Annotated in this window: 57 protein-coding genes and 10 pseudogenes (1 of these 67 only partly in view); 40 read left to right on the top strand and 27 right to left on the bottom strand. The window is 61.5% G+C overall.

Going from position 1 to position 54,027, the window contains the following annotated elements:
- Positions 1 to 44: 44 nt before the first annotated feature.
- The 5 genes and pseudogenes from ACFQT0_RS16500 to ACFQT0_RS16480 all read left to right on the top strand — a co-directional run.
- Positions 45 to 1,111: pseudogene (locus ACFQT0_RS16500) on the top strand (efflux RND transporter permease subunit); the annotation flags it as partial.
- A 3-nt stretch (positions 1,112 to 1,114) separates the two neighbouring features.
- The gene (locus ACFQT0_RS16495) at positions 1,115 to 2,221 is read left to right on the top strand and encodes an MMPL family transporter (RefSeq protein WP_380206053.1); all 1,107 of its coding nucleotides are present in this window, start codon (positions 1,115 to 1,117) and stop codon (positions 2,219 to 2,221) included.
- Entirely contained in the window at positions 2,209 to 2,358 is a 150-nt protein-coding gene (locus tag ACFQT0_RS16490; protein WP_380204332.1) for a hypothetical protein, read from the top strand. Before ACFQT0_RS16495 ends, ACFQT0_RS16490 begins: the two co-directional genes overlap by 13 nt.
- 260 nt (positions 2,359 to 2,618) lie before the next feature.
- Positions 2,619 to 3,782, top strand: a complete 1,164-nt coding sequence (locus tag ACFQT0_RS16485) for a serine hydrolase domain-containing protein (protein WP_380204331.1) — start codon at positions 2,619 to 2,621, stop codon at positions 3,780 to 3,782.
- A 273-nt stretch (positions 3,783 to 4,055) separates the two neighbouring features.
- Positions 4,056 to 4,649 (top strand): FKBP-type peptidyl-prolyl cis-trans isomerase, encoded by a 594-nt coding sequence (locus tag ACFQT0_RS16480; RefSeq protein ID WP_380204330.1) that lies wholly within the window; start codon positions 4,056 to 4,058, stop codon positions 4,647 to 4,649.
- Between the two features lie 176 nt (positions 4,650 to 4,825).
- On the opposite strand, the gene ACFQT0_RS16475 is transcribed toward ACFQT0_RS16480, so the two are convergent.
- The 5 genes from ACFQT0_RS16475 to ACFQT0_RS16455 form a co-directional block, all read right to left on the bottom strand.
- On the bottom strand, positions 4,826 to 5,242 hold the full coding sequence (locus ACFQT0_RS16475) for an AAA domain-containing protein (protein ID WP_380206052.1): 417 nt from the start codon (positions 5,240 to 5,242) through the stop codon (positions 4,826 to 4,828).
- Complete coding sequence (locus ACFQT0_RS16470) at positions 5,206 to 5,568, bottom strand: AAA domain-containing protein (protein WP_380204329.1); 363 nt, start codon at positions 5,566 to 5,568, stop codon at positions 5,206 to 5,208. Before ACFQT0_RS16470 ends, ACFQT0_RS16475 begins: the two co-directional genes overlap by 37 nt.
- Complete coding sequence (locus tag ACFQT0_RS16465) at positions 5,552 to 6,259, bottom strand: AAA domain-containing protein (RefSeq protein ID WP_380206051.1); 708 nt, start codon at positions 6,257 to 6,259, stop codon at positions 5,552 to 5,554. Before ACFQT0_RS16465 ends, ACFQT0_RS16470 begins: the two co-directional genes overlap by 17 nt.
- A 716-nt stretch (positions 6,260 to 6,975) precedes the next feature.
- A complete protein-coding gene (locus ACFQT0_RS16460; RefSeq protein WP_380204328.1) occupies positions 6,976 to 8,439 on the bottom strand; it encodes a hypothetical protein in 1,464 nt (487 codons plus the stop codon).
- A gap of 72 nt (positions 8,440 to 8,511) precedes the next feature.
- The gene (locus ACFQT0_RS16455; RefSeq protein WP_380204327.1) at positions 8,512 to 8,772 is read right to left on the bottom strand and encodes a hypothetical protein; all 261 of its coding nucleotides are present in this window, start codon (positions 8,770 to 8,772) and stop codon (positions 8,512 to 8,514) included.
- A 209-nt stretch (positions 8,773 to 8,981) separates the two neighbouring features.
- On the opposite strand from ACFQT0_RS16455, the gene ACFQT0_RS16450 reads away from it, so the two are divergent.
- From ACFQT0_RS16450 to ACFQT0_RS16425, 6 genes are all read left to right on the top strand, one after another.
- Positions 8,982 to 9,326, top strand: a complete 345-nt coding sequence (locus ACFQT0_RS16450) for a hypothetical protein (protein ID WP_380204326.1) — start codon at positions 8,982 to 8,984, stop codon at positions 9,324 to 9,326.
- Positions 9,272 to 9,616, top strand: a complete 345-nt coding sequence (locus ACFQT0_RS16445) for a hypothetical protein (protein WP_380204325.1) — start codon at positions 9,272 to 9,274, stop codon at positions 9,614 to 9,616. Before ACFQT0_RS16450 ends, ACFQT0_RS16445 begins: the two co-directional genes overlap by 55 nt.
- A gap of 95 nt (positions 9,617 to 9,711) precedes the next feature.
- Complete coding sequence (locus tag ACFQT0_RS16440) at positions 9,712 to 9,990, top strand: Imm51 family immunity protein (RefSeq protein WP_380204324.1); 279 nt, start codon at positions 9,712 to 9,714, stop codon at positions 9,988 to 9,990.
- Between the two features lie 36 nt (positions 9,991 to 10,026).
- Positions 10,027 to 10,542 carry a hypothetical protein gene (locus ACFQT0_RS16435; protein ID WP_380204323.1) on the top strand — a complete coding sequence of 172 codons (516 nt, stop codon included), beginning with the start codon at positions 10,027 to 10,029 and terminating at the stop codon, positions 10,540 to 10,542.
- An 80-nt stretch (positions 10,543 to 10,622) separates the two neighbouring features.
- Positions 10,623 to 12,356, top strand: coding sequence for an AAA domain-containing protein (locus ACFQT0_RS16430; protein WP_380204322.1), 1,734 nt, complete (start codon positions 10,623 to 10,625; stop codon positions 12,354 to 12,356).
- Positions 12,338 to 12,613 (top strand): C-terminal helicase domain-containing protein, encoded by a 276-nt coding sequence (locus ACFQT0_RS16425; protein ID WP_380204321.1) that lies wholly within the window; start codon positions 12,338 to 12,340, stop codon positions 12,611 to 12,613. The genes ACFQT0_RS16430 and ACFQT0_RS16425 overlap by 19 nt, the downstream gene beginning before the upstream one ends.
- A 203-nt stretch (positions 12,614 to 12,816) precedes the next feature.
- On the opposite strand, the gene ACFQT0_RS16420 is transcribed toward ACFQT0_RS16425, so the two are convergent.
- Positions 12,817 to 13,326, bottom strand: coding sequence for a porin (locus ACFQT0_RS16420; RefSeq protein WP_380204320.1), 510 nt, complete (start codon positions 13,324 to 13,326; stop codon positions 12,817 to 12,819).
- Between the two features lie 20 nt (positions 13,327 to 13,346).
- Positions 13,347 to 13,925, bottom strand: coding sequence for a porin (locus tag ACFQT0_RS16415; protein WP_380204319.1), 579 nt, complete (start codon positions 13,923 to 13,925; stop codon positions 13,347 to 13,349).
- Between the two features lie 286 nt (positions 13,926 to 14,211).
- On the opposite strand from ACFQT0_RS16415, the gene ACFQT0_RS16410 reads away from it, so the two are divergent.
- Positions 14,212 to 14,502, top strand: coding sequence for a hypothetical protein (locus ACFQT0_RS16410; RefSeq protein ID WP_380204318.1), 291 nt, complete (start codon positions 14,212 to 14,214; stop codon positions 14,500 to 14,502).
- A 1-nt stretch (position 14,503) separates the two neighbouring features.
- Positions 14,504 to 14,725 carry a hypothetical protein gene (locus tag ACFQT0_RS16405; RefSeq protein WP_380204317.1) on the top strand — a complete coding sequence of 74 codons (222 nt, stop codon included), beginning with the start codon at positions 14,504 to 14,506 and terminating at the stop codon, positions 14,723 to 14,725.
- A 253-nt stretch (positions 14,726 to 14,978) separates the two neighbouring features.
- Here the strand turns inward: ACFQT0_RS16405 and ACFQT0_RS16400 are convergent, their stop codons facing one another.
- Positions 14,979 to 15,581, bottom strand: coding sequence for an acyl carrier protein phosphodiesterase (locus tag ACFQT0_RS16400; RefSeq protein WP_380204316.1), 603 nt, complete (start codon positions 15,579 to 15,581; stop codon positions 14,979 to 14,981).
- Positions 15,582 to 15,697: 116 nt separating this feature from the next.
- Between ACFQT0_RS16400 and ACFQT0_RS16395 the strand changes: the two genes are divergently transcribed.
- The 3 genes from ACFQT0_RS16395 to ACFQT0_RS16385 all read left to right on the top strand — a co-directional run bounded on the left by ACFQT0_RS16395 (position 15,698) and on the right by ACFQT0_RS16385 (position 17,008).
- Positions 15,698 to 16,207 (top strand): pyridoxamine 5'-phosphate oxidase family protein, encoded by a 510-nt coding sequence (locus ACFQT0_RS16395; protein ID WP_380204315.1) that lies wholly within the window; start codon positions 15,698 to 15,700, stop codon positions 16,205 to 16,207.
- 88 nt (positions 16,208 to 16,295) lie between these two features.
- Positions 16,296 to 16,592, top strand: a complete 297-nt coding sequence (locus tag ACFQT0_RS16390) for a hypothetical protein (RefSeq protein WP_380204314.1) — start codon at positions 16,296 to 16,298, stop codon at positions 16,590 to 16,592.
- The gene (locus ACFQT0_RS16385) at positions 16,565 to 17,008 is read left to right on the top strand and encodes a hypothetical protein (protein WP_380204313.1); all 444 of its coding nucleotides are present in this window, start codon (positions 16,565 to 16,567) and stop codon (positions 17,006 to 17,008) included. Before ACFQT0_RS16390 ends, ACFQT0_RS16385 begins: the two co-directional genes overlap by 28 nt.
- Here the strand turns inward: ACFQT0_RS16385 and ACFQT0_RS16380 are convergent.
- Positions 17,005 to 18,618, bottom strand: a complete 1,614-nt coding sequence (locus tag ACFQT0_RS16380) for a hypothetical protein (protein WP_380204312.1) — start codon at positions 18,616 to 18,618, stop codon at positions 17,005 to 17,007. The genes ACFQT0_RS16385 and ACFQT0_RS16380 overlap by 4 nt on opposite strands.
- A gap of 171 nt (positions 18,619 to 18,789) precedes the next feature.
- Between ACFQT0_RS16380 and ACFQT0_RS16375 the strand changes: the two genes are divergently transcribed.
- From ACFQT0_RS16375 to ACFQT0_RS16360, 4 genes are all read left to right on the top strand, one after another.
- Entirely contained in the window at positions 18,790 to 19,605 is an 816-nt protein-coding gene (locus ACFQT0_RS16375) for a hypothetical protein (protein WP_380204311.1), read from the top strand.
- Positions 19,488 to 20,447, top strand: coding sequence for a hypothetical protein (locus ACFQT0_RS16370; RefSeq protein WP_380204310.1), 960 nt, complete (start codon positions 19,488 to 19,490; stop codon positions 20,445 to 20,447). Before ACFQT0_RS16375 ends, ACFQT0_RS16370 begins: the two co-directional genes overlap by 118 nt.
- 31 nt (positions 20,448 to 20,478) lie before the next feature.
- Entirely contained in the window at positions 20,479 to 20,967 is a 489-nt protein-coding gene (locus ACFQT0_RS16365; protein WP_380204309.1) for a hypothetical protein, read from the top strand.
- A 282-nt stretch (positions 20,968 to 21,249) separates the two neighbouring features.
- Positions 21,250 to 22,032 (top strand): hypothetical protein, encoded by a 783-nt coding sequence (locus ACFQT0_RS16360; protein WP_380204308.1) that lies wholly within the window; start codon positions 21,250 to 21,252, stop codon positions 22,030 to 22,032.
- Between the two features lie 98 nt (positions 22,033 to 22,130).
- Here the strand turns inward: ACFQT0_RS16360 and ACFQT0_RS16355 are convergent, their stop codons facing one another.
- From ACFQT0_RS16355 to ACFQT0_RS16345, 3 genes and pseudogenes are all read right to left on the bottom strand, one after another.
- Positions 22,131 to 22,337: a hypothetical protein gene (locus ACFQT0_RS16355; RefSeq protein WP_380206172.1), complete on the bottom strand. Its 207-nt coding sequence runs from the start codon at positions 22,335 to 22,337 to the stop codon at positions 22,131 to 22,133.
- Positions 22,334 to 22,843 (bottom strand): hypothetical protein, encoded by a 510-nt coding sequence (locus ACFQT0_RS16350; RefSeq protein WP_380206050.1) that lies wholly within the window; start codon positions 22,841 to 22,843, stop codon positions 22,334 to 22,336. The genes ACFQT0_RS16355 and ACFQT0_RS16350 overlap by 4 nt, the downstream gene beginning before the upstream one ends.
- Before the next feature lie 142 nt (positions 22,844 to 22,985).
- Positions 22,986 to 23,138: pseudogene (locus ACFQT0_RS16345) on the bottom strand (DNA topoisomerase IB); the annotation flags it as partial.
- Positions 23,139 to 23,344: 206 nt separating this feature from the next.
- On the opposite strand from ACFQT0_RS16345, the gene ACFQT0_RS16340 reads away from it, so the two are divergent.
- Entirely contained in the window at positions 23,345 to 24,508 is a 1,164-nt protein-coding gene (locus ACFQT0_RS16340) for an App1 family protein (protein WP_380204307.1), read from the top strand.
- Between the two features lie 109 nt (positions 24,509 to 24,617).
- Here the strand turns inward: ACFQT0_RS16340 and ACFQT0_RS16335 are convergent, their stop codons facing one another.
- Both ACFQT0_RS16335 and mtgA read right to left on the bottom strand, forming a co-directional pair.
- Positions 24,618 to 25,106: a YybH family protein gene (locus ACFQT0_RS16335; RefSeq protein ID WP_380204306.1), complete on the bottom strand. Its 489-nt coding sequence runs from the start codon at positions 25,104 to 25,106 to the stop codon at positions 24,618 to 24,620.
- Between the two features lie 2 nt (positions 25,107 to 25,108).
- Complete coding sequence (mtgA, locus tag ACFQT0_RS16330) at positions 25,109 to 25,873, bottom strand: monofunctional biosynthetic peptidoglycan transglycosylase (RefSeq protein ID WP_380204305.1); 765 nt, start codon at positions 25,871 to 25,873, stop codon at positions 25,109 to 25,111.
- A gap of 173 nt (positions 25,874 to 26,046) precedes the next feature.
- Here mtgA and ACFQT0_RS16325 point away from each other — a divergent pair, with 173 nt between their 5' ends.
- Positions 26,047 to 26,205, top strand: a complete 159-nt coding sequence (locus tag ACFQT0_RS16325) for a hypothetical protein (protein ID WP_380204304.1) — start codon at positions 26,047 to 26,049, stop codon at positions 26,203 to 26,205.
- Between the two features lie 27 nt (positions 26,206 to 26,232).
- Complete coding sequence (locus ACFQT0_RS16320) at positions 26,233 to 26,676, top strand: hypothetical protein (RefSeq protein ID WP_380204303.1); 444 nt, start codon at positions 26,233 to 26,235, stop codon at positions 26,674 to 26,676.
- A 194-nt stretch (positions 26,677 to 26,870) separates the two neighbouring features.
- Here ACFQT0_RS16320 and ACFQT0_RS16315 read toward each other — a convergent pair whose 3' ends face one another.
- From ACFQT0_RS16315 to ACFQT0_RS16305, 3 genes and pseudogenes are all read right to left on the bottom strand, one after another.
- Positions 26,871 to 27,263, bottom strand: a complete 393-nt coding sequence (locus ACFQT0_RS16315) for a M48 family metalloprotease (protein WP_380204302.1) — start codon at positions 27,261 to 27,263, stop codon at positions 26,871 to 26,873.
- A 100-nt stretch (positions 27,264 to 27,363) separates the two neighbouring features.
- Positions 27,364 to 27,522 (bottom strand): annotated as a pseudogene (locus ACFQT0_RS16310) (M48 family peptidase); the annotation flags it as partial.
- 287 nt (positions 27,523 to 27,809) lie between these two features.
- Positions 27,810 to 28,559 carry a murein L,D-transpeptidase catalytic domain family protein gene (locus ACFQT0_RS16305; protein WP_380204301.1) on the bottom strand — a complete coding sequence of 250 codons (750 nt, stop codon included), beginning with the start codon at positions 28,557 to 28,559 and terminating at the stop codon, positions 27,810 to 27,812.
- A gap of 158 nt (positions 28,560 to 28,717) precedes the next feature.
- Between ACFQT0_RS16305 and ACFQT0_RS16300 the strand changes: the two genes are divergently transcribed.
- The gene (locus ACFQT0_RS16300) at positions 28,718 to 29,131 is read left to right on the top strand and encodes a hypothetical protein (RefSeq protein ID WP_380204300.1); all 414 of its coding nucleotides are present in this window, start codon (positions 28,718 to 28,720) and stop codon (positions 29,129 to 29,131) included.
- A 57-nt stretch (positions 29,132 to 29,188) separates the two neighbouring features.
- Here the strand turns inward: ACFQT0_RS16300 and ACFQT0_RS16295 are convergent, their stop codons facing one another.
- Positions 29,189 to 29,608 (bottom strand): hypothetical protein, encoded by a 420-nt coding sequence (locus ACFQT0_RS16295; protein ID WP_380204299.1) that lies wholly within the window; start codon positions 29,606 to 29,608, stop codon positions 29,189 to 29,191.
- 182 nt (positions 29,609 to 29,790) lie between these two features.
- Positions 29,791 to 30,270 carry a DUF4199 domain-containing protein gene (locus ACFQT0_RS16290; protein WP_380204298.1) on the bottom strand — a complete coding sequence of 160 codons (480 nt, stop codon included), beginning with the start codon at positions 30,268 to 30,270 and terminating at the stop codon, positions 29,791 to 29,793.
- Between the two features lie 276 nt (positions 30,271 to 30,546).
- On the opposite strand from ACFQT0_RS16290, the pseudogene ACFQT0_RS16285 reads away from it, so the two are divergent.
- Both ACFQT0_RS16285 and ACFQT0_RS16280 read left to right on the top strand, forming a co-directional pair.
- Positions 30,547 to 32,168 (top strand): annotated as a pseudogene (locus ACFQT0_RS16285) (ABC-F family ATP-binding cassette domain-containing protein).
- Positions 32,169 to 32,255: 87 nt separating this feature from the next.
- Positions 32,256 to 33,053, top strand: a complete 798-nt coding sequence (locus ACFQT0_RS16280) for a hypothetical protein (protein WP_380204297.1) — start codon at positions 32,256 to 32,258, stop codon at positions 33,051 to 33,053.
- 86 nt (positions 33,054 to 33,139) lie between these two features.
- On the opposite strand, the gene ACFQT0_RS16275 is transcribed toward ACFQT0_RS16280, so the two are convergent.
- Complete coding sequence (locus tag ACFQT0_RS16275) at positions 33,140 to 33,298, bottom strand: lmo0937 family membrane protein (protein WP_380204296.1); 159 nt, start codon at positions 33,296 to 33,298, stop codon at positions 33,140 to 33,142.
- A 200-nt stretch (positions 33,299 to 33,498) separates the two neighbouring features.
- On the opposite strand from ACFQT0_RS16275, the gene ACFQT0_RS16270 reads away from it, so the two are divergent.
- From ACFQT0_RS16270 to ACFQT0_RS16260, 3 genes and pseudogenes are all read left to right on the top strand, one after another.
- Positions 33,499 to 34,386, top strand: coding sequence for a 3-hydroxybutyryl-CoA dehydrogenase (locus ACFQT0_RS16270; protein WP_380204295.1), 888 nt, complete (start codon positions 33,499 to 33,501; stop codon positions 34,384 to 34,386).
- 153 nt (positions 34,387 to 34,539) lie between these two features.
- Positions 34,540 to 35,082, top strand: a pseudogene (gene msrA, locus ACFQT0_RS16265) (peptide-methionine (S)-S-oxide reductase MsrA).
- 230 nt (positions 35,083 to 35,312) lie between these two features.
- Complete coding sequence (locus ACFQT0_RS16260; protein WP_380206049.1) at positions 35,313 to 36,215, top strand: isoaspartyl peptidase/L-asparaginase family protein; 903 nt, start codon at positions 35,313 to 35,315, stop codon at positions 36,213 to 36,215.
- A 294-nt stretch (positions 36,216 to 36,509) separates the two neighbouring features.
- Here ACFQT0_RS16260 and ACFQT0_RS16255 read toward each other — a convergent pair whose 3' ends face one another.
- Entirely contained in the window at positions 36,510 to 37,331 is an 822-nt protein-coding gene (locus ACFQT0_RS16255; RefSeq protein WP_380204294.1) for a 2,3,4,5-tetrahydropyridine-2,6-dicarboxylate N-succinyltransferase, read from the bottom strand.
- Positions 37,332 to 37,409: 78 nt separating this feature from the next.
- Here ACFQT0_RS16255 and ACFQT0_RS16250 point away from each other — a divergent pair, with 78 nt between their 5' ends.
- The 6 genes and pseudogenes from ACFQT0_RS16250 to ACFQT0_RS16225 all read left to right on the top strand — a co-directional run bounded on the left by ACFQT0_RS16250 (position 37,410) and on the right by ACFQT0_RS16225 (position 43,461).
- Complete coding sequence (locus ACFQT0_RS16250; protein WP_380204293.1) at positions 37,410 to 37,637, top strand: hypothetical protein; 228 nt, start codon at positions 37,410 to 37,412, stop codon at positions 37,635 to 37,637.
- 41 nt (positions 37,638 to 37,678) lie between these two features.
- A complete protein-coding gene (locus ACFQT0_RS16245; RefSeq protein ID WP_380204292.1) occupies positions 37,679 to 38,593 on the top strand; it encodes a glycosyltransferase in 915 nt (304 codons plus the stop codon).
- Positions 38,594 to 38,704: 111 nt separating this feature from the next.
- The gene (locus ACFQT0_RS16240) at positions 38,705 to 39,715 is read left to right on the top strand and encodes a 3-oxoacyl-ACP synthase III family protein (RefSeq protein ID WP_380204291.1); all 1,011 of its coding nucleotides are present in this window, start codon (positions 38,705 to 38,707) and stop codon (positions 39,713 to 39,715) included.
- A gap of 165 nt (positions 39,716 to 39,880) precedes the next feature.
- Positions 39,881 to 40,542 (top strand): annotated as a pseudogene (locus ACFQT0_RS16235) (metal-dependent transcriptional regulator).
- Between the two features lie 56 nt (positions 40,543 to 40,598).
- A pseudogene (gene mnmE / locus ACFQT0_RS16230) lies at positions 40,599 to 42,021 on the top strand (tRNA uridine-5-carboxymethylaminomethyl(34) synthesis GTPase MnmE).
- A 147-nt stretch (positions 42,022 to 42,168) separates the two neighbouring features.
- Complete coding sequence (locus ACFQT0_RS16225; RefSeq protein WP_380204290.1) at positions 42,169 to 43,461, top strand: citrate synthase; 1,293 nt, start codon at positions 42,169 to 42,171, stop codon at positions 43,459 to 43,461.
- Positions 43,462 to 43,544: 83 nt separating this feature from the next.
- Here the strand turns inward: ACFQT0_RS16225 and ACFQT0_RS16220 are convergent, their stop codons facing one another.
- The 6 genes and pseudogenes from ACFQT0_RS16220 to lepA all read right to left on the bottom strand — a co-directional run bounded on the left by ACFQT0_RS16220 (position 43,545) and on the right by lepA (position 49,884).
- Positions 43,545 to 43,823 (bottom strand): hypothetical protein, encoded by a 279-nt coding sequence (locus tag ACFQT0_RS16220; protein ID WP_380204289.1) that lies wholly within the window; start codon positions 43,821 to 43,823, stop codon positions 43,545 to 43,547.
- A gap of 439 nt (positions 43,824 to 44,262) precedes the next feature.
- Positions 44,263 to 44,712 carry an OmpA family protein gene (locus tag ACFQT0_RS31695; RefSeq protein WP_449272092.1) on the bottom strand — a complete coding sequence of 150 codons (450 nt, stop codon included), beginning with the start codon at positions 44,710 to 44,712 and terminating at the stop codon, positions 44,263 to 44,265.
- Between the two features lie 970 nt (positions 44,713 to 45,682).
- Positions 45,683 to 46,177, bottom strand: a complete 495-nt coding sequence (locus tag ACFQT0_RS16210) for a hypothetical protein (RefSeq protein WP_380204288.1) — start codon at positions 46,175 to 46,177, stop codon at positions 45,683 to 45,685.
- 71 nt (positions 46,178 to 46,248) lie between these two features.
- Positions 46,249 to 46,831, bottom strand: a pseudogene (locus ACFQT0_RS16205) (7-carboxy-7-deazaguanine synthase QueE).
- Positions 46,832 to 47,032: 201 nt separating this feature from the next.
- Positions 47,033 to 47,944, bottom strand: coding sequence for a bifunctional 5,10-methylenetetrahydrofolate dehydrogenase/5,10-methenyltetrahydrofolate cyclohydrolase (locus tag ACFQT0_RS16200; RefSeq protein WP_380204287.1), 912 nt, complete (start codon positions 47,942 to 47,944; stop codon positions 47,033 to 47,035).
- 152 nt (positions 47,945 to 48,096) lie between these two features.
- A pseudogene (gene lepA, locus ACFQT0_RS16195) lies at positions 48,097 to 49,884 on the bottom strand (translation elongation factor 4).
- A gap of 155 nt (positions 49,885 to 50,039) precedes the next feature.
- On the opposite strand from lepA, the gene ACFQT0_RS16190 reads away from it, so the two are divergent.
- From ACFQT0_RS16190 to ACFQT0_RS16170, 5 genes and pseudogenes are all read left to right on the top strand, one after another.
- Positions 50,040 to 50,432 carry a hypothetical protein gene (locus ACFQT0_RS16190; protein WP_380204286.1) on the top strand — a complete coding sequence of 131 codons (393 nt, stop codon included), beginning with the start codon at positions 50,040 to 50,042 and terminating at the stop codon, positions 50,430 to 50,432.
- Complete coding sequence (locus ACFQT0_RS16185; RefSeq protein ID WP_380204285.1) at positions 50,390 to 50,893, top strand: hypothetical protein; 504 nt, start codon at positions 50,390 to 50,392, stop codon at positions 50,891 to 50,893. Before ACFQT0_RS16190 ends, ACFQT0_RS16185 begins: the two co-directional genes overlap by 43 nt.
- Before the next feature lie 148 nt (positions 50,894 to 51,041).
- Positions 51,042 to 51,455 carry a GlcG/HbpS family heme-binding protein gene (locus tag ACFQT0_RS16180; protein ID WP_380204284.1) on the top strand — a complete coding sequence of 138 codons (414 nt, stop codon included), beginning with the start codon at positions 51,042 to 51,044 and terminating at the stop codon, positions 51,453 to 51,455.
- Positions 51,456 to 51,514: 59 nt separating this feature from the next.
- Complete coding sequence (gene fdhA, locus ACFQT0_RS16175; RefSeq protein WP_380204282.1) at positions 51,515 to 52,741, top strand: formaldehyde dehydrogenase, glutathione-independent; 1,227 nt, start codon at positions 51,515 to 51,517, stop codon at positions 52,739 to 52,741.
- A gap of 107 nt (positions 52,742 to 52,848) precedes the next feature.
- Positions 52,849 to 54,027, top strand: a pseudogene (locus ACFQT0_RS16170) (cobalamin-dependent protein); its annotated part runs 196 nt beyond the window's last position; the annotation flags it as partial.

Raw genomic sequence — 54,027 nt, 5'->3', positions numbered from 1 at the left:
AGTCCGGCGCCTGCTTCGGCGGCGTTGCCGAGGGCGGCCAACCGATGTCCCTTCGCCGATACGCACACCTGACCCTGCTGGCGCTGGGCCTGCTCACGCTCCTGAGCGTGTTTTCCGTGGCCCAGCTGCGGTTCAACTACAATTTCAACGACTTCTACCCCGCCGGCGACCCCGACCTGGACTACTACCAAGGCTACACCCAGCGCTTCGGCAACGACAACGACTACCTGCTCCTAGGCGTGGAAGCGCCCGCCGGCAAAACCGTGTTCGACCCCGGGTTCCTCACCCAAATCGACTCGCTTACGCAGCTGGCGCGGCGGCAGCGCCACGTCCTCCAAGTCACCTCGCCCTCCACCCTGGCCAATACCGTGGTGGAGGGCCTGGGCCTGTTCAGCCTGCCCTACCTGCACCCGCGCGAGCCCGCCCGCCGCGCCGACGACTCCACGCTGATTTACCGCACGCCCGGCCTCGTGGGCAACGTATTTAGTCCCGATGCCCGGGCCGTGGCGCTGGTGCTCCAAATCACCCCCGATTTGGAAAAACCGCCCGGCGACTCCCTGTTTGCGGCCCTGCACGGGGGCATCGCGCGCCTGGGTTTGCCCGATGAGCGGGTGCATTTCGCGGGCAAGCTGGTGGCTCAATCCGTGTTTGTCGACCGCCTGAAGTGGGAGCTGGTAGTGTTCATGTCGCTGTCGGTGCTGCTCGTCACGGGGCTGCTCTGGCTCACGTTCCGCACGTGGTGGGGCGTAGTATTGCCGCTGATAGTGGTGCTGGGCGCCATCTTGTGGGGCCTGGGCGTAATGTCGGCCTTTGGCGTGAGCATCGATTTGATGACGGCCCTGCTGCCGCTCATGCTGTTTGTGGTGGGCATGTCCGATACCATCCACATCATCAGCCGCTACGTGAGCGAGTTGGGCTACGGCGCCAGCAAAAAGACGCCCTGCGGGTCACCATCAAGGAGTCGGGGTTTGGGTCGGGCTTGTCGGCGCTCACCACCAGCCTGGGCTTCTTCACGCTGATGACCAGCACCATCCGGCCCATCCACAACTTCGGGCTGTTTACGGGCGTCGCAGTTATTCTGGCCTTCATCCTCAGCTTCACGCTGCTACCGGCCATGCTGGTGCTACTGGGTAAGCCGCAGCTGCGGGAGCCGCGCCGCCAGGGCCACAGGCTGGGACGGCGTGCTGGGCCGCATGTTCCGCACGGTGCTGCTGCGCCGTCGCCTGATATTCACGGTGAGCGGGCTCGTGCTGGCCACGGCCATTGGGCTCTCTACGCGGGTGCGCATCAACTCTTCGCTGCTCGACGACCTTTCCAAAAGCGACCCTGTGCGGCAGGACTTCGCCTTTTTGAGCGGCAGTTTGCTGGCGTGCGCCCCTTCGAAATGGAGCTGAAACCGGCGCCCGGCCGCGACATCTACGACCTGGCCGTGCTGCAGGAAACCGAGCGCATCGAAGGCTACCTCCGGGACACCTACGGCCTGCGCTTTGCCGCCTCGCCGGTCACGCTGGTGAAGTCCGTGCGCAAGGCCCTGAACGGCGGCGGGCTCGCCGAATACCGCCTGCCCACCGACACAACTGAGCTCAAACGCCTGCGCAGCAAGCTCAAGCTATTCCGCAAAAAGGCTGAATTCAGCGCCCTGGCCCTGCCCGATGGCTCGGCCGGCCGCCTCACCGGCCGCATGGCCGACGTGGGCAGCATCCGCGCCGATGCCCTGAACGACGCGCTGCGCCGCCACCTGCGCGCCACCGTCGACAGCACCGTGCTGCGCACCCGCCTCACCGGCTCCTCCAACCTCATCGACAAAAACAACGAAAACCTCACCCTGAACATGATTCAGGGCATGGCCATCGATGTGCTCATGGTCACGCTCATCGTGCTGGCCCTGTTCAAGTCGCTGCGCATGACCCTCGTGGTTCTCATCCCCAACCTGCTGCCCATCATCATTGTGGCCGGGGTAATGGGCCTGGCCGGGGTGAGCATGAAGGTGAGCACCAGCATTATTTTCACCATCGCCTTCGGCATTGCGGTTGATGACACCATTCACTTTATCTCCAAGCTGCGGCTCACTTTGGGCCACGAGCCTGACATTTTCAAGGCGGTGCGGCGCACGTACCTACTGGCGGGCAAGGCGGTTATCACGACTTCGCTTATCCTGGTGGGCGGCTTCTCGACCCTTCTTTTTCTAAATTCGACGGCACCTTTTATGTGGGGCTGCTGATTGGGCTGACGCTGCTGTTCGGCGTGGTAGCCGAGCTGACGCTGCTGCCCCTGCTTATACTGTATTTCTACAAGCGGCCGGCCCCTGTGGCCGAAACGGGCCAGCTAACGAAAGTGGGCAAACCGGCGGGGCGCTAGTTTATACTCGTCGCGAAATGAGCTGGGAAAAGAAGTCGGATGTAGAAACGCAACATATTGCGTCTCGTCGTTGAACGAAATCGCCTAACGGTCCTGACGAAGGCCGTTCAACGGCGAGACGCAAAATGTTGCGTCTCTACATCGTGCTCGCAGGCCACTTCCCGATGAGTATAGCTGGCCCGACTCCCCTAACTTGGTGGCTCAATTTCCGGCGTAGGGCGGCTTCCTGCTGCCCCGCGCCGCTACCCAATTAGCCCACCATGTTCCGTAAGAAACTACTGCTGCTTGTGCTGCCGGTGCTGGCGGCCTGCACCCGGCCGGCCACGCCGTTCAAACGCGTTTTAGGCCCCACCGTCTATTTCCCGGCGCCCGGCGACAACTGGCTCCACCGTCGGCCCACCACAGAGGGCTTCGACTCCGCGCGCCTGGCCGAGGCCGTGGCCTTTGCCCAGACGCAGGAAACCACCCAGATGACGCCCAACTTCTCGACCCAGGAGGAGATTTTTGGCAAGCTGCTGGGGACCATGCCCACCAGCCGCGCTGCCACCAACGGCCTCATCCTGCACCACGGCTACATCGTGGCCGAATGGGGCGATACCCAGAGCCCCGACCCCACCTACAGCGCCGCGAAAAGCTTTCTGTCGACCATCCTGGGCATTTCCATCGACCGCGGGCTAATCAAGGACATTCACGACCCGGTGGCCAACTACATCAAGGACGGCGGCTACGACTCCGAGCACAACCGCCAGATAACCTGGGAGCACCACGCCCGCCAAACCAGCGAATGGGAAGGCGAGTTGTGGGGCAAAAACGCCGATTTTGTGGGCCACGAAGCCTTCGGCAAAGGCGAGCGCAAGCCCCGCACCCTGCAAGCCCCAGGCACCTACTACGAGTACAACGACGTGCGCATCAACCGCCTGGCACTGTCGCTGCTGCGCGTCTGGAAAAAGCCCTTGCCCGACGTCCTGAAAAAGGAAGTGATGGACCCCATTGGCGCTTCCAACACCTGGAAGTGGGTGCCCTACCCCAACGCCGTGGCCACCGTCAACGGCAAGCAGATGCCCTCCGTGAGCGGCGGCACGCGTTGGGGCGGCGGCCTCATCATCAACGCCCGCGACGAGGCCCGCTTTGGCTACCTCATGCTGCGGCAGGGCCGCTGGGGCCGGCGCCAGATAGTCTCGCCCGGCTGGATAAAGCAGGCCACCACGCGCGGCCCCGTGGGCCCCGACTACGGCTTCCTCTGGTGGCTCAACACCGAGCAGAAAGCCTGGCCCGATGCCCCGGCCACCAGCTTTGCCGCCCTCGGCGCCGGCCAAAACACCATCTGGGTCGACCCCGAGCACGACTTGGTTATCGTGTGGCGCTGGCACAACGGCAATCCCAACGAGCTGATTAAGCGCGTGCTACTGGCTCTGAATAAATAATCGAGGCTGGTTCAGCTTTTCCATTCGGCACCCCGTGGGTTTAGTTTCTGAAGCGACACTCACCTTTTATTTCATAGCGGGCTGGGCGACACGCGGCGGGCGCGCTTGTGGTGAGGAGCGGGCTTAGCCGCTGGTTGAGCTGTTTCCCGGGCTGAGGTAGAAACGCCTACTTGCGTCTCGTCTTCTGCGCCGCGTGGGTATCGTTCAGGCTTTATCGTTCAACGACGAGACGCTAGTAGGCGTCTCTACATCGTTCCGGCTCAGGCGCACAGTATGCGGGGCGGCTCCGGCCTGGATGCTGCCAAAAGCAACCTGAAAATCAAGGTCCGGCCGTCAAGCCCTACTTTTACAAAAAAACAAGCTATGAGAAAGCCTTTTTCCGCGGCGGTGCTTCGCCTTCTTTTCCTGGCCCTTCCCGCCTCAGTCGCCCTGCTGACGACGGCCTGTATGAAAGACCCCGAGGTAGTCATGAAAGACTATGGCCCCATCGACGAAGCCATCATCAAAAAATATCTCGATGACAGCAAGATAACCACCGCCCAGCGGCAGCCCTCGGGGCTGTACTACGTGCCGGTGACCACCGTGCCAAGCGGCGTGAAAGCCAGCGCTGGCGACTCCGTTTCGGTGCTGTATACCGGGCGGTTTATGGATGGGCGCGTCTTCGATGCGTCCTCGCTGCATGGCAACAAGCCCATCACCTTCATTCTCGGGCGCAGACAGGTTATTGCCGGCTGGGACGAAGGCATTGCCCTCATGCGCAAAGGCGAAAAAGCCGAGCTATTCATCCCTTCGGCCCTGGCCTACGGTCCGTATGGCGCGGGCGGCAGTATTCCCCAAACGCCGTATTGCGTTTTGAGGTTGAGCTGACGAACGTAAAGAAGTAAGACAACAGTGTTGAAATCAAAAATCCCGGCGCCTGGCCAGCTAAAATGCATAGCTGGCCAGACGCCGGGATTTTTGATTCACAAGCTAAGTTGAGCTAAAAATGCGGAGGCCATTTTAGCGCACGCGGGCTAGCAGGGCGGCGTGGTGTGGCGCCCGGCTCAGAATCTCCTCGTTGCCGAGCAGCACCACTGCTGGCGGGCTCGGGTGAGGGCCACGTTCAGCTTGCGGTCGACTTGGCCGGTTTCGTCGGGTGATACCATCAACTCCAATTGGTGCTCGTGGTGGCAGCAGAAGCTCACGATAATCACCTCGCGCTGGCTGCCCTGGTAGCGCTCCACGGTGTCGACGCTGACCTGGGCCAGGGCGGGCAAATTCAGCTCAACGGCCAGTTGAGCCAGCCGCGTGCGAATGCGGGCGGCCTGGTTGCGGTAGCTGGCAATGATGCCCAGGGTGCTTTCGGGGTTGAAAGCCGCGCCGTAGCCCTGCGCTACCAACGCCGCAGCCCGGGCCGCTAGCTCCGCTTCCTGGGTTGATTCTTTCATCGATAAATCCTCGGGCTGCCGCCGCGTGGCCACAAATACCACTCGCCGGGAACGCACGGCAGTGGCGAACTCATCGGCAGCATCGGCTTCGGGCCAGGTGGCCCGGTCCAGCGGAGCCGTTTGCCAGGGCAACGGGCACCGCAATGGTTTTCGTAGAAGTCCTGGTTGACGAGCGCGGCCAGGTCCTCGTGCATGCGGTACTGGTCGGCCAGGGTGCCGTGGGCGTGCGGCCACCGGGACTCGGCGCGCCGGAACAGGCGCTCGAAGTAGGAGTTGCGCAGGTTGCTGAGGCCCAGCTCTGTGCGCAGCAGGTCGGCCACTTCGGGCGCCACGGCGCTGGTTTCAACTTCCTGGGCCACCACGGCGGGCAGGCTGGCGGTGGTCGCCGATGAGGATAAACTTCTTCACCTTAGCCAGCAAAGCCAGCATGGGCGACTCCAGCACCTGGCTGGCTTCGTCCACCACGGCCAAGTCAAACTGCTTTAGCATAAACAGCTCGGGCTTGCCCAGCAGGCTGGCCACCGTGCCCACGTAGAACGGGCAGGTGCCCAGCCGGGCGCGCACGGCCTGGCGGCTGGTGCAGTCGCGCAGCATATTATCTAACAAGTAAGGCCGATAAATAGGCGCCGTGCCCAGCCGCGAGCCCACCCGAATAAACGGCAGCCCGGCCTGCACCACCTGCTCGCAGATTTCGTCCACGGCGCGGTTGGTGTAGGCCGCCAGCAGCACCTGCTTGTCTTCCTTGTATAGATTGACGGCCAGCTCCCGCAGCACCGCGCGGGTCTTGCCGGTGCCGGGCGGGCCGCAGAGCACAAACCAATCGGGCGCGGCCAGGGCCCGGGCTACTACTTCCGCAGCCGAAGTAGCCGCCGGCGCCGTGGCCGACCAGCCCTCCGGCACCCGCGGTCCGGTGCGGGCCAGCAGACGCCGCCGCCGCTCCGGCGCCAAACACAGAAACGACGACAAACCGGCCCACTCCCGCCGAAACGTGTCGTAGGTATCAGGCTCCAGCGCCCAGTGCGAATGGCCCTGCAGGTAGCGCGGGGCCATGCGGCGGTTGCGCACGCTCAGCACCACCAGTCCATCGGCGCCCAGGTCTTCGGCGAGCACTACCTTCACCACCTGCGCATCCAGCACGGATAATGGCAGAGTGTCGTAGGGGCGGGGCTTGTCCCCGCCCGTCGTTGCCGAACTGCTCTGGTCAGTAGCAAACTCAACGGCTTGGTCCAACGTCCGGGCGGGGGCAAGCCCTACCGGGTACGACCCCGCCCCTACTTTACGTCTTGGATATAGGATGAGCGTATCGCCAGCCCGGAAGTTCACCTCTCGCCCATCGGCTGGGCGCCGAAAAACAAGGTGGGGCCCTAGCCCGTCGCGGGCGTCGTCTTCGGCGTTGCATTGGTCGTCGACAAGCACTAAATCATCCAGAAGGCTGAAATTTTGGTGTTTGCGGGCCTGGGGCAGCAGCCACAGGCCCGCCTGACCGCCGGCGTCGCCGGGCCGGGCCTCGTCGCCGAGAAGGGTCAGGCGCATTTCGCGGGCCGCAAAGCGGGCCAGCTCCAGGCAATAGGCGCGCTCCACGGGGTCTGCAGCGGCCCAGGCGTTGGCTACTTTTTCGGCTTTGGCTTTGCCGAAGGAGGGCAGCGCGGCCAGGTTGGGCTGCAGCACCGGCGCCAGCAGGTGAGCCGTTTGGCGCGGGCCGGTGGCGCGGGCCAGCTGCAGCTCGGTTCCCACCAACTGGTTGCGGGCCATAAGCAGGCGGTCAATCAGGTCCTGGTCCTGGTCGACCCGGCGCACGGCGGGCTGCCCGGCCATGGCGTTGGAGTACAGGATGCTGGTGCGGCCGCGGCCCGCGGTTTCGCCATCGGCCCCAAACACCGACTCCAGCAGCAAGCGGTATAGCTGAGCCTGCGCGGCGTGGTTGCTCCAGGCTCGCCGTAGGGCACTTTGGTGGAGCTTTTCAGCTCAATTAAATCGTAGCCGGTGCTGCTCTCGTGCAGCAAGTCGAGGCGGCCCTGCAGGCCGTAGGTGGCCGAGAGGAAAGTGGGTTCCAGAAAGCAGTCGGCCAGGCGGGGCTCCTGCTGGTAGCCAGTGCGGCTCTGGGCCACAAAGCCCTGCACCCGGGTTTCGCGCAGGGTGCGGTGGTGGCGGCGCAGGTCGTTGAGCAGCTCCTGGACGCCGTTACGGGCCTGAAACTCGGGCAGCGTGCTGAGCGAAAGCGGCGCCGAGCGAAACAGCCGGCCCCGCAGAAACTTGTCGAGGTTGAACTCCGTGTCGTCGGCCGCGAGGTTTTCTGAGCCGTTGGGCTGGGCGTGGGCATCAGCTTCATCAGCGTCCGGGTCTTCGCCTACCAGCACTTTAGCAGCCGCAGATTTCAGGGTTGCTTTTTCCGCCTGCCGGGCGGCGTGGCTCACTTCCTCGTCCAGCAGCAGGTTGACTAGGTTTCCGAGCACCAGCGGGCGCGAGGTTTCATCCGGCAAAAAGGCGTTTAGCAAGGCCCACTCCGGGATGGTGCCATCGCGCTGGGCGCACTCGGCCACGGTGGTCACGCTCACCAGATAATCGGGCTCCAGTACCACGCGGCGGGCGCGCACGCTGCCATCGGTCAGCTGCACCGGCCCGATGAGGTGCAGCGTAGGGTGCAGTGCTGCGGCCAACGACAGCACGTTTTCGTAAGCCTCGGGCAATACCAGGCGGAACGGGCCGCTGGGCCGTCCATCGGCCGGAGTGGCCATCTCCACCGTCAGCTCGCCGGTGGCTTCGTCAGCGTGCAAAACGTTTACCCGCCAGGCTGCGGACGGGCTGGCCTCCGCTTTGGGCGCTTTAGCAGAAGCAACCTCGGGGCTTAGAGAGGGCGATGCTACTGCAGCCGGCGGCACAGGCAGCTTAGGGCCAGTGTATAACTGGCCGGTCAGGTGGAGAACCAGCGTGGCCACGGCGGCAAAGCCGGTAGCCACCTCAGCCGGCGTGCCGACGTAGCTCTCGTGCACCACTAGGTTGGCCGCGAGGCGCAGACCCTGCAACTGGTTGCGCAGCGCCAACGGAAGGCCCCGCTCGTAGGCTACCTGCCCTATTGCCTGGCTCAGGTTGCCGAAAGGCGTTTCCTGGCGCTTGCATTCGTCGCGCAGCACCGTTTCGAGCAGCTTGCGCAGCTTAGGCAGCTGGTCGGCGGGCGTGGCGGCGGGGTTGGTGGCCAGCGCGGCCAAAAGCGGATAGTAACGGGTGGGCATCGGGTAGAAATTCGGCGGCAGTACCTATAAAAGTAATAGGTTCGGGAGCACCATTTCCTAATTATTTCGGAACTACCGGGCCGCCGTAAAGCCCTGCGGAGCCAGCAGCCGGCCGCCGCGGTACATGTTGATGTAAAGGGTAACCGGCGTAGTTTTACCTTCCCAAGTAACCGCGTACACGTCGAGCATGCCGGTATTATCCACCACGCCGCGGCGAGTTTTGAACGGGCAGCAGCTGGCCTGCCGCTCGTATGTAACGACCTGGCCTTGCGGCCCTTTCAGGGCATTGAGGTAGCGCAGGCTGATTGCGGGCACCAGCTGAGCGGCCGCCACCTACCCGCACAGGATTTTGGGTGGTGTAGCCGTAAGTTTCGTCGGCACTCACTTCCCGAATCACGAAGGGCAACACCGTAGTGTTTGCATCTTCGTTCGTTACGGAGGGCAGTGCGCTGCTGCCGTACAGGGCAGGCGTTTTGCGGCCGGTGCCGCAGCCGCCCGCCAGCAGCCCAACAGCTCCGACGAGGAGCCATGTATATTTTCTCATGACCAGTAAGTTAAAGATGATTGCCTCCATGCCCTCCCTCCTTTCAGCAGCACAAAGAACGCCGGCTACTGCTAAATCCCGCTATATCTCGGCCCTTGCGCTCCTCGGGACCTTATGCTTCAGCTCAATTTCGCCCGCATTAGCTCAGTCAGACTCAACCACCATCGACAGCCGCCTGCCCCGCCTCCTGCGCGAGCGGTCGGTGCTCACGCGCCGCTATGCCGATGCCAGCGCCCAGCGCCACAGCCTGTTCGGCAACAAGCCCTCCAAAAGGACCTCCAGGAGGTGGTGGACGCCCTGCAGGGCATCGTCGACAAAGACCAGCAAATCGTGGACGTGCTAAACCAGACCGCCCGCAAAGCCCAAACCACTTCGGTGCGCCTCGCCGCTACCACCACCCACCTCGAAAGCACCGGCCGCGACGACCGCAACCTAACGGCCCAACGCCTCGCCGAGCTGCAAAACGAAACCGAAAACCTGCACCAGCGCGAGAAACAGCAGCTCGCCAAGCAGCGCGACCTCGAAGCCGAAGTAAAGGAAGTAAAGGACGGCTACCTGGTACGCGACGGCCTGATTGCCGTACTGGCCGTGCTCAGCGTGGGGCTGATAGTGGCTTTGTGGCGGCGCAAGTAGGCGTACTTTCGCGGCATGGCCTCTCTTTTTCCCTTCCAGATAGCCCCGCTGCCGGCTCCCACTCCGCCCGAGCGCCAGCGGCCATTTTCGCCGATGTGGCCGGGCTGGAAGAGTATTACGTCCTCTTCCAAAACTACGGCTTTGGCGGGACGGCCGAATCCTGGGTGGAGCACATCGAAACCATCATCGAAGAGCACCAGCCCGAGCTGCTGGAGGAGCTGGAGTTTGAACCCGGCGGCCTCACGTTTGTGGCCTACGCTCCCAACCAAGCCGTGGCCGACCAGTTTCTGGCCTGCGTGCTGCCGTTTTTTGGCACCTTGCCCCGCTTGCAGAAGTACTTGAGCCAGACGGACCCAGGCGACTTTTTTACTTAGCAAATACTAAAGCCATTCACTCCATTCCGGCTTTATATGCATCCTCAGCGCTTTCATACCAATGATGAGACCATGATGGCGCGGAGTTTCACTGTGGCCGGACTCCTGCTGTTCGTTGGAAGCATAATCGGCTGCCGTAGCCAGCAAACCGTGCAAGTGCTGAATTACGCTCAGGTCAAGCAACTAGAGGGAGAATATAACCGCAGCCACGCCCCCCAGATGAAGCGGACGAACTGGGTTGGCCCGCCCGCCACGGTGACCCGTTTAAGGCAAACAAAGCCCACCCAAGACGCCATTATATTGGGAATAGTTAATGCTATTGAGCACGACGGACGCTTAACGCCATTACCTGCCACCGTCTCAATCGATAAGACGGTCTTATTTGCCGATTCTACCGGTTCTTATAGCCAGGTGGTACCATCCGGACGTCATAAGGTGTGGGTTTCCTGGGTTGGGTTTCTCAGGTCTTTTGCTCCCCCATTGCAGGTGAAGTCAGGTGATTCCATTCGGGTCGACTTTTATATTTTGCCCGAATTCCTGCCTTTAGAGTAATAGGCGACTTTCTGCCGGTTTTCGGCCACTCATTTCCCGTTTTCGTTGTTAGCTAGTCAACGAAATCAATCCGTATTCTTTTGTCAGAAGTATTCATCCCCACCGACCCTTACGCCCTCGAAAAAGAGCTGCGCCACACCCAGGCCCTCATGCAGCTGGAGCAAAAGGAAGACCTGGAGCAATTCAAGATTAAAAACGCCAAGGCCAGTATTGCCGAGCGCCAACAGCGCGGCCTGACCTGGTACCCCGTCACCATCACGAAGGAGGACATCGGCTTTGGCGGCAAAGTGGTGCTGGAGCTCGAGCGCCCCGCCGGACAGCAGGGCCTGCACCTGTTTCAGGTGGGCAAAAACGCCTCGCTGTTTGGCAACGTCCCCGGCCGCTCGGCTACCGACCGGCCCACGCTCAGCGGCGTAATTACCAGCGTGCGGCGCAACAAGCTGCTGCTGGCCACCACCAAAGAAGACCTGCCCGACTGGGTACTCGAAGGCGGCAAGCTGGGCATCGACCTCACGTTTGACGAGGTGAGCTACCGGGAGATGGACTATGCCCTGGGCAAGGTAATGGGCGCGTACGGCGACCGCCTGGCCGAGCTGCGCGACGTGCTGCTGGGCGCCAAGGAAGCCCGCTTCCGCGAGGAAAAAGCATCCGATTTGTTCTACCCCAGCCCGCTCAACGAATCGCAGCTAGCTGCCGTGCGCCACGTGATGGCGGCCCAGGACGTGGCCATCATCCACGGCCCGCCCGGCACCGGCAAAACCACCACGCTGGTGCAGGTTATTCTGGAAACCATCCGGCGCGAGCGGCGCGTGCTGGTGTGCGCGCCCAGCAACACGGCCGTGGACCTGCTCACCGAAAAGCTGGCCGAGCGGGGCGTCAACGTCATCCGCATGGGCAACCCCTCGCGGGTATCGGACCTCCTGCTGGAGCACACCCTGGATGCCCAGGTGATGGCCCACAAGAGCTACAACGAGATGCGCTCGATGCGCCAAACGGCCGACCAATACCGCGACATGGCCGGCAAGTACGTGCGCAACTTCGGCTACGAAGAACAGCAGCAGCGCAAGCACCTCAAGGAAGAAGCGCGCCTGCTATTCCAGCAAGCCGACGACCTGGAACGCTACATCACCGAGGATTTGCTCGAGCAGGTGCAGGTAATTACTTGCACGCTGGTGGGCGCCAGCAACCGCAACATCCGCCACCTGACCTACGAAACGGTGTTCATCGACGAGGCGGCGCAGGCCCTGGAGCCGGGCTGCTGGATTCCGATTTCGAAGGCCAAGCGCGTGGTGCTGGCCGGCGACCACCACCGCCTGCCGCCCACTGTGAAAAGCGAGAAGGCCGCCCGTGACGGCCTGCGCGAAACCCTGTTTGAGAAGTGCATCAAGCGCCAGCCCCACACGGCCCGCATGCTCACGGTGCAGTATCGCATGCACGAGCAAATCATGGAGTTCAGCTCCGAGCAGTTCTACGACGGCAAGCTGGAGGCCCACGCCACCGTGCGCCACGCCGACCTGCCCGACTACGACCTGCGCTTCGCCCCCGACCTGCCCGTAGAGTTTCTCGACACGGCCGGCTTCGGCTTCCAGGAAATCACCATCCCGGAAAGCCGCTCCACCGCCAACCCCGAAGAAGCCGACCTGCTGCTCAAGCGCCTGGCCCAGCCTGCTGGAACCCTACGACCAGGCCGACCACGAGGAAGACTTGCTCACCATCGGCGTCATTGCCCCCTACCGCGCCCAAATCAACTATTTGAAGGACGCCATCGAGGAAAACGACGAGGCTCAACGGCCTCATGGCCCACCGCATGCTGAGCGTGGGCACCGTGGACTCCTTCCAGGGCCAGGAGCGCGACATAATTGCCATCAGCCTCACCCGCAGCAACAACCACGGCGAAATCGGCTTCCTGTCCGACATCCGCCGCATGAACGTGGGCATGACCCGCGCGCGGCGCAAGCTGCTGCTCGTGGGCGACTCCTCCACGCTGAGCTCGAACCCGTTTTTCAAGAGCCTGCTGGAGTATGTGGAGCGCATCGGCGGCTACCGCACGGCCTGGGAGCTGCAGGATTAACCGGGCCTGTCGGAGACGAATCCGCCAACGAATCAGAAATTCATGCAAACCAAAAGAGCCTGCAGCAAGCAGGCTCTTTGGTTTGTGCGTAGCAAAAGTGCGCTAAAAATTAATCTGGGCCTGCAGGCGCAGCAAGCCGCCCCGCTGCTTGTTGTCGGGCTTTTGAAAATCCTCGAAGCGGCGCGACGACAGCGTGTACATGGTCACCACTCGAAGCTGCTCACCGGCTGCCATTCCAGCCCAAGCTCGGCCTCGCGCACGGTGTAGCTGCGGGCGTCGCGCTCGTGCTTTTTGCCACCGTCGTAATACTGGGCCCTTAGAAATGGGTAAAGCTGATGGTGCGCAAAACGCAGCCGGTAGTTGAGCAACACGTAGCCGCCGGTGAGGGATTTGGTCTCGATGGTGTTGGTGCTGGGGTTGAATTCGGGGCCCCGGCCGATATTGTACTCGGCCTGCACGCCAAAGGGCTGCGGGTACAGCACGAACGTGGCCGCCACGCGCTGGTCGCGGTAGCTCCGGTCGGGCCTGACTTTTACGCCGGCTGAGAGCAGGTCGGTGGGCATCACGTAGTTGCCCGAGTACGCCTGCAGGCCGGGCTCGATGATGTGCTTGCCCAGGGCCAGCGGATAGGTCACGCGGGCCACCACGTGCTGCTGGTCGTTGAGTTCGGGCCGGTTAGCGGTTTGGCCGTTGAAGACGCCCAGGCCCACCACGCCGTAGTCGCCCGACCCTTTCAGGCCTTCTTTACCAGCATGGCGAAGCGCTGACGCACGGCCGTGGGGGCCCAGTACAGGAAGGCGCCCAGGTCCCGTTCGTTGGAGAGGGCGCTGTTTAGGGCGTCGTTGCGGTCGAGGGGCAAGCGGTTTTGGCTCGACTGCATGTTTTCGAAGCCAAACGGGATTTTGCTTTGCCCCAGCCGGAGGCGAAACTGGCTGGCTTTGTCCAGGCCCAGGTCAAAGTAGGCGTCACGCAGCTGGCCAAACTGCAGCGAGGTGCTGCCGCTGGGGGCACTGGCAAAGTCGGGCTGGATGTAGAAATACACCCGCTCGTGCAGCTGCCCATAGAAAACTATCCGAACCCGCCGCAGCGAAATCCCACCATTTCGGCCCCACGACCGGTCGCACTGCTCGCAGTTTAGGTCCGGATTGGTTTCGAGCAGGCGGTTGTAGCGCGCCTGCACATAGCCCCGAATCGCAAAGGTTTCAAACCACTTTTTGGCTGCCGGGGGTGCCGGGGCCGCCGAATCGGGCACCTGGGAGTGGGCGTGCCCCGCCGCCAGCAGCAGCAGCAGCGCGGTTAATACTTTCTTCATGAAATCGTAATGCTGCCGCAAAATGACGCATTTAAGGTGGTGCTCCGGATATGCCCAGTGTTACGTCAAAGTTACCCCTTCGCACGGGCGTAGGCGGTAGACGAAGTCCACTGCTCTCCCGCCGGCCAAATGCTGCCTACGCGGTTGAGTTACAGTTGGTGGGCCTTGTCCCGGGGAAAAGCAGCTCCGCCGTCGGCCCTTGCCCCTGAATTTACGTACTTACCTTGCCTGAAATTTATCTTCTCTCCCATTCCCCAGGCCGGTTTTGCCGGCCGCACCTTTCTTTATGGCCGCCATCAGCGATAACAAAGTCGTCACCATCACCTACGACCTCAGCGTGACCGACGAAAACCAGGAAAAAGTACTGGTCGAGTCGGCCGAAGCTGATTCCCCCATGGTATTTCTCTTCGGCCACAGCGGCCTGCCCGAGGAGTTCGAAGCCCACCAACGGCAAAAACCCCGGCGATGCCTTCCAGTTCAGCCTCACGCCCGAGCAGGCTTACGGCGAGTACGACGAGCAGGCCCTGGTCGAAATCCCCAAAGAAGTTTTCCTCATCGACGGCAAGCTCGACGATGAAATGCTGCAGGAGGGCAACTTCCTGCCCATGGCCGATAACGAGGGCAACCACATGCAGGCCAAAGTGATAAGCATCGGCGACACGGCCGTGAAAATGGACTTCAACCACCCGCTAGCGGGCATGGTAATGCATTTCGCCGGCAAAGTACAGGACGTGCGCGACGCCACGGCCGAAGAGCTGGCCCACGGCCACGTGCACGGCGAAGGCGGCCACCAGCACTAAAATCAGCTCAATTAAAATCAGCTCAATCCGGCAGCTGGCATGAAACGTCATGTGGTGCAGAGGCACCTCACCCCGGCCCCTCTCCAAAAGAGAGGGGAGCCTAACGCAAAGCTGAAAGCAAAAAGCCCCGGGTCAATATTGAGCCGGGGCTTTCTGTTTTTAAGAATTGAGCTGGACCTTGTGCCGTGGCTCCCCTCTTTTGGAGAGGGGACGGGGGTGAGGTTCCCCGCTCAGCCCATCAAGACGCTGCTTTCTACTCCCCACCCAGCATTTCCGCCACGTGGGCCTGCAGCTGCGGGAAGAATTCCCGGAAATCAGCTTCGTACGCCTCGTAGTTGGCGCGCAGCTCTACCACCGCTGTTTCCATGCCTGACCCGGGCGACGCACGGCGGCTAAGGCCGCCCAGGGCGCGGGTAATGCTCTCCATATCGGCGTAGCTCAGCAGCCAATTGTGCTGGGTCATGTAGGGCAAAAAGTGCTGCACGCGGGCGGGCATCTCGCCCTGGCGGGCCGTGAGCAGGGCATACACGCGCTGGGCAAAATCAGCCAGGTTTTCGGGGGTGAAATTGGCAAAATACCGGGCTAAGAAGTGGTCCAGAAACATGTCGGAAATCACGCCGGCGTACTTGCCGTAGCCGGCGGCCCGCAGGCGCTGGGTGGCGCGCCGTACCACGGGGTGCTGGTCGGTAAAGGTGTCGATGGCTCGGTGAAGCCGAATGCCGGCCTGCACAGCGGCAGCGTAGTTATCGAGCTGCTTGCCGGGCACCGAGTCGGCGATGAAATTACCCAGCAGCACGTCGGAGTAAACCGCCGAGCCGGGGGTGCCGGACAGAAAAAGGTGGGCCAGAAAGTTCATGGCAATTGCAACCGGCAAAGGGCCGGATAGTCCCGGCGATAGCGAACAACTGAGCGGCTGAGAACGTAAAGCAAGCTCTTTCTTTCTGTTATACTCATCCTTAACACCTTATTCCCATGGCCGACCAAGTTGCCGTAAGCCACGACGTATCAAAGCTCGTCGAAAAAATCAAGGACATCAAAATTGCCATGATGACCACCATCGAGAATGGCACTGAGCTCCACTCGCGGCCCATGTACACGCACCAGCCCGAAGCCGATGGCACGCTGTGGTTTTTCACCGAGCGCGACTCGCAGAAAGTGGGCGAAGTAGCGCAGGACCGCCACATCAACCTCGGCTATTCCAACCCCGACGACAACCTGTACGTGGCCATTACGGGCACGGCCCAGGTAGTGACGGACCGCGCCAAAATCAAGGAGCTCTGGAGCGAAGGCCTGCGCGGCTGGTTCCCCAAAGGCTCCGACGACCCCAACATTGCCCTGCTCAAGGTCACCATCGACAAGGGCGAGTACTGGGATTCGCCCAACTCCACCCTGCTCCGGGCCTACACCTACGCCAAAGCCGCGCTCACCGGCGAGCGCGACCAGCCCGGCCCCGACCGCCAGTCGGTGGTCATCCCGAAATAGCTCAACTTGTAAGAACGGAGAAAGGCCAGAAGCAATTCTGGCCTTTTTTTGTTGCTAGCAACCCGCCACCGCTCTGCTTCCTCCCCGCATGCCCCACACCACCCTTACGGTTTTCACCCTCAAGCCCGGTAACCAGCGCTGGGGCCTGGCCCAGATGGGCACGTCGCCTGGCCCGCTGCAGCGGGTGCCGGGGCTGCGGTTTTTCAAGCTGCTGGGCAGCGGGGCTCACAACGGCTTCGGGTTTTGGCCCAATCTCAACCGCTACGGCTTCATGGGCGTGTGGGACGATGCTGCCGCCGCCTTAGCCTTTTTGCACAGCACCCGCTGTGGGCCACCTACCAGCAGCGCAGTGCCGAAATGTGGACCGTGGAGCTGGCTCCCCTGAAATCGCAGGGCCTGTGGGATGGCAAAACGCCCTTCGACTACCCGGCCGATGCCCCCACGGCCGCTGTGGGGCCCGTGGCCGTGCTCACGCGCGCCAGCATCAGGCTGCGCAAAACGCCCCGGTTCTGGCAGTACGTGGAGCCCACCAGCGCGGCGCTGGCCCAGGCCGGCGGCGTGCGCGCGGCCATCGGGCTGGGCGAGCTGCCGCTGGTGCGGCAAGCCACGTTCAGCGTATGGGAATCCGCTCAAGCCATGCAGCAGTATGCCTACCGCGATGTGCGCCACCGGGAAGTTATCCAGCTCACCCGAAGCGAAAACTGGTACGCCGAAGAGCTGTTTGCGCGCTTTCAGGTGCTGGGCAGCACCGGCACGCTCGACGGCCACAACCCGCTGGCAGGCCTGCTGCTGCCGGGCTAGTCGTTGAGGTTGTAGCGCCGCAGCCAGCCCAGGTAGTTGGCGGTGAGCTGGGCCTCGGCGTTTGGCTCAATTTTAACGCCCAGGTTGTTGGCGCTGGTGTTGCCGTCGGAGCTGCTGTGCCAAGTCACGTTCCTGACGTCGGTGGCCGAGGTGGCGTGGTTCAGGAGCCGGTCCTGGCCGTCGCCGTCGAAAATATGCACTTCGATACCGGATTTTAGGGGCGCTTTCAGCTCAAATACGTCGTTGCCGGCCAGGCCGTACACGTTCAGCTGGTAGGTATCGCGGCGGTTGTACTGCCGCTCGGAGATGAGGCTATCGGCCAGGTTGGGCCGAATGGCGAAGGTGCGCACGCGCAAGCGGCCGGGGTCGGCCGCGCTCAGCTCAAACCGCTCGGGCCGGTCGGTGCCCACGCACCAGCTTTCGCCGGCCAGGACTTTATAGTACCGCTGCGCCACCGCGGGCGCTGCTCGCGCCGGGCGCGCAGCAGGGCTCAAACTTGCCCGCCACGAGGGCCCGGGCCTCCGCGGGGGTGGCGGCGAGGGCCTGGGCAATGGCCGCATCGGTGAGTCGAAGCCGGAGCGAATCGGCTTCCTGCCGGAAATCCTCGGCGCTGAGGTTGCTGAGCAAGGTGCGGTCGAGGGTGCGGGCGGTGGTGCTGAGGCCGTCGACGGTACGGGGCCGAATGGTGGCGTGAAAGCTGTGGTACTTGGGCACAAACCACGAAACCAGCCGCGTAATGAGGCCATCGTCGAAGAGAAAAAGGCCTGGTCGCGGTCCCGGGGAATGGGCCGGTACGTGGTGGCTCCGTCCGGCTGCGGAAAGCTGGCCCAGCGCCACTGGTCCTCGCGCCGGCTCCAGTCGCCGAGCCACATGTCGAGCAGGCGGGCCCGCAGATACGCGCGCGCCACCACCCGCGCCCGGGGCTGCCTGCGGATGTCGGCCAGCATATGGGCCGTGCTCACCACCCGGGGCGAATGTCCGAAGCTGGCCACCGCCGTCTGGTTGCCATCGGGCCGCTCCTCTAGCAGGTAGAGCGCATCGGCAAACCGCGTCTGGAACTTGCCCAGGGCCGAATCCTGAGGCACGTACACCAGGCGCGGGTTGGTGTGCAGCACGCCCGCGGCCTCGGCCGCCTGGGCGGCCACGTAGGCGCCGTAGGGCTGGGCCGCACTGGTCTGGTCTTTCATCAGGGGCCCCAGCGCGCGGCGTCTCCAGCCGGCCGGCAGGGCCGCGCTGGCGTCCTTATCCACGGAGCGGAGCACGTATTCCTGGCCATTGATTGCGCACAGGCGCAGGGTTTTGCTTTGATAGCTGCCGCCCGCCTGCAAGGGCCCCAGGCCACCGGGCTGGGCCGTAGCCAGGCGCAGCACCGGCGCCGTCACGGGCAGGGCCCACACATCGCGGTAATGCTTGCCAAAGAAAAAGCGCCACACTTTCCCGCGAGCGTATTGCGGGCCGGCTGCCCGCAGCACCGTGCTCGAATCGGGCGACCACTGCGAGGCTGCCGAAGCGGCAGGCGCGGGAGTGGTGCAGCCGCCAGCCGCCAGTACGGCTGCGGCCCACCCCAGGCTGCCAAAAACGCACGAGGCAAGTGTAAGCAACCTGGGCATAGGGGGATAAAAGCACCGGGCAGATAGGGCCATCGGGCCAGCTAGCTGCCGGAATTAACGAAGAAGGTATACCGCAAACCAGGGCGGCGCGGTTATGCACTCGTGCCCATTAGCCCGACCTTTACGGCGCGCATCCGTTAAAGGCTCATTCCTGCTTCCCGATTTCCCCGGATGCCCGCCTTCTCCCTTTCTTTTCCCACCTCGCGAGTGCCCCTGCTGGTGCTGCTGGGGCTGGCAGCCATCAGCTGTGTTCGTTCCAACTATTTCCAGCCCGATGCGCGCATCGGCCCCGGCAGCAGCGCGCCCCTGCCCCCGGGGGCCGACAGTGTGCGGGCCGTGGCGGGCCGCCATTACAACGAGCATTCTGCCCTGCACCGGCTGGTATGGGGGCGCCACTACCGCCCCGTGTGGGCGGCACCCGTTACCGTGCCTGTGCTCAAACTGGCCGCCGCCGCCCCGGGAGGTCTGAAGGCCGGCAAGCCCGGGGGCGGCTACCAAAGCATCAGCATGACCCTGGATGGCACCCAGCAGCGCGAATACGCCCTGCGGGCCCTCGACAAAGAACCTCGCAAAACCCTGCCCGCCGTGCTGCGGCACACGTTTGTATTGAACGTGGTGCGCGACGCCACCTCGGCGGGGATGCCCTACGCGGCCCTCACGGTGCCGCCTTTTGCCCAGGCCGCGGGCGTGCCCCACTCCCGCCCCCGGCTGGTGTACGTGCGCCAGGATGAAACCGGCCTGGGCAGCATGTCGGAGCGGTTTCAAGGCAAGGTGGCGCTGCTGGAAGAGAAGTACGAAGCCCTGGCCTCCCGCACTCCGGACCTGGCCCAGGCCACCGGTTTTATGGATGGCGAGGCGATGCTGAAAAAGTGTACGCTCACCCCGCCAACACCATCGACCAGCCCGCATTTCTGCGGGCCCGGCTGCTGGATGTGTGGCTCGGCGACTGGGACCGGCACGAAGGCCAGTGGGATTGGGCCGAAGTGAAGGATGCCCGCGGCCGGGTGCGCTACCGCGCCATCCCCAAAGACCGGGACCAGGTCTATTTCCGGTTCGACGACGGGCTGGTGCCCTGGCTGGCCAGCCGGCCCTTCTTAGTGTCCAAGTTCCACACGTTCAAGCCCGAATATGGCTACGTGCCGGGGCTGGTGCGGCAGGCCCGCTTTATCGATGCGCGCGGCCTGTCCCAAATGACCCGCGCCGACTTCCGGCGCACCGCTACCGACCTGCAGCGCCGCTTCCCCGACTCCCTCATCGAACGGGCCCTGCACCGCCTGCCCCCGGCCGTGTACGCCCTCGAAGGCGCCCGCATCGGCAGCGCGCTCCAGGCGCGCCGCCAAACCCTGCCCGAAGCCGCCGACTACTTCTACCTCACCCTGGCTCGCCAGCCCGTGCTGGGCGGCACGGCCCAGGCCGAGCGGTTTGTGGTACACCGCTACCCCGATTCTACCACCGTTCGAGTGTTTTCGCCGGCACTAAGCCAGCTCAACCGGGGCGATTCGCTGCGGTTTCAGCGCACGTACTTCAATGCCGAAACCCGCCGGCTCACGCTGGAAGGCCTGGGGGGCAACGACGTGTTTGAGGTAAAAACCACCGGCGCGGGCCGCCCCATTCCGCTGCGGCTCTATGGCGGCAAGGGCCACGACCAGCTGCAGCTGCAGGGCCACCACCGCAGGCTTCGGGTTTTTGATGAAGCGCCCGACCTGGTGGCCGCCGGTGGCCCCGCCCCCAGTTGCCCGGCAAGAAATACCGGGCCTTCGACCGGCTCAACGACGATTAAATATACTATACCGCTTACCCAACGGTCTTTATTAGCCCCAGCCCGTTGAAAACCCAACTATATTGACTTATTCCACCCTGATGCCGGTTCGTTTGCCCACTCGCAAGGTGCTGTTTGCCGCTACGGCGGGGGCGCTGCTTAGTGCTGGCTGCGTCCGCAAGCAGTTTTTCCAACCCGACGCCCGGCCCGATGCCGTGCGCGCCCAGCCCTTGTCCCCTACCGCGGATAGCGTGCGCGGCGCCACCGCCGGCCGCCAATACGCCCGCCACGGCCGCCTCTACAATGCCCTGGTGGGCCGGCACTACCGCAGCACCTGGGCGGCTCCCGTAAACGTGCCGGTGCTGCGCCTGCCGCAAGCCCGGCCTGGCGGCCTGCGCCCCGGCGCCGTGGGCGGCGGCTTCAACAGCACCAGCCTGAACCTGACCTCCCCGGACGGCCACGCCTACGTGCTGCGCACTGTTGACAAAGACCCCATCCGCGGCACGCCCCTGGTGCTGCGCGGCACCTTCTGGTCAATGTATTGCGCGACAACGTGTCGGCCACCAACCCGTATGCGGCGCTGGTGGTAAGGCCGCTGGCCCAGGCCGTGGGCGTGCCCCACACCAATCCGCGCCTGTTCTATGTGCGCCCCGACGACCCGGCTTTCCAGCGCGATTCGCTCCGCCTTTTCGGGGGCAGCTGGCTTTGCTGGAAGAAAAAGTTGCCGAGCCGGCTGGCCGCAGCCTCCAGAAAGTCGTCAACAGCGAAGCCGCATTTAAGGCTGTTTTTCCCGGCCCGACCAACAGCTCAACCAACCCGCCCTGCTGCGGGCCCGCCTGCTCGACGCGTGGCTCGGCGACTGGGACCGCCACGTGGGCCAGTGGAACTGGGCCCAACCGGCCCCTTCGCCCGCCGGCACCACGGCCCTGGCGCCGCTGCCAAAGGACCGCGACATGGTCTTTTATCGCATCGACGACGGGGCGTTGGGCTGGCTGATTGGGCACGTGGCCATCCGGCACTGGGCCACCTTCGGCCCGCGCTACCCCAACCCCGCCATCCTGCTGTCGTCCGGCCAATACCTCGACACGCGGGGGCTCAACGCCCTGACCCGGGCCCAGTTCCAGGCCGCCGCCCGGGCCATGCAGGCGCAGCTCACCGATGGCCTCATCACGCAGGCCGTACACCGAATGCCCCCGGCTGCGTTTGCGCTCGAGGGGCCGTATCTCATCCAGGCGCTCCGGGCCCGGCGCGAGGCGCTGCCCGCCCTGGCCAACCATATGTACGCCCTGCTGGCTCGCCAGCCCAAGGTGGGCGGCTCGGCTCAACCCGAACGATTTGAGGTGCACCGCTACACCGACTCGACGGTAGTGGCCGTGTACCCCATTCAGGCCAGTGCGGCCGATAACCGACAGGCGCTGTACCGCCGAACCTTTTTCCCGGCAGAAACCCGCGAAATCCAGCTCGACGGTCTGGGCGGCAACGATGTCTTTGTGCTGAAAGAACACGGCTCTACGCCCGTCGTCAGGCCCAGGCTCCGCATCTACGGCGGCCCCGAAATAGACGAGCTCCAACGCACCAAAAGCACCCGCGGCGTGAAGTATTCGAACGGCAATGCCCCCGCCAGGCGCGCCTACGACCGCCCTCCTGAAGAATAACTATCGGGCTTGCCATCAAGCAAAATCCCCGCGTTCGGCGGCTACCTTATGGAGTAGCCGCCGAACGCGGGGATTTTGAATTTCAACAACTTGGTTTCTCAGACTTCTTCCAGCATCTGCAGCACCAGGCGCTCTACGGGGGTGAGCAGGTCGCCGGCCGCCGCTTCTGCATCGTGCTTGCGCAGGTATTCTATCAGCTGGCCCGACTTGAACAGCTCCACTACCTGCGGGTGGATGTAGTACTTCGAGCACACGGTGGGCGTATTGCCCAGGCCGGTGGCCACTACTTTCACCGCCTTTTTCACCACCTTTTCGGGCGCCACTCGGGCTCTTCGCGCAGCACGGCTTCCAGGCATTCCACCATTTTTACGGTGCCGCCCCAAGTCCGAAAATCCTTGGCCGAGAGGGCCAGGCCGGTGTGGCGCTGCAGGTATTCGTTCACATCGCCCGACTCCAGGGCGTGGCGCTGTCCATCCTTTGTATAGTACTGGAACAGGTGCTGGCCCGGAATCTCCTTGCACTTGCGCACCAGCCGGGCCAGGCGGGCATCGTGCAGGGTTACGTCGTGGGCCACGCCTTTTTTGCCCACGAAGGAAAAGTTGACATCGGCCCCTTCGATGGCCACGTGCCGGTCGCGCAGCGTGGTCAGCCCGTAGCTTTTGTTCTTTTTGGCGTACTCCTTGTTGCCCACCCGGATAAAGGATTGGTCCATGAGCGTGAGCACCAGGGCCACCACTTTCTCCCGGTCGAGCCTGCGGGCGGCGTAGGTCTTTGTTGAGCTGCTGGCGCAAATCGGCCAGCTTCTCCCCAAACGTGCGCAGCCGCGAAAACTTGGTGAGGCTGCGCATTTCGTCCCAGGCCGGGTGGTAGCGGTACTGTTTGCGGCCCAGGCTGTCGCGGCCCGTCACTTGCAGGTGCGCCGTAGCCGAAGGAGAAATCCACACGTCGGTCCAGGCCGGCGGAATCACGAAGTTCATGATGCGGTCCAGGGTTTTTGGCTCGCTGATTTTCTGACCCTGAACGTCGTGGAAAGTAAAATTGCCGGCCCGCGTGGTCTTGCGTGTGATGCCCGGGCCCTGGTCGGTGGCGTAGCGCAGGCCGGCCATCTGGGCCTGCCGGGCGGGGTCCTTGTACACAACGTGGGCTTCCTCCTGGGGGATGAGGGCTTTTTCCGGGTTTTGGCGCGGGGCGCGGCGGCAGTGGGCATAGTCAGGGCAAATGGTCCCGCTTACTCGGGATGAGGCATTCTACGGAAGCGCGCAAGGGGTGGCCATATTTAACCGATGCAGGCGGCGAGCCGTAGGTTTGGGGCATGAAGCTGCTCGACGCCCTTTCCTCCTTTACCGAATGGACCGACCACCTGCTCACCCGCTCCACGGCGCGGGCGGGGTGGCTGCGCCCCCTGCAGCTCGAAGCCTACCGCAGCTACGGCACGGCCACCAAATTCTACATCAAGGGCCGCCTGCTGGCCGACCGGGGCCTGACCGCCCAAACAGCCGCCGACTCCCGCTGGAGCAATTTCCGGGGCATGGTGCGCCGCTTCAACAGCCGCGAAGTACCCGGTGCCGACCTCGTGGCCGAGCTGCCCGATGGCAGCCAGCACCTCGTCACGACCGACGACGAGGGATATTTCACCCTCATCATCGAGCCCAAGGCCCTGCCCGAGCCCGTGGCCTACCTCTGGTACACTGTGCCGGTGCGGGTGTCGCGGCTGCCCCGGCAGTTTCGGGCGCCGCAGACCCCGGTGCAGAGTTCGGCCAAAGTGCTGGTGCCGCCGCCCACCGCCGAGTTCGGCATCATCAGCGACCTCGACGATACCGTGTTCGAAACCAGCGCCACCAACGTGCTCAAGATGCTGGCGCGCACCCTGCTCAGCAACGCCCACTCCAAACTCCCCTTTGTGGGGGTTGCCGATTTTTACCGGCGCCTGCAGCGCGGCCGCAACGGCAAGCCCGACAACCCGTTTTTCTACGTCAGCAGCAGCCCTTGGAATTTGTACGACGTGCTCGACGAGTTCATGGGCATCCATGAAATGCCGCCCGGCCCGCTGCTCCTGCGCGACCTGGGCATCTCCCGGCCCAAAACCACGCCCCCGCCCGGCGTCACGGGTTCGGCCGCCATTCACTTCGCTCACAAGCTGCACGAAATCAACGACGTGCTAACTACCTACCCGCACCTGCCCTTCGTGCTGCTGGGCGACAGCGGCCAGGAAGACGCCCGCATCTACCGCGAAGTGGTGCGCCGCCACCCCGGCCGCATCCACGCCATCTACATCCGCGACGTGCAGGTGCCCGCCCGCGCCCTGCTCGTGGGCCCCATCTCCGAGGAGCTAAAAGGCGAAGGCGTGCCCATGCTGCTCGTGGCCGACTATGCCGTCGCGGCGACGCACGCTGCCAGCCTGGGCCTCATTGTAAACCAGGACGTGACCGCCCCAGCCGAAAAAGGCTCCGGCTCGACCAAGGAAACCATCGTGTAGCAGCATGTTGAGCTGAAAAAAGCCCCGCCACTCTCCGTGCCGGGGCTTTTTGGGTAACTCTGAAAATATATATTGAGCCACATTCCTCGTTGAGCCAGCTCAACTGCCCCTATTGGCTGTTGGTGTGGTCGGCCGCTACCACCCATTTCCCGTCTACCTGCCGCATCACGAGTAGGAAATAGCCCTGCACGTCGCCGGCCGTGGGCCGCGCCAAATGCCACCGCCCAATTACCTGCGCCGCCGTGGGCGCCAGCACCGAGATGCGCAGGCCGCTGAAATCCAGCTGCCCCATGGTGGCGGCATCGGGGTAGCTCTTTTTATAATTGTCCAGGGTTTGCTGCCAGCCGTAGGTAGGGCCTTTGCGGCCAATGAAAACCAGCGAGTCGGACTTCCAATAGCCCTGCATAAAGCCGGGAATGTCGCCCCGGTTCCAGGCCGCCGTTTGGGTCGTGAGCACGCTGCGAATTGCCGTTCTGGCGGCTTCCTCTTCCGCTGGCGATGTTCCGGCGGCTGTGTGAGCACCGGCAGCGCAGCCGTGCAGCGCCACTGCGGTGCTCAGCAGCACCGCGCCTTTACCTAATTGTAGCATTCGGGCCATGGTTATTTGTTGAGGAGGGTATTCACGTAAGTTGTGCCGCCGAGGCGGCGCATGTTGCGTACCACGCGCCGCTGCTTAGCCCGGGCCGCCGGGCCGGGGTTGGAGGCCCTAAAGCGTAGCGGGTTGGGCAGCACGCCCGCCAGCAGGGCCGCTTCGGCCGTGGTCACTTTACTGGCCGATTTGCCGAAATAGCGCTGGCTGGCGGCTTCCACGCCAAAGGTGCAGTCGCCCATTTCGGCCACGCTCAGGTACATTTCCATGATGCGGCGCTTGTTCCACAAAAACTCAATCAGCACCGTAAAATAGGCCTCAGCGCCCTTGCGGATGTAGCTGCGGCCGTGCCACAAAAACACGTTTTTGGCTACTTGCTGCGAGATGGTGCTGCCGCCCACGATGTGGGTGCCGTCGCCGTTCCAGTTGCGCTTGGCGGCCTTGGTAATGGCATCAAAATCGAAGCCCCGGTGCAGGAGAAAGCGTTGGTCTTCGGCGGCCACCAGCGCCAGCGGTACGGCGGGCGCCACTTCGTCCAGGGTGCGGAACTGATAGCGAATGTGCCGCGGTTCTGGCTGAATGCCGTAGTACCCGAGGCCCACGGGCGCGTGGGCCCGCCGCTCCAGCATCAGCCAGGTGGCCGGCGGCGCTACCCAGCGGTAGATGAGCACCCAGGCCACCGAGGCCAAAAACAACGCGGCCGTGACCTGCAGCAGCAGCCGGCCGGCTTTTTTAAGTAAAACAGAAACGTCGGGGATAAGCGTAGCAGTGGCCATTGCGGCAAAAGTAGGGTTACGGGCGTGGTTTCGCCGTTCACGCCTACCTTTCGTTCGGTTCCTGCCCTGCGCCTCCCAGTGGGCAGGCCTGCCATTCGCCGCAGCCCAAAACCCAATGGCAGCCCCAGCTTGTTGAGACCCCAGTTGCCTTATCTTCTCTAGTTCTGCTTGTCATGTCTCGCATGTTACCGCTGTTTCCGCTCAACCTGGTGGTTTTTCCCGGCGAAAAACTCAACCTGCACATCTTTGAGCCGCGCTACCGCCGCTGGTGCGCGAGTGCCTCGAGCAGAACATCACGTTCGGTATTCCGCCCTACCTCGACAATTCGCTGAGCGAGCTGGGCACCGAGATGCGCTTGCTTGGCGTGGAGCAAACGTATTCCAGCGGCGAGCCTCGACATCCGCACCAAGGCCGTGGGGGTGTTTCGCATCAACAAGTTTTACCGCCAGGCTCCCGGCAAGCTCTACGCCGGCGGGCAGGTAGAAGACGTGGTGCAGGACGACGAGGCCGACCCCATGCTCCGCGACATCATCACCAAACAGGTGCGGCAGCTCTACGAAGCCCTGGGCCTGCGCAAGCTGCTCCTGGAGCTGGCGCCCGACTATTGCATCTTCGACGTGGCCCACCACATCGGCTTCAGCACCGAGCAGGAATACCAGCCTGCTGGCCACCACCAGCGAGCACGAACGCCAGGAAATGGTGCGCGAGCACCTCGACACAATCCTCCCCGTAGTGCTCGAAACCGAGCGACTCAAGGAACGGGTGCGGCTCAACGGCCACTTCAAAAACCTCACGCCGCCTAATTTCTAAACCACGGATGGGCGCGAATTTTAGCGGATTTCACGGATTTTGTAGTCGGCGCGCATTCTCACTTCAGACCAAACACAATGAAAAAGGCCACTCAATTGAGTGGCCTTTTTTACTGAAATCGGTTGTCGAGATAATCGATTATAAAATTCGTGGAATCCGTTAAAATCCGCACTTATGCGTGTCCGGGCTACTGCTTCAGTCCACTCGGTACACCTTGGGGAAACTCGGCGGCGATTTCCTTTTCCAGCTCGCCAATGCGGTTGCCGGGGTCGGGGTGGGTGCTCATAAACTCCGGGGTTGAGCTGCGGCCGCCCTGCTGCTGCAGAATGTTCATCACCTCAATCATGGCGCGGGGGTCGTAGCCGGCCTGCGGGGTAAAATCGACAGCCAGCTTGTCGGCCTCCAGCTCGTCGTTGCGGCTAAAGCGCATGCTGATGAGCTTGGCAATGGCCGCCGCAATGGCGGCTTTGGCTACCGAGCTGCCCGGGCTGTCGGGGTCGTAGGAAGCAATGGTGGCGGCGCCGGCCAGGCCCTGCGTGAGGTTCGACTTGGCTACCTGGGCGGCCGAGTGCCGGCCCACCACATGGCCCACTTCGTGCGCCAGTACGCCGGCCAGGCTGGGCTTCGGTCTTCAGGTTTTTCAGCAGCCCTTCGGTGATAAAAACCTGCCCACCGGGCAAGGCAAAGGCGTTGATGGTCTTGTCGTCGGCCAGCAGGTGGAACTGGAATTTGTAAGGGGTCTGGCCCGCTTTGGTGCTGGCGATGAGCTTCTGGCCCACCTGCTGCACGGCGGCCCGGGCCTGGGCGTTGGTGCTGATTCCGCCGTACTGGGCGGCCATGGCGGGCGCGGCCTGCAGCCCCAGGGCAATTTCCTGGTCGGCGCTCATGTTCACGTGCTGAGTTTCGCCGGTGACCTCGTTTTTGGAGGTGTTGAAGTAATACCCAAAAAGGGACACCGCCGCCACGATGATGGCAATGATGAAGCGGAGATTGAGACGCATTGTAAGGGAAAGAAGTAATGGGGTGGAATGAATAGGCGCAGCCGGTGGCCGGGGCCACCGCACAGTGCCCGATGGCCTTTTAACGCACCCACTCCGTTCTGGTTATTCCCGGCTCCCGGGCCGGCTCAGCTACTCCCCGCAAACCCACTCACCGCCGTGTCCAGGTTGAGCCACCGCGAGCTATAGCCCGCCCGCTCGGGGCCGTGCAGGTACATCACGCTACCGCCCTTGATGGCCTTCACGATGGCCGTGGTTTCGGCCACGGGCAGGGCCGGGCAGCCCTGGCTGCGGCCCAGCCGGCCGTGGGCGTTCACAAAGTCCTGGCACACGTACTCGGCCCCGTGCACCACCACGGCCCGGCTTTCGGCATTGGTATTGAAGCCCGGGTCTAGCCCAATGAGCTTCAGCGAGAGGCCGTGCTTGCCGGTGTAGGTGGTGGGCGCCGTGCGGTAAAAGCCGAGGCTGCTCATTTCCGAGCCGTTTTTGTTGGAGAAAGCCAGCGGCACATCGGCCCCGCTGGCTTTGCCGTGGGCCACCAGCGTATGAAACAGCACCCTGGCTTCCTCCACGTTGATTACCCACAGCCGCTTCTGCTTGCTGGGCCGGCTGAAGTCAATAAGCGTGAGCACCGGTGGCGTGGCCGACTTCTTCCCGGCCGGGCGCAGGTTGTAGTAGCCCACCAGCCCTTGCCGAAACACTGCCAAAGACAGGCCCGCAGCACTCGGCCCCAGCCTGGCGTACAGCTGCGAAGAGCGCTGCTCGAATGCTGTTTGATAATAAGCCCGGCGGGCGGAAGGCGGCAAGGCCGCCACCGCCTGCGTTTTGATAGACTGGGCTGCCAGCTGCTCCGCCGAAACCAGGCTGCCCAGCAGCATACCCACTAAAAAACTTTTTACGCATCAATACCATCTAATTTTTTCAGTCCTGAATAACCTATAAGCTGGGCCTTATACACAATCGAGCCAAAAATAGTGCTTAGCTTCGCTTCATCCGCTACCATTCGACCTCTGAGGCCGTTTTTCACTTTTCCCTGATGCTGCCCTTTCCCTTGCCTGCCCCCAACGCCCGCCGGTTGGCCGTTATTGCCGTGGCGGCGCTGCTGACAGGCTGCGGCCACGCCCTGCCCGAGCTGCCGGGCTTCGACGCCGCCACCTGGCGCAGCGACCCTTATGCCTGCCGCAACCTGCGCCGCGCCGCCGTGCCCGCGCTGCTCAAAGGCAAGGAGCAGCTTTACGAAGCCCGCGCCAACGACGTGACAGCCCTGCTGGGCCAGCCCGACGAAGAAGAGCTCCGCGCGGGCACCGAGAAAGTGTACTATTACTACCTAGAGCCCGGCACCCAGTGCGAACCCCGGCACGCGCGCTCCGGGGCCGCGTGTCTTAGCCTGCGCTTTGGCCCTATCGGCACCGTTACGGAAGTTCTCACCGACCCGCTCACGACCAGATAACAAAAAAGGCCCGTCAAATCAATTGACGGGCCTTTTTATATAAAAAGTTCAGGGTAATTAGCCTACGCCGTTGCCCGAGGTGCTGGGCTCGGTTGCGGGCTGCTCGCTGCCGTGGTGTAGCTGGCTGAGCTGCGAGGGCGTGAGAATGCGGCTGCACTCCTGCTCGTATTGGGCTTCGAGCTCGGCCGCCTTCGCGGCCCGGGTTTCGGCATCGTTGCGATACTCGCGGTCGATGCTTTTCAAGCCCACAATCTTGGTGCGGTTCAGGGGAAGCAGGTTCAGGAACTGCCCCTCGTTGAGGTGCAGCCGGTTGCTCATTTCCCGGGTTACCACCAAGGCATCGTCGCTCACCGCCTTGCGGATAGTGGCCTGGCTAAAGGAGGGATGTTCCGACAGGCGGTCGGCCATTTGGGCTTGAGCAGAAAATGAGCTGAAAGCCAGCAAAAGAGTCAGGGAAGTAAATATGGTTTTAAACATAAAAATCTATATGCAGAAGTGAAAAGCGTTGCCTTTGGTGTGCTTTACATCCGAAAGATAATGGATGGTTTCTGTTTAGTCTAACTTTATTTATAAAATTTATTTTCCTCTATATATCCGGACAAACTAAAGCAACCCCACGTAGAGTCGCTTTAGTTTGTTTAATCAAAGAACCGACTGCTTTAATCCAAGCTGGTAACCACCTGGTGGTCGGGGCTCTTGAAGTACTGCATGGCGATGAGCGAGGTAATCACGCCGGTCATGGAGCCCATGAGTATGATGCCCAGGCCGCCGATGAGCACGCCCAGGTCGGCCCCAAACAGGTCGCGGGCCTGAATGCGCTGCACCGATTCCATCACGCCCTTGCTGATGCCGCCCATGAGCCAGAAGGCAAGGGCCAGCAGCACCGAGGCCACCAGCGCCGTAATAATGCCCGTGCCGAAGCCCTGCAGGTACGACATGCGATTGCCGCGGGCCTTTTTGAAGCGCTTGATGGCCAGCACCACGCCCACGGCCAGAATGAGCAGGTCCAGGGTGCCGGCTTCGATTTTATCCAGAAATCCAGCCAAGGCGGCGATGCCCGTGTAAGCAATCAAAACGAGGGCGGTGACCACGCCCATACGAACACCGTTGTTTTCGGAAGTGATTGACAGGTCGACCATGGCGGTTGGGTTCTGAAGTGAGAAAAAATGGCAGTGACTGCCCTCCAGTATTTTATACTATCCAAGGTGCCCAGAAGTTCTACCACAGCAGTTTTTTTCGACGGAACGGCGCGGCCTCGCCCCCGCTGCAGGCACTTATTTGACCAGTAGTCAGTTATTCTGCCCGGGCCGGATGCCCTCTTTTACAAGACAGCCTTTGGGCCCGCCCGCAATTGCGTAATTTTGCGGCTTGCCGCGCGCCTGCGCGGTTTTTGTTTGCTACTATTTTTCGACTGAATGATTTCGACCACCAATGTGAGCCTGCGCTACGGCAAGCGCATCCTGTTTGAAGACGTTACCGCCAAGTTCCTGCCTGGCAACTGCTACGGCCTGATTGGGGCCAACGGCGCGGGCAAATCCACGTTTCTGAAGATTCTTTCCGGCGAACTCGAGCCCAACACCGGCTCGGTGGAAATGCCCGCCGGCCAGCGCCTGGCTGTGCTAAAGCAGAACCAGTTTGCTTACGACGAGCAGCCCGTGCTGCAAACCGTGATTCAGGGCCACCAGCGGCTGTACGCGGTGATGACCGAGAAAGACGCCCTCTACGCTAAGGCCGACTTCTCGGACGCCGACGGCGAGCGCGCCGCCGAGGCTCGAAGGCGAGTTTGCCGACCTCGAAGGCTGGAACGCCGAATACGAAGCCGCCGAGCCTGCTCTCCGGCCTGGGCATTGTGGAAGAAAAGCACCACTCGCTGATGGCCGACCTCGGCGCCAGCGAAAAGGTGCGCGTGCTGCTGGCCCAGGCCCTGTTTGGCAACCCCGACGTGCTGCTGCTCGACGAACCGACCAACAACCTGGACGCCGAGAGCGTGCTGTGGCTGGAGAACTTCCTCGACAGCTTCCAGAACACCGTGATTGTGGTGAGCCACGACCGCCACTTCCTCGACGCCGTGTGCAACTACATGGCCGACCTGGACTTCGGCAAAATCACGATGTACCCCGGCAACTACACCTTCTGGTACGAAAGCAGCCACTCGTGCTGCGCCAGCGCCAGGACGCCAACAAGAAAACCGAAGACCGCCGCAAGGAACTCGAAGAGTTTGTGCGCCGCTTTTCGGCCAACGCTTCGAAATCGAAGCAGGCCACCTCGCGCCAGAAGCTGCTCCAAAAGCTCACGCTGGAAGACATTAAGCCACTCGCGCCGCTACCCCTACATCGCCTTCAAATCGGAGCGCGAGCCCGGCAACCAGTTGCTGAGCGTGGACAACCTGAGCGCCAAGGTCGACGGCCAGACGGTGTTCAAGAACGTGAGCTTCACGCTCGACAAAAAGGACAAGGTGGCCATCGTGGGCCGCGACGACCGCGCCGCTTCCCTCCTCTTCGACATCCTGTTTGGCGAGACCAAGCCGGCTACCGGCGAGTACAAGTGGGGCACCACCATCACGCCGAGCTACTTCCCCAAGGAAAACAACGACTTTTTCCAGTCGGGCGAGCTCAACCTGGTGGACTGGCTGCGGCAATACTCGGAGGAGAAAGACGAAAGCTTTATCCGGGGCTTCCTGGGCCGCATGCTGTTTTCGGGCGAAGAGTCGCAGAAGAAAAGCAACGTGCTGAGTGGCGGCGAGAAAGTGCGCTGCATGCTCTCGAAAATGATGCTCCAAAGCGGCAACGTGTTGGTTTTGGACGACCCAACCAACCACTTGGACCTGGAAAGCATCACGGCTCTGAACAACGCGCTGCGCGACTACCCGGGCTCGCTCCTGTTTGCCTCGCACGACTTGCAGTTCATCGACACCGTGGCCAACCGCATTATTGAGCTGACGCCCGACGGCATCATCGACCGGCGCATGAACTACGAAGAGTACCTGGCCGATGAGACGCTGAAGTCGCAACGCCAGAAAATGTACAAAATGGCTTAATGCCTTGTTGTAAGCCGGAGGAATGAGGAATTAAATTGTTTAATTCCTCATTTCGCTTTTTACATCCTTCATACTAAGTACTTCTCCATGAAACGCTATTTGTTTCCACTGATGCTCCTCACGGGAGTGGCTTGCCTGCCCGCTCAGCGCGCCCACGCGCAGGAAAAGCCGGTGCTGAACTCGGCGCCTCCCGCGCCGCAGCCCCGCCCGGTGGAGCCAGCCCAGACGCCGCCGCCTACCCCCACTACCGCTCCCGAGCAAGCGCCGGCGCCAGCCCAACAGCCCACCGCCGAGCCCTTGCCCCAGCCTACCAGGGACAGCCCCTCGGGCCTGGACTTCCCCAACCGCAAGGCAACCAAAGCCGGCGGCGCCGAGGATAAGCCGCCGACCAAGAAGTTTCTCTACTCCAACTTCGGCCTCGGCTTTTCGTCCTACAACGGCCTGAGCCAGTTCAACGCGAGCATCGCGCCGGCCGTCGGTTTCCGCATCACCGACAAGTTTGCCGTGGGCCCCGGCCTCTCCTACGCCTACAGCAGCTATTCGGTGCCCACGGGCTACACCCTCACTGCCAACGGTGACCGCAGCATCTCCACCAGCAGCGTGGGCCTGAAAGCGTTTGCCCAGTACATCGTGTACAAAGAATTCTTTGTGCACGCCGAGTACGAGGTAACCAACGCGCAAATAATAGGCGATGACGGCTTTGGGTATTTTGCGAAAGTAAACCGCACCGTAACCACCCCGCTCGCCGGCATCGGCTACCGGCAGTACGTGGGCGAAAAAGCGGCCCTCGACCTGGTAGGCCTCTACAACTTCGACAATACCATTTATTCCCTGTATCCGGGCCTGGTAATTCGCTTTAGCTTCCTGTATAATATCGGCAAGTAATTCGCGAAATGAAAAGACCACAAAAAAGCCGCTCCGTGTACACGGAGCGGCTTTTTTGTGGTCTTTAAGTTAATTCCAGCGTTGAGCTAGACAGCGCTTCGTCCGCTGATAACGCGGAGCAGGATAGCGATGATGGCAATTACAAGCAGGGTGTGAATGATACCACCGGTGTAATATCCACCGAAGTAGCTAATTGCCCAAATGATGATGAGAATGACTGCGATGATATACAGGAGGTTGCCCATGGCGAGAGAGAATGAAGGAGGTGAAAGAAAAAAGAAGTGTCTCTGCGGCTTTGTACGCGGGCTCTGTTAAAAGGATATAATAATCGAAAAAATATTTTTCTCAATTCAAACAAAAACGCCGCTAGCTAATGGTGCCGTAGCTTTGTTGCATGGTTCAGCTGAGCCATTTACCCTTCTCTTCTCCTCAATTCCCGCTAGTTATGAACGTAGCCGTTATCGGTTCTGGAACCATGGGCAATGGCATTGCCCACGTGTTTGCGCAGCACGGTTTTTCCGTCGCCCTCATCGACATCAGCCAGCCCGCGCTGGACCGTGCCTTGGGCACCATCACCAAAAACCTGGACCGCCAGGTGGCCAAGGCCGCGCTCACTGAGGAAGATAAAGCCGCTACCCTGGGCCGGCTCCGCACCTTTACGTCGCTGGAAGCGGGCGTGGCCGGAGTTGGGCTGGTAGTGGAAGCCGCCACCGAAAACGTGGATTTGAAGCTGCAGATTTTCCGCGACCTCGACCAGTACGCACCCGCCGACGCTATTCTGGCGTCGAATACCTCCTCTATTTCCATCACCAAGATTGCGGCCGTCACCAAGCGCCCGCAGCAGGTCATTGGCATGCACTTCATGAACCCGGTGCCGGTGATGAAGCTGGTGGAAGTTATTCGCGGCTACGCGACGTCCGACGCCGTAACCGAGCAGGTCATGGATTTGTCGCGCCAGTTGGGCAAAACGCCTACCGAGGTCAACGATTACCCGGGTTTCGTGGCCAACCGCATTCTGATGCCAATGATAAACGAGGCCATCATCACGCTGTTTGAGGGCGTGGCCGGCGTCGAGGAAATCGACACGGTGATGAAACTGGGCATGGCCCACCCCATGGGCCCGCTGCAGCTCGCCGATTTTATTGGGCTGGACGTGTGCCTGGCCATCCTGCGCGTCTTGCACGAAGGACTGGGCAACCCAAAATATGCCCCGTGCCCGCTGCTGGTGAACATGGTAATGGCCGGCCGCCTGGGCGCCAAATCCGGCGAAGGCTTCTACCAGTACACCGCCGGCTCTAAGGAACTGGTGGTAGCCGAGCGGTTTCGGCGCTAATTGATTCCTGGTATAGAAAAACGTCCTGCCGAGCGGTGCTCTGTAGGACGTTCTTTTTTCAATCGTTTTTGCCGGCATTCTGTTGTTGTAAGGAAATAACCTGCACCGCGCCTGGCGCGTTGGTGTAACCACATATAATCAATCTACTTACTTATGGAACATGCATTGTTTGGTGCCGGCTGCTTTTGGTGCGTCGAAGCCGTATTTCAGAATTTAAAAGGCGTGGAAAAAGTGGTTTCTGGCTACGCTGGCGGCCGGATAAAAACCCGACTTATAAAGAAGTGTGCAGCGGCCTCACCGGCCACGCCGAAGTAATTGATATCACCTTCGACCCGGCGGTGATTAGTTACAAGGAGCTGCTGGAGATATTCTGGAAAACCCACGACCCCACCACGCTCAACCGCCAGGGCAACGACACGGGCACGCAATACCGCTCCGTTATTTACTATTACAACGACGAGCAAAAGCAGGCTGGCCGAAGAGTACAAGCAGAAGCTCAACGACGGCCAGGCCTTCCCCAACCCCGTGGTGACGGAAATAACGGCCGCGCCGGAGTTTTATCCTGCCGAGAACTACCACCAGAACTACTACAACCAGCACGGCCACGAACCCTACTGTCAATTTGTGGCCCGCCCCAAAGTCGACAAGGTGAAGGCGCTGTTTGGTGATAAATTAAAAGCGGAAGCCTTTATTTAATTAATTCCCGCTTTCGATTTTAAACAACGAGGCCACTCCGCTATTTAGCGAAGCGGCCTCGTTGTTTAAATTCCGGACCCATTGCCGCTTTCGAAATATTTTACAGGTTGAGCTATTACAGCCCAACAGATTAGGGCCGGAATCAAGTAAGCTCAACCTAACCATTTGCAGGCGCCCAAGTAGAAAGCCCCACCACTGATAACTTCTACAAGCACTACGCACATGGGAAAATATGTCATGTTAATCCACGGCGGAGCGGTGAACACCGACCCGTCCACCATTCCTCCCAAAAAGAAGAAGCCCTGAAAAGGGGCCTGGAAGAAGCGCTACAGGCCGGCTGGGAAATCCTGAACCGCGGCGGCACCGCCCTCGATGCCGTCGAAGCCTCGGTGATGAGCATGGAAGACAACCCGCTGTTCAATGCGGGCCGCGGCGGCATGTTCAACATCAACGGCGACGTGGAAACGGAATCGTCCATCATGGATGGCCTGACCCTGCGCGGCGGCGCGGTGAGCGGCCTGAAGCTGGTGAAAAACCCCGTGGCCCTGGCCCGCCTCGTGATGCAGAAGTGCAAGCACACCTTTCTCACCGCCGACGGGGCCCACGAGTTTGCCCTCTCCCAGGGCCTGACGCTGCAGGACCCGAGCTACTTTAAAACCGACGAGCAGCGCGAGGAATGGCTGGAAATACTGCAGGAAGCCAGGCAGCCAGCCGGCCACGACACCGTGGGCGCCGTGGCCCTCGACCAGCACGGCAACCTGGCCGTGGCCACCTCCACCGGCGGCATTGAAGGCAAGCTGCGCGGGCGCGTAGGTGACAGCTGCATCTACGGCGGGGGCTCCTACGCGAATAACGACGTGTGCGCGGCCTCGTGCACGGGCGATGGCGAAATCATCATGCTTGCCGCCTGCGCCCACGAGGTGTACGCCCTGCGCAAATACAAGAAGCTCTCCATCTCAAAAGCCGCCCGCGAAGCCGTGGAAATGTACGCCGACAAACTGCAAGGCGACCGAGGCATCATCGCGCTCGACCCCGAAGGCCACATCGCCATCGAATCCAACACCAACGTCTTCCGTCGGGCATTCCGCGTGGAGGAAGAAGAGCCTTTTGTAGACATCTGGATGGATCACTGATTAGCACGGATTTTAGCGGATTTCACGGATTTCGTGGACGGCGCGAAGCCGCACATGTGGTTGAGCTGAAATACAGAGGGGCGTCATGCCGAGCGCAGCCGAGGCATCTTGCGTGCTTCGTTGGGCTAGCTTAATTACTGCTGCACGCGAGATGCCTCGGCTGCGCTCGGCATGACGTTCTGCTGGTTATGGCGAGAAACCAAAAAGGCCACTCAAGCGAGTGGCCTTTCCTGTGCAATCCGGAATCGACTACAAAATCCGTGAAATCCGCTAAAATCCGCGTCCATCCGTGGTCTAGACGGATACGCCGAAGTCGCGCAGGGCGTCATTCAGGCTGGTTTTCAGGTCGGTGCTGGGCTTTCGCTGGCCGATGATGAGGGCACAGGGCACCTGGTATTCGCCGGCCGGGAATTGCTTGGGAATTGAGCCGGGAATGACCACCGAGCGCGGCGGCACGTAGCCGCGGTATTCTTTGGGCTCATCACCCGTTACGTCGATGATTTTGGTACTGCCCGTGATGGTCACGCCCGCCCCGATTACGGCCTCTTTGCCGATGCGGCAGCCTTCCACCAGGATGCTGCGCGAGCCGATGAAGGCGCCGTCTTCGATAATGACCGGGGCGGCCTGCACCGGCTCGAGCACGCCGCCGAGGCCCACGCCGCCGCTCAGGTGCACGCCCTTGCCTACTTGGGCACAGGAGCCCACCGTGGCCCAGGTGTCCACCATAGTGCCCTCGCCCACGTAGGCGCCGATGTTCACGTAGCTTGGCATGAGGATGACGCCGGGGGCCAGAAACGCGCCGTAGCGGGCCGTAGCGGGCGGCACCACGCGCACCTGCTGGCCGGCGTAGTCGGTTTTGAGGCGCATTTTGTCGTGATACTCAAACGGGCCCACGGCCTGGGTCTGCATCTGCTGCAGCGGGAAGTACAGGATAACGGCCTTTTTCACCCAGTCGTTCACCTGCCAGTCTTCGCCGTCGGCCATGGGCTGGGCCACGCGCAGGCGGCCTTTGTCGAGCTCTTCGATGACGTGCGCGATGGCAGCCTGCGTATCGGGATTTTGGAGCAGGGCGCGGTCGGACCAGGCTTGCTCAATCAGGTTTTGGTATTCGGACATGGGGAGGAAATTAGCATTGGGTAGCAGCCGGAAAATGCCAGCAGCCATTGGAAGCGGCAAAACTAGCATCTTTGGGCCGTGCTTGGCTCAGGTTCTTCTCGTTTCGTGGTGCTGCTGGCGTCGGTGTTGAAACCGGTGGACGATACCCGCATGCGGGGCAAGTTCGCCGAGACCCTGCTTGGCCGGCCCCAAACGCAGGTTCACGTGGCCGGCAGAGCCATCGACGCTGTGGTGGATGACCAGCTGTTAAAGGATTCCCCCGAGTTTGCCACCACGATATTTTCTGGGGCTCCCGGCTCAGCCTGAACCGGCTGGCAGCACAGCGGCGCTATTGGCTGCTGCTGCAGGTGCTGCAGCCCGATGTGGTGATAGTACACGCCCCGGAGCTGCTGCCGCTCACCTTGCTTTGGCAGCGGCGGGGCTCGGGACGGAAATTCATTTATGATATCCGCGAAAACTACGCGCTCAATATTTCAACCCAGCGCGTGTACCAGGGCTTTACCAGGCGCTGGCTGGCTGCGGGGCTGCGGTGGGTGGAGTCGGTAGCCGCGCGTCGGGCGGCCGGCCTTATCCTGGCTGAAGCGAGCTACGCCAATGAGTTGCCTTACCTCACGGCACTGCCCGCCAGCCGCGTAGTTGTGCTGGAAAACAAATACCATCCGCCAAGCGGCGAATCGTTGCCAGCCCAACCGCAAGCCCTGCCACCGGCTAGCCAGCCGCTACGGTTGCTCTATTCTGGCACCATTTCGGAAATCAACGGCGTGTGGGAGGCCATTGCCCTCACGGAGCAGTTGCGCACAGCCTGGCCCGGTGGCGCTCAGCTCACCATTATCGGGTTCTGCCAGCAGCCGGCCCTGCTGGCAGAGCTGGAACAGAAAGTAGCTCAGAACCCTTCCTGGCTCAATCTTATTGGCGGCGCCGAGCTCGTGCCCCACTCCTACATCATCGAATTAATCAAACAAAGCCATGTGGGCCTGCTGCCGTACCGGCCCCACCCGAGCACCGAGCGCTGCCGGCCCACCAAGCTGTTTGAATACCTGGCCCACGGCTTGCCGGTCATCACCTCGCCCAACGCGCTGTGGCAGGAGCTGCTCGAAAAGCACCACGCGGGCCTGGCGCTTGACTTTGCCCAGCCCGTCGACGGACCGGCGCTGGTGGCGCAGCTGCAGCGCTGCGTTTTTTATCCGGCGGGGGTGCCCACTGATGTGCTTTGGGCTGAAGAGGGGAAAAAATTGTGGCTTTTGCTGGATTCTCTCGTTTAACCTGCCACCTTTGCCCCCATTTTGCGCCAACCGCGCAGCTTGTCCGTACATAGGCTGCGCTACATCGGCGTTCAACTCACCTCGAATTCCCACTCCCTTTCTTCGTCATCCATGGCAACCTTACGTCAATCCTACATTGCCGGTGTCGGCCACTACGTGCCCAGCCGGGTGGTAAAAAACGCTGAGCTTGAGCCGATGATGAACACCTCCGACGCCTGGATTCAGGAGCGGACCGGCATTCAGGAGCGGCGCTGGTTTGAGGAAGGCAAAGACACCACCGCCAACATGGGCGCCAACGCTTCCCGCAAAGCCCTGGAGATGGCTGGCCTTGCGCCCGACGACGTGCAGCTGATTGTGTTTGCGACCCTTTCGCCCGACTACTTCTTCCCCGGCTCGGGCGTACTCCTGCAGCGCGAATTGGGCATGACCAACAACGCCCCCGCCCTCGACGTGCGCAACCAGTGCTCGGGTTTCATCTACGCTCTGTCGGTGGCCGACCAGTTTATCCGCACCGGCATGTACGACAATGTGCTGGTGGTGGGCTCCGAAATTCACTCCTCGGGACTCGACAAGTCGCCCGAAGGCCGCACCGTTTCGGTCATTTTTGGCGATGGCGCCGGCGCCGTGCTGCTGCGCCCCAGCACCCAGGAAGGCCAGGGCATTTTGAGCACGCACCTGCACGCGCAGGGCGAGTTCGCCGAGGAGCTCATCGTGAAGGAGCCCGGCTCGAATCGTGAAAACCGGCTGCAGTACGTGCTCGACCATCCGCAGGAAATGTACCCCTACATGAACGGCCAGAACGTGTTCAAAAACGCGGTGGTGCGCTTCCCCCAGGTCATCAAAGAAGCCCTCGACCAGAACGGCCTGCAGTCGTCCGACATCGACATGCTGATTCCGCACCAGGCCAACCTGCGCATCACCCAGTACGTGCAGCAGAAAATGGGCTTGTCCGACGACAAGGTGTACAGCAACATCCAGCGCTACGGCAACACCACCGCCGCCTCGGTGCCCATCGCCTTGAGCGAAGCCGTGCAGGAAGGCAAAATCAAGCGCGGCGACCTCGTGTGCCTGGCCGCGTTTGGTAGCGGCTTTACCTGGGCTTCGGCGCTGCTCAAGTTTTAGGGAATAGATTTTGAGGATTGAGCTGTTTACGTTTCAACGCTTTTTAAGCCCTTGCGGCGTTCGAGCGGCAGTGGTTGGGCTGTGGCCCGAATTCTGCCGCCGGGCTGCCACGCCTCCGGCTCGGTCTGCATGAATCCTACCACCCTTCAAACGCCGCCCTCCAAATTGCCAAGTCATACCGAGGAAAATTACCTCAAAGCCATCTACAAGCTCGCTGAGGCCGAGCCCGACCTGGCCGGGGTGAGCACCAACCGCATCGCCGCGGCCCTGGACACCCGCGCCGCCTCGGTAACGGACATGCTCCGCCGCCTGGCCGAAAAGGGCCTGCTGAACTACGAGAAGTACCGTGGCGTGCAGCTCACCACCGAAGGCCAGCGGCTGGCGCTGCTCACCATCCGCAAGCACCGGCTGTGGGAGGTGTTCCTGGTGCAGCAGGCGGGCTTCAATTGGGACGAGGTGCACGAGGTAGCCGAAGAGCTGGAGCACGTGCAGTCCCCCTGCTCATGCGCCGCCTCGATGCCTTCCTGGGCCACCCCGCTCTCGACCCGCACGGCGACCCCATTCCGGCCGAAGACGGGGCCATGCGCCGCCCAGCCCACCGCCTGCTCGCCGACCTCGTCGTGGGCGAGCGCGGCACTTTGGCCGCCGTCAAAAACACCACCGCACCCTTCCTGCAGTACCTCGATAAAGTTGGGCTGCAGCTTGGCGCCCTGGTTGAAGTACTCGATAAGGTGGCCTTTGATAATTCGTTTGAAATCAGAGTAAACAAAGAGCGGACGGCATTGATTTCGGCCGAAGTAAGCTGCAATTTGTTTGTCACTGAATAGCCTTTCTGGCGGGTTTATCTACGAAATCCGACCAGCTCAATTAAACTGAGAACCACGTGGTCCAGACAATATTTTCCGACACCATTGTCGCGTTGTCCACGCCACCCGGCGCCGGGGCCTTGGCTGTCATTCGCCTCTCCGGCCCGGCGGCCATTGCCATTACGGCGTCGGTTTTCTCCAAGAAAAACCTCGCCGAAGCCGCTGGGCACAGCCTGCACTACGGCACCCTGCGCGACCCCAGCAGCCAAGAAATTCTGGACGAGGTGGTGGTGGCCTTGTACCGAAACCCACGCTCGTTCACCCGCGAAGACGTGGTTGAAATCAGCTGCCACGGGTCCGACTACGTTGTGCGGCAAGTGCTGGCCCTGCTCCTGCGCCAAGGCGCTCGCCTGGCCGAGGCCGGGGAGTTCACCAAGCGCGCCTTCCTCAACGGCGCCATGGACCTAGCCCAGGCCGAAGCCGTGGCCGACCTCATCGCTGCCGACTCGGCCCTGAGCCACCGCGTGGCCCTGAACCAGCCTGCGCGGCGGCTTCTCCCAGGAGCTGCGCGACCTGCGGGCCCGCCTCATCAAGTTTGCCGCTCTGCTGGAGCTGGAACTGGACTTCGGCGAAGAAGACGTGGAATTTGCCGACCGCACCGGGCTGGCCCAGTTGCTTGCCGAAGTGCGCGGCGTGGTAGCCGGCCTGCTGCGCTCGTTTGAGTTGGGCAACGTTATCAAGAACGGCATCACGGCGGTGATTGCGGGGCGGCCCAACGCGGGCAAGTCCACGCTGCTCAACGCGCTGCTGCGCGAAGAGCGGGCCATTGTATCGGCCATTCCAGGCACTACCCGCGACTTCATCGAGGACGAAGTGAGCATCGATGGCCTGCGGTTCCGGTTTGTGGACACGGCCGGCCTGCGCGACAACCCCGCCGATGAAGTGGAAGCCATCGGCGTGAGCCGCACTCGCCAGCGCGTGCGCCAGGCCGCCCTGCTGCTTTACCTCTTCGACCTGACCGAGCTGACTCCGGCCGAAGTGCAGGCCGAAATAATTGAGCTAACCACCGGCCTCGACCTGCCGGTGATGGCGGTGGGCAACAAAACCGACTTATCCAGTCCCGCGGCTCAGGCGGCGTTTGAACACGAGTTTCAGGCCCAGCAGCCGCCAGCAGCTGCCACGCCCCTGGTGCTCATCGCCGCCGGGCAGCAAGAAGGCGTAGAACGGCTGCAAGCGGCCCTGCTGGCCCAGGTGCGCGGCTCGGCGCTGGAAAACACGGCTTCGGCCACCATCGTGACCAACGTGCGCCACGCCCGGGCGCTGGAAACTGCCGCGGCGCACCTGGCCGCCGTGCAGGCGGGTCTGGATACGGGCCGGGGCACGGAGCTACTGGCGGCTGACTTGCGCCACGCCTTGGCGGCGCTGGGCGAGATTACCGGCGAAATTTCTTCCGAAGACCTGCTCACCAGCATTTTCACGCAGTTCTGCATCGGCAAATAAGCGAATGCCGGCACCTGCCTGCATTTATTATCGAACCTCAGCCCTTGTTCTCCTGTACTTAAGCCGGTGCTAATGCCGGGAAAATTTCCCGGCTTACGGCTTATGCCTTAGTTTCGCACTGAAATTTCTCCCTCACTCCTCCCGCCCATGGCAGAATCTGCTGAACTTATCCTCGACGGCAAATCCATTAGCTTGCCCGTCATTGAAGGCACCGAACACGAAAAGGCATTTGACATCGGCAAGCTGCGCGACCAGACCGGCTACGTCACCCTCGATTCGGGCTACAAGAACACCGGTGCTACCAAAAGCGCCATCACTTTCCTCGACGGCGAAGAAGGCATTCTCCGCTACCGCGGCTACCCCATCGAGCAGCTGGCCGAAAAGTCGAGCTTTCTGGAAGTAGCCTACCTGTTGATTTACGGCGCCCTGCCTACTGAGGCTGAGCTGAAAAATTTCAATGGCCAAATCACCAAGCACACGCTGGTGCACGAGGACATGCGGAAGATTTTCGACGGCTTCCCCTCGGCCACGCACCCCATGGCCATCCTGTCGTCGCTCATCTGCGCGCTCACCGGCTTCTACCCCCAGAGCGTGTCGCCCGACCTCAGCCACGAGGAAATGGAGCTGAACATCATCCGCCTGCTGGCCAAAATGCCCACCATCGCGGCCTGGACCTACAAAAACAACATGGGTCACCCGCTCAACTACCCGAGCAACGACCTCGACTACTGCGCCAACTTCCTCAACATGATGTTCAGCTTCCCCACGGAGAAGTATGAAATCAACCCCGTGGTGGTGAGCGCCCTCAACAAGCTGCTCATCCTGCACGCCGACCACGAGCAGAACTGCTCCACCAGCACCGTGCGCCTCGTGGGCTCGGCCAACGCCAGCCTCTACGGCTCGGTTTCGGCCGGCATCAACGCCCTGTGGGGCCCCCTGCACGGCGGCGCCAACCAGGAAGTGGTTGAGATGCTGGAGTCCATTCACGCCGACGGCGGCGACACCAGCAAGTGGATTGCCAAGGCCAAGGACAAGAACGACTCGTTCCGCCTCATGGGCTTCGGCCACCGCGTGTACAAGAACTTCGACCCCCGCGCCACCATCATCAAGAAGGCGGCCGACGAGGTCCTGCAAGCCCTCGGCCTGCAGGACAGCCCCCTGCTGAAAATCGCGCAGGAACTGGAGCAAGCCGCCCTCACCGACCAGTACTTCATCGAGCGGAAGCTGTACCCGAACGTGGACTTCTACTCGGGCATCATCTACAAAGCCTTGGGCATCCCCACTGAGATGTTCACGGTGATGTTTGCCCTGGGCCGCCTGCCCGGCTGGATTGCCCAGTGGAAGGAAATGCGTGAGAACAAGGAGCCCATCGGCCGTCCCCGCCAGATTTATACCGGCGAACTCGAGCGCAACTACGTTCCGATGACCGAGCGCGCGTAGGTTTATTGCCTCGACCGCAGCCAAACAAAAAGCCCGCTCTATGGAGCGGGCTTTTTCGTGTCCGGCCGGGTAGGTTTCCTCCCCTATTTCAGGCGGTGCGCGGTAAAGTTGGTGCGGAGGGACTGGTAAGCTACCGCCTGCTGGGGCTTGAGCAAGTACATCAGCTCGCTTTCGTAGCGCTCCTGGGCCCACGAGAGCTGAGAGTCGCGCTCTTCGGCGCTGGCGCCGTTGAGAAGGATTTCCAGGTCGCGGCGTTCCGTGAGCATGTTCAGGTGCAGCTGCTTCACGGCCACGTACTGGGCCTCGTTGAAGTGGATGCGGTTGGCCAGAGCCCGGGTGAGCGTAGTAGCGCGGCTAATCATGGCTGGCGAGTAAGCGCCATCGCCAGGACCTTTGGCAACCGCGGTCGAAACCGTACAAACACTAGCAGCAAGGCAGGCAGCGAGAAACAGGGTTTTCATGCGTTGGGGGGTTATTGTGAAAAGATGAGTAGAAAGCCATTCGGTGAGTGATTGACCGGACCAAACGTAGGCACAATATTTTGTTGAACGAAAAATATTTTTTCTGGCACTTTTTTAATCGACAGATTTTCCTAAAAGCATATAAACATCTCATTTATAACTCAATAACCGAAACTGAAAAACCCGACAATTAGGCAAAAAAAGCTTGCCAACGGGCAAGCCATATTAATTTGATACCAGAATCCTATTATATTTTCACTTTCTTAAAGTGATACTTTAAAAAGAGCGAAACTGCCAGATTCCGCTCATTCCAGTTCGGCTCAAGGCCGGCTGAATTTCCCTAAAGTATGTGCAGTTCGATGCGGCGGTTGAGCTGGCGATGCGCTTCGGAGTCGTTGGCCGCCAGCGGATGGCGCTCGCCGTAGCCCTTGGAGCGGAGGCGAGTGGGCGAGATGCCGTGGCCGGACAGGTACTTAACCACCGACTCGGCGCGGCGCTCCGACAACTGTAGGTTGGACTCCGGGGTGCCCACGTTATCGGTGTAGCCCGACACTTCAATCTGCACGTCCTTGTACTGCTGCAGAAACTCGATAAGGCGGTTGAGCTCCGTACGCGACTGCGATTTCAGGTCGTATTTATTGGTATCGAAAAACAAGTTGTTCAATACCACGCTGCGGCCCGAACGCACCGGCTCCAGATAAATATCCAGGGTGAGCGGGTCGAAGGTGTGCTGGTCCGAATAGTTAAAGTTGAGGCTCTTGAGCAGGTACTTGTCGGCCGCGGCGTACATGGCGTAGTGGTGGCCCTCGTTGAGCACCACGGTATAGTCGCCGTACTCGGGGTCGGAAGTCACAAACTGCGTCAGCAAATCGGTATCGATGTCGTAGAGCTTCACCTCCGCTTTGAGCGGCTTCTTGGTGATTGCGTCGAACACCCGGCCTTGGGTGTAGGTGCTGCTTTCACGCGCCCTCACCGGCGCCGGCACCGCGAAGCTGAACAGCTCCACGGGCCGCTCGCGCACCAGCCGCGAGCCTGCGGCGGGCTCGTCCGAAACGCGGCTACGCGAGCAGAACCCTTTCAGGTTGTCCGAGGTGATGAATAGGGAGGCTTCGTTCTCAAACGTGTTCAACGGGTAGCCCAGATTCTTGGGCACGCCCCACCGGCCGGGCACCGTCTGCTCGCAGCGGAAGACGTCGAGCCCGCCCATTCCCACCAATCCGTCGGTAACGTAGTAAAGCGTGGTGCCGCTGGCGTGGATGAACGGGGCCATGTCCTTGCCGGGGGTGTTCACGGGCGTGCCCAGGTTTTTGGCCGGGCTCCAGGCGCCGTTGGGCTGCAGGGTGGTCACGTAGATGTCTTCCTGGCCCTGCCCGCCGCGGCGGGTTGAGGTGAAGTACAGCGTGCGCCCATCGGCCGAGAGCGTGGGCTGCGAGTCCCACTCGGTGGAGTTAACGTTGGTGCCCAGGTTCACCGGGGCGCTCCAGTTGTTGCCGGTGCGGCGCGAGATGTACAAGTCGCAGTTGCCAATGGCCTTGGGCCGGTCGCAGGACGCAAAAACCAGGGTTTTGCCGTCGCCGGAAATAGAACCTGCTCCCTCGTTGTAGCTGGTGTTGATGGCCGGCGAAATCGGAATCGGCGCGCCAAGCGAGCCGTCCTTGTTCTGGCGGCTCACAAACAAGTCCTCGCCGCTGCTGGCCGCCGGGCGCCCCGTAAACAGCAGGAAGCGGTTGTCAGCCGTAAGGGCCGGGAAATACTGGAATTTAAAGCTGTTCAGCGGTGCGGGCAGCGCCACCGGCGCCTCGCCCACGGGGTTCTTCATGGCCGCCAGCGCAAACTCGCACGTCCGCATCTGGCGCTCCGATTTGGCCAGGTTCTTTTGGGTTTTCGGCGCCACCTTCATCAGCTGCTTGTAGGCGTCGAGCGCGGTCTGGTAGTCGCCGTAGCTCAACGCCAGGTCGCCCAGCAGGCTGGTATTCGGAGGCATGCGAGGCCTCGGTGGGCACCTTGCTGAGGCCGTCGCGGTAAGCCGCCAGGGCGCCGCGGTTGTCGCCGATGGCCTTCAGCAACGAGCCTTTCAATAGGTAGGGCTCCCCGAAGGAAGGAAACTTCTCGTTGAGCTGGCCGAGCGTTTCGATGGCCTTGATGAAATCGCGCTCTTTGGTTTGTTGCTGCGCTTTCTCGAGCAGGTTGCGCGCCTTGGTATTGGTAGGGGTCTGAACCTTGACGGGAAGTTGCCCCCAGGCCCCTTGGGACACCGGCAGCCACAGCAGGAACATCATTCCGAGGCGAACCGCCCCCAACACTGAGATACAACGCATAGAATTGGCTACGGGATGTCGAGGTATTTATGGGTTTGCAGCGAAACCTGCCAACGCGGGTGCTGCTTCACATAGTCCACGAGTTCGGGGGTCATGCGGGCAGCTCGGCTCCACTCGGGTTGCAGGTAAAGGCGCGTGCTGGCGGGTACTAACGCCGCATGCTCCTCGGCCCATGCAAAATCGTGGCCATTAAAAACGACCACCTTCAATTCGTGGGCAGCGGCCAGCACCTCGGGCAGCGGGGCCTTGAATTTTTTGGGCGAAAGGCATATCCAGTCCCAGGTGCCCGTCAGCGGGTGGGCTCCAGAGGTTTCGAGCCAGGTGCGGCAGCCCGCCGCCTGCAGCGCGGCCGTGAGCGGGCCCAGGCTCGTGCATCAGGGGCTCGCCGCCGGTTATCACCACGTCGCGGCCCGGGTAGGCCAGCACGGCTTCCACCAGTTGAGCCACCGACTGACGCGGGTGCGCGTCGGCATCCCACGACTCCTTCACGTCGCACCAGTGGCAGCCCACGTCGCAGCCGCCCAGCCGAATAAAATACGCTGCCCGGCCGGTATTGTACCCCTCGCCCTGAATGGTGTAGAACTGCTCCATTACGGGGAGCATCACGCCGGCTTCGGGCGCGGCACCGGCACCTGCCGGTGCAATAATATCGAGGGAAAGTATACTCACGGGAATCATAACAAAAAGCGTCAGAAAGCTAAGCATACTGAACGCTGGCAAAGGAACACACCGTTCCCATCACCGGACTTTAAAAGTACGGGTTAGGTATAGGTTAACCAAATATTCCAAAAATCAGCTGGCTGGATGCGGGTATATCTCGCCCTTGGCGGCGCGCAGCGTATTGAGCAAAAGCATCGCAATGGTCATGGGACCCACGCCGCCGGGCACCGGTGTAATGGCCGACGCCAACGGCGCTACTTCGGCAAAATTCACGTCCCCTTTGAGAGAATATCCGCTTTTCTTATTGGCATCGGCCACCCGGGTCGTGCCCACGTCAATCACCACGGCGCCGGGCCGAATCATGTCGGCCGTCACAAACTCAGGCCGGCCGATGGCTGCCACCACGATATCGGCCGTCCGGCATATTTCGGCCAGGTTCTCGGTGCGCGAATGGCATAAAGTAACGGTGCAGTTGGCTGTATCTAAATTCTTGGCTAACAAAATACTAACTGGCGTGCCTACAATGTTGGAACGACCAATTACCACGGCGTGCTTGCCGCTGGTTTTGATGCCCTGACGGCTCAGCAGCTCCACGATACCCGAGGGAGTAGCCGGCAGCAAAGCCGGCAGCCCCGCCACCATGCGGCCGATGTTCATGGGATGGAATCCGTCCACGTCTTTCTCCGGCCGAATGGCTTCAATCACCTTCTCCGGGTTGATGTGCGCCGGCATCGGCAGCTGCACGATGAAGCCGTCAATCTCAGGGTCGCGGTTCAGCTCGTCCACCTTAGCCAGTAGTGCGGCTTCGGTGATATCGTCCTCGTACCGGAGCAGCGTTGAGCTAAAACCCACCCGTTCGCAAGCGAGCACCTTGTTGCGCACATAGGTCTCGGAGCCGCCGTCGTGCCCCACCAGGATGGCGGCCAAGTGCGGCGCCCGGGTACCGGCGGCCTTCATGGCGGCCACTTCGGTGGCAATCTCGGCTTTGATGTCCTCGGCGGTTTGCTTGCCGTCGATGAGGTTGTTGGTTTGAACTGGGCTCATAAAAATGCGTTTGTCATCCTGAGCGGAGCGAAGGACCTTATCACGTCTACGCCGCTAATAAGTTAATAAATCTGACGAAAGCAGCGGTGATAAGATGCTTCCTTCGTCAGCATGACAGCAAAAAAATGCGGCCCGAAAGCCGCATTTTCAAATTAATCGATTTTCAAAACTGCCAGGAAGGCTTCTTGCGGGATTTCTACCGAGCCCACGGAGCGCATGCGTTTCTTGCCCTCCTTCTGCTTTTCCAGCAGCTTGCGCTTCCGGCTGATGTCGCCGCCGTAGCACTTGGCAATTACGTTTTTGCGCAGGGCCTTCACGGTTTCGCGGGCGATGATTTTCTGGCCAATCGACGCCTGAATGGCGATGTCGAACATTTGGCGGGGCAGCAGCTCGCGCAACTTCTCGCAGAGGCGACGCCCCCACTCGTAGCTCTTGGAGCGGTGCACGATGGCCGAGAGGGCATCCACCTTTTCGCCGTTGAGCATCACGTCGAGCTTCACCATGTCGGCTTCGCGGAAGCCAATCAGGCTCGTAGTCGAGCGAGGCGTAGCCGCGGCTGATGGTCTTGAGCTTGTCGAAAAAGTCGAACACGATTTCGGACAGCGGCAGCTCAAAACTCAGCTCAACCCGCTCGGAAGTCAGGTACGACTGGCCCTTGATGATGCCGCGCTTGTCCATGCACAGCGTGATGATGGGGCCCACGTATTCGGCTGCTGTAATAATCTGGGCCTTAATGAACGGCTCCTCAATCAATTTGATGAGGTTGGGCTCCGGCATTTCGGAAGGCGCGTTGATGGTCAGCAGCTGGTCCTTGGTGCCGATAGCGTGAAATTGCACGCTGGGCACCGTGGTGATGACCGTCATGTTGAACTCGCGCTCCAGACGCTCCTGCACAATTTCCATGTGCAGCATGCCCAGGAAGCCGCAGCGGAAGCCAAAACCCAGTGCCACCGACGTTTCGGGTTCCCACACCAGCGAGGCATCGTTGAGCTGAAGTTTCTCCATGCTGGAGCGCAGCTCTTCGTACTCGGTGGTGTCGACGGGGTAAATGCCGGCGAATACCATGGGCTTCACGTCGGCAAAGCCCTGGATTGCTTCCGGCGTGGGGCGGCTCACGTGGGTGATGGTATCGCCCACCTTCACTTCGCGGGCCTCTTTAATGCCCGAGATGAGGTAGCCCACGTTGCCGGCGCTCATTTCCTGGCGGGGCTCCTGTTTGAGGCCGAGAATGCCGATTTCGTCGGCGCCGTACTCCTTGCCCGTCGCCATGAACTTCACCTTGTCGCCCTTGCGCATGGTGCCGTTCTTGATGCGGAACAGGACTTCGATGCCGCGGTATGAGTTGAAAACCGAGTCAAAAATCAGGGCCTGCAGCGGCGCTTCCGGGTCGCCTTTCGGAGCGGGCACGCGCTCCACTATGGCGTTCAGAATGGCTTCGATGCCGATGCCGGCCTTGCCCGAAGCGTGAATGATGTCCTCCGGCTTGCAGCCGATGAGGTCCACAATTTCGTCGGTCACCTCCTCCGGCATGGCGTGCGGAAGGTCGATTTTGTTGAGCACCGGAATGATTTCCAGGTCGGCCCCGATGGCGAGGTAGAGGTTGGAAATGGTCTGGGCTTCGATGCCCTGGGAAGCATCCACAATCAGCAGGGCGCCTTCGCAGGCGGCGATGCTACGGCTCACTTCGTAGCTAAAGTCGACGTGGCCGGGGGTGTCAATCAGGTTCAGCGTGTAGATTTCCCCTTTGTAGGGAAACTGCATCTGGATGGCGTGGCTCTTGATGGTGATGCCGCGCTCGCGCTCCAGGTCCATGTTGTCAAGCACTGGGCCTGCATGTCGCGCTTGGCCACGGTGCTGGTAAACTCAAGCAGGCGGTCAGCCAGCGTGCTTTTGCCGTGGTCGATGTGGGCAATGATGCAAAAGTTGCGGATATTCTTCACAGAGGGCGGTTTTTCAGTCCGCGAAGGTACGAACTACGGGCCGCAAAAGCCAGCCGGGCGGCATTTGGCTACCCTCAGGCCCAACTGGTTTAATTGAGTTAAGGTGCTTAGTTTTGCTGATTCCCCTTTTTCTGCGCGATTTACAGAATCCGCCCATGCAACCCGAAACTTCTACGCGCCCCTCTTCTTCCGAGCAAACCGACAAGCGCAAGTTTTTCATTGCGGGCCTCAACGGAACGGTCCTGTTCGTGCTGGCCTATTACCTGGTGTGGGGTCTCCACCAGCTGGCAAAGGTGGGCGTATCCAACATGTACAGCCTGCGCGGCACCTGGGACCCGAGCCGCATCGAGTACACCATGACCGATGGCGAATGGTGGCCCATGGCCGTGATTGTGGCCTACGGCGTGGGGCCGCTGGTGTGCCTGCTGCTGGGCATCGGGGCTTTCTTGTGGTACTGGCGCCGCGAGCGCGCCCACCGCGGCCACTCAAGCTGTTCCTGCTGTGGGTGGCGTTTCATAGCTGCAATGCGGTGTTTGGTGCTTTGCTAGCGGACACGTTTACGCAGTCGGGCTTTTGGTACGTGCCCGACTGGCTGTTTCGGCTCGGCAACGTGGTCAACATCCTGGTGGCCTTGCTCTTTGGCCTGGTGCAGCTGGCGTTGGGCTATTTCGGGGCCCTGGCCTTCCTGCAAGCCCACGACTCCAAAACCGTGATGCGCTACCACAACCGCAAGCTCATGGTGCTGGCTACCCTGGTGGTGCCGTGGGTGGCGGGGAGCGTTTTCATTGCCCTCACCAAGCTGCCCTATTTCACCATCCACGAAGGCCTGCACCTGGTCATGATGGGCTTACTCATTGCGCCACTGGCGTTGGGCTGTTTGAGTGAGGTGTTTTCGGATACCGTGCGGCGGCCACGGCCCACGCACGTGGCCTGGAGACTACTGGGGCTGGCATTGCTGGTGGCCCTTGCCTGGCGTCTGGCCCTCAGCCCACCGGTGCTGTTCGGCTAACGGCGGCGGGCGCCCATTTCCCAAGGAGGAATGTTTCGCAGCTTGTAGCTCAGCACTCGTAACCAAATCACCTAACTGCTAGTTGGCTTCAGGAAGCTGCCGCGTATTTGCGTGCAGCACCTCTTTCCTACCTTAACCAACCAGCACTATGGGTATTACCCTAGCACAAGCACAAACGGCCCTGCAGGCCGCGCACCAGAAAGCCATTGAGCTGAATGTCAATATGAACATCGCCGTGGTCGATGCCGGCGCCAACCTCGTGGCTTTCATTCGCATGGATGACGCTTGGCTGGGTTCGCTCGACATATCCATCAAGAAAGCCAAAACGGCCCGCTTCTTCGACATGCCCACCGGCGCCATTGGCGGCTTGTCGCAGCCCGGCGGCCCGCTCTATAATATCGAGCATTCCAACGGTGGGCTCATCACGTTCCCCGGCGGCATCCCCATTCCGGGGCGCAGCGGCGGCTTCATGGGCGCCATCGGCGTATCGGGCGACTCAGTCGAAAACGACCATGCCGTGGCCCAGGCCGGCGTACAGGCCCTGGCCCAGCCAGCCCAATAACCACCGCGCCGCGACTGGTTTCTGACAGGTTTTTCTCCCACTCCTAATTTCCTATAGTTATGGCAGACAATCGAGGCGTAGTGTATCTGGGACCCGGCAAAGTCGAGGTGCAGAACATTGATTTTCCGGAGCTGAAAAACCCCAAGGGCCGAAAAATCACCCACGGGGTTATTTTAAAAGTCGTGTCCACCAACATTTGCGGCTCCGACCAGCACATGGTGCGCGGCCGGACCACGGCGGCCCCCGGCCTGGTGCTGGGCCATGAAATCACGGGCGAGGTCATCGAGACCGGCGACGACGTGGAGTTCTTGAATAAGGGCGACTTGGTATCGGTGCCGTTTAACGTGGCCTGCGGGCGCTGCCGCAACTGCAAGGAGCAGCAAACCGGCATCTGCCTGACCGTGAACGAGGGCCGCGCCGGTGGCGCCTACGGCTACGTCGACATGGGCGGCTGGGTTGGCGGGCAGGCCGAGTACGTGATGGTGCCCTACGCCGATTTCAACCTGCTAATATTCCCGGACAAAGCCCAGGCCATGGAGAAAATCCGCGACCTGACCATGCTGAGCGATATTTTCCCGACCGGGTTTCACGGCGCGGTGAAGGCCGGCGTGCGGCCGGGCGCTACGGTGTACATCGCCGGGGCCGGGCCGGTTGGGCTGGCCGCCGCGGCCTCAGCTCAATTGCTGGGCGCGGCCGTGGTGATTGTGGGCGATATGAACAAGGCCCGCCTGGCCCACGCCCGCTCCTTTGGCTGCGAAACCGTGGACCTTACCCAGGATGCGACCTTGGCGCAGCAAATTGCCCAGATTCTGGGCGTGCCCGAGGTGGACTGCGCCGTCGATTGCGTGGGATTTGAAGCCCACGGCGAGGGCCGGACCTCGAAGGAAGAAGTGCCCGCCGCGGTGCTCAACTCCCTGATGGAAATTGCCCGCGCTGGTGGTTCTATCGGCATCCCTGGCCTGTACGTCACCGCCGACCCCGGCGCTCAGGACAAGGCCGCCCAGAAGGGCAGCTTGTCCATCCGCTTCGGCCTAGGCTGGGCTAAGAGCCACTCTTTCTATACCGGCCAGACTCCGGTGTTGAGCTACAACCGCCAGCTCATGCAGGCAATTCTGTACGACAAGGTGCAGATAGCAAAAGCCGTTAACGTCGAAGTAATTACCCTGGACCAGGCCCCCGAAGGCTACGCCGAGTTTGATAGCGGCGTGGCGAAGAAGTTTGTGATTAACCCCCACAACCTGATTCCGAACGTCAAGCCCAAGGCCAAAGAAAAAGCTGCCGCTTAGGCCACCTAACATTCCTATGCTTCCGTTTCAAAAGCCCCGGTGCTACCGCGCCGGGGCTTCTTTCGTACCTTCACCCCGTCAAATTCCCACTCGCTACTCCCCTGCTCATGCAAGCTCCTGTTGCGCCCTACAAGCCCAAAAACCACGTTCGCATTGTAACTGCCGCCGCCTTGTTCGACGGCCACGACGCGGCCATCAACATCATGCGCCGCATCATTCAGAGCAGCGGCGCCGAGGTGATTCACCTCGGGCACAACCGCTCGGTGCAGGAAATCGTGGATTGCGCCATTCAGGAAGATGCCCAGGCCATTGCCATTACCAGCTACCAGGGCGGGCACAACGAGTACTTCAAGTACATGCACGACCTGCTGAAGCAGCGCGGCGCAGGCCACATCAAAATCTTCGGCGGCGGCGGGGGCGTGATTCTGCCCACCGAAATTGCCGAGTTGCAGGGCTATGGCATTACCCGCATCTACTCGCCCGACGATGGCCGCGCCATGGGCCTGCAGGGCATGATTAACAACCTGCTCGAGCAGGCTGACTTCCCGACTGGTCAGAATTTGAACGGGGAAGCTGACCACGTAAAAGAGAAAGATGCCCGCAGCATCGGCCGCCTGATTTCGGCGGCGGAGAACTTCCCCGAGGAGTTTGAGCGCGTGAAGAGTGAGTTGGTGGCTGAATTTCAGCTCAACGAAAACAACCAGAATCAGGAGTTGAGCTCGAAGCGCTCTGCTCCTATTCTCGGCATCACGGGCACGGGCGGTGCGGGCAAGTCGTCGCTGGTGGATGAATTGGTGCGGCGCTTTTTGATGGACTTTCCGGATAAGACCATTGCCATTATTTCCGTGGACCCCAGCAAGCGCAAGACGGGCGGGGCGCTGCTCGGCGACCGGATTCGGATGAACTCCATCAACTCGCCGCGGGTGTACATGCGCAGCCTGGCCACGCGCCAGAGCAACCTGGCTTTGTCGCGCTACGTGCAGGACGCCGTGGACGTAGTGCGCGCCGCCAACTACGACCTAATTATCCTCGAAACCTCCGGCATCGGCCAGTCGGACACCGAAATCATCGAGCACTCCGACGCCAGCCTCTACGTGATGACGCCCGAGTACGGCGCCGCCACGCAGCTGGAGAAAATCGACATGCTCGATTTCGCCGACGTCATTGCCCTTAATAAGTTCGACAAGCGCGGCGCCCTGGATGCCCTGCGCGACGTGCGCAAGCAGTACCAGCGCAACCACGGCCTGTGGGACACGCCCACAGACGAAATGCCCGTGTTCGGCACC

The organism is Hymenobacter humi (assembly GCF_042665855.1).
GTDB lineage: Bacteria > Bacteroidota > Bacteroidia > Cytophagales > Hymenobacteraceae > Hymenobacter > Hymenobacter humi.
Note: the sequence above shows the minus strand (reverse complement) of the source record. Positions and strands in the feature narration are given on the sequence as shown.

Excerpts from the sequence above, each read along its gene's own strand:
- ACFQT0_RS16240 (WP_380204291.1), top strand. The coding sequence starts at position 38,705 with ATGGCAACCTTACGTCAATCCTACATTGCCGGTGTCGGCCACTACGTG.
- ACFQT0_RS16410 (WP_380204318.1), top strand. The coding sequence starts at position 14,212 with ATGGCCGCCATCAGCGATAACAAAGTCGTCACCATCACCTACGACCTC.
- ACFQT0_RS16480 (WP_380204330.1), top strand. The coding sequence starts at position 4,056 with ATGCGGGGCGGCTCCGGCCTGGATGCTGCCAAAAGCAACCTGAAAATC.
- mtgA (WP_380204305.1), bottom strand. The coding sequence starts at position 25,873 with ATGGCCACTGCTACGCTTATCCCCGACGTTTCTGTTTTACTTAAAAAA.
- ACFQT0_RS16200 (WP_380204287.1), bottom strand. The coding sequence starts at position 47,944 with ATGAGCCCAGTTCAAACCAACAACCTCATCGACGGCAAGCAAACCGCC.
- fdhA (WP_380204282.1), top strand. The coding sequence starts at position 51,515 with ATGGCAGACAATCGAGGCGTAGTGTATCTGGGACCCGGCAAAGTCGAG.
- ACFQT0_RS16395 (WP_380204315.1), top strand. The coding sequence starts at position 15,698 with ATGGCCGACCAAGTTGCCGTAAGCCACGACGTATCAAAGCTCGTCGAA.
- ACFQT0_RS16365 (WP_380204309.1), top strand. The coding sequence starts at position 20,479 with ATGCCGGTTCGTTTGCCCACTCGCAAGGTGCTGTTTGCCGCTACGGCG.
- ACFQT0_RS16485 (WP_380204331.1), top strand. The coding sequence starts at position 2,619 with ATGTTCCGTAAGAAACTACTGCTGCTTGTGCTGCCGGTGCTGGCGGCC.
- ACFQT0_RS16325 (WP_380204304.1), top strand. The coding sequence starts at position 26,047 with ATGTCTCGCATGTTACCGCTGTTTCCGCTCAACCTGGTGGTTTTTCCC.
- ACFQT0_RS16460 (WP_380204328.1), bottom strand. The coding sequence starts at position 8,439 with ATGCCCACCCGTTACTATCCGCTTTTGGCCGCGCTGGCCACCAACCCC.
- ACFQT0_RS16305 (WP_380204301.1), bottom strand. The coding sequence starts at position 28,559 with ATGCTGCTGGGCAGCCTGGTTTCGGCGGAGCAGCTGGCAGCCCAGTCT.
- ACFQT0_RS16220 (WP_380204289.1), bottom strand. The coding sequence starts at position 43,823 with ATGATTAGCCGCGCTACTACGCTCACCCGGGCTCTGGCCAACCGCATC.
- ACFQT0_RS16300 (WP_380204300.1), top strand. The coding sequence starts at position 28,718 with ATGCTGCCCTTTCCCTTGCCTGCCCCCAACGCCCGCCGGTTGGCCGTT.
- ACFQT0_RS16435 (WP_380204323.1), top strand. The coding sequence starts at position 10,027 with ATGCATCCTCAGCGCTTTCATACCAATGATGAGACCATGATGGCGCGG.
- ACFQT0_RS16375 (WP_380204311.1), top strand. The coding sequence starts at position 18,790 with ATGCCCGCCTTCTCCCTTTCTTTTCCCACCTCGCGAGTGCCCCTGCTG.
- ACFQT0_RS16290 (WP_380204298.1), bottom strand. The coding sequence starts at position 30,270 with ATGGTCGACCTGTCAATCACTTCCGAAAACAACGGTGTTCGTATGGGC.
- ACFQT0_RS16465 (WP_380206051.1), bottom strand. The coding sequence starts at position 6,259 with ATGGCCCCGCGCTACCTGCAGGGCCATTCGCACTGGGCGCTGGAGCCT.
- ACFQT0_RS16380 (WP_380204312.1), bottom strand. The coding sequence starts at position 18,618 with ATGCCCAGGTTGCTTACACTTGCCTCGTGCGTTTTTGGCAGCCTGGGG.
- ACFQT0_RS16390 (WP_380204314.1), top strand. The coding sequence starts at position 16,296 with ATGCCCCACACCACCCTTACGGTTTTCACCCTCAAGCCCGGTAACCAG.
- ACFQT0_RS16495 (WP_380206053.1), top strand. The coding sequence starts at position 1,115 with ATGCTGGTGCTACTGGGTAAGCCGCAGCTGCGGGAGCCGCGCCGCCAG.
- ACFQT0_RS16405 (WP_380204317.1), top strand. The coding sequence starts at position 14,504 with ATGCTGCAGGAGGGCAACTTCCTGCCCATGGCCGATAACGAGGGCAAC.
- ACFQT0_RS16425 (WP_380204321.1), top strand. The coding sequence starts at position 12,338 with ATGGCCCACCGCATGCTGAGCGTGGGCACCGTGGACTCCTTCCAGGGC.
- ACFQT0_RS16335 (WP_380204306.1), bottom strand. The coding sequence starts at position 25,106 with ATGGCCCGAATGCTACAATTAGGTAAAGGCGCGGTGCTGCTGAGCACC.
- ACFQT0_RS16280 (WP_380204297.1), top strand. The coding sequence starts at position 32,256 with ATGAAACGCTATTTGTTTCCACTGATGCTCCTCACGGGAGTGGCTTGC.
- ACFQT0_RS16275 (WP_380204296.1), bottom strand. The coding sequence starts at position 33,298 with ATGGGCAACCTCCTGTATATCATCGCAGTCATTCTCATCATCATTTGG.
- ACFQT0_RS16190 (WP_380204286.1), top strand. The coding sequence starts at position 50,040 with ATGCAACCCGAAACTTCTACGCGCCCCTCTTCTTCCGAGCAAACCGAC.
- ACFQT0_RS16255 (WP_380204294.1), bottom strand. The coding sequence starts at position 37,331 with ATGTCCGAATACCAAAACCTGATTGAGCAAGCCTGGTCCGACCGCGCC.
- ACFQT0_RS31695 (WP_449272092.1), bottom strand. The coding sequence starts at position 44,712 with ATGTACGCCGCGGCCGACAAGTACCTGCTCAAGAGCCTCAACTTTAAC.
- ACFQT0_RS16415 (WP_380204319.1), bottom strand. The coding sequence starts at position 13,925 with ATGAAGAAAGTATTAACCGCGCTGCTGCTGCTGCTGGCGGCGGGGCAC.
- ACFQT0_RS16450 (WP_380204326.1), top strand. The coding sequence starts at position 8,982 with ATGACCAGTAAGTTAAAGATGATTGCCTCCATGCCCTCCCTCCTTTCA.
- ACFQT0_RS16385 (WP_380204313.1), top strand. The coding sequence starts at position 16,565 with ATGTGGACCGTGGAGCTGGCTCCCCTGAAATCGCAGGGCCTGTGGGAT.
- ACFQT0_RS16400 (WP_380204316.1), bottom strand. The coding sequence starts at position 15,581 with ATGAACTTTCTGGCCCACCTTTTTCTGTCCGGCACCCCCGGCTCGGCG.
- ACFQT0_RS16180 (WP_380204284.1), top strand. The coding sequence starts at position 51,042 with ATGGGTATTACCCTAGCACAAGCACAAACGGCCCTGCAGGCCGCGCAC.
- ACFQT0_RS16295 (WP_380204299.1), bottom strand. The coding sequence starts at position 29,608 with ATGTTTAAAACCATATTTACTTCCCTGACTCTTTTGCTGGCTTTCAGC.
- ACFQT0_RS16270 (WP_380204295.1), top strand. The coding sequence starts at position 33,499 with ATGAACGTAGCCGTTATCGGTTCTGGAACCATGGGCAATGGCATTGCC.
- ACFQT0_RS16340 (WP_380204307.1), top strand. The coding sequence starts at position 23,345 with ATGAAGCTGCTCGACGCCCTTTCCTCCTTTACCGAATGGACCGACCAC.
- ACFQT0_RS16225 (WP_380204290.1), top strand. The coding sequence starts at position 42,169 with ATGGCAGAATCTGCTGAACTTATCCTCGACGGCAAATCCATTAGCTTG.